Origin of the sequence: Pedobacter sp. B4-66 (genome assembly GCF_018492665.1) — a bacterium.
In the GTDB taxonomy this organism is placed as follows: domain Bacteria; phylum Bacteroidota; class Bacteroidia; order Sphingobacteriales; family Sphingobacteriaceae; genus Pedobacter.
The window spans coordinates 461372-519042 of record NZ_JAFVME010000003.1 but is presented as its reverse complement, the minus strand read 5'-3'; the positions used below and the strand labels follow the sequence as shown (position 1 = coordinate 519042).

The window sequence follows — 57671 nt, the reverse complement described above, 5'->3', positions numbered from 1 at the left end:
TTGATCCTATTGTACTCGGCTTTGGTTTTAGCTTTAGTAATACCTGCAGCATGAATGATGTAACTAAACTGATGCTTTTCAAGCTGAGTTCTTAAAGCATCTACAGAACTATAATCTAAATCAATGTACTTGATGTCGAATTCGCTTAGGTGACTCTTGTTGCTGGTTTTACGAACAGCGGCATAAACCTCCAGGCCGGCTCTTAGGGCTTTTTCAATAAGGTGATATCCTACAAAACCTGTAGCACCGGTTATTAATACCCTTTTACTCATACAGCTTTCTCGTAAATCCTGTATTTTTTATAGGGATCGCCTTTAATAGCAAGAATTGCATTATTAACAAGATCATTGTGTTCTAATGTCCAGCTAGCCTCAGCATATTCAAAATTCTTAGCGCGGTAAGATTTAATGATACTACCATAAATACAGGCTTCTATACCCATTTTACGATAACCATCAACCACACCAAGCAACAAAATTCTAATACCTTTTACGTTTTTCTTACCAAATAACAATTTAAATATACCTGTCGGAAGAAGTCTTCCTTTTTTTATTTTAATTTGAATCTGGTTCATATCGGGAATGGCAGCACCAAAACCAACAAGTTTGCCATCTTGTTCAGCCACAAAGCAGAAATCAGGATCAAGAACCAGCTTTAAATCTTTAGCTTGGTAATCAAACTCTTCATCATTTAGAGGCACAAAACCAGCATTTTTATCCCAGGCTTTATTATAAACTTCACGCAAGTTTGCAGCTTCCTGCTTAAAGTTTTTCATGTTGACCTTACGGATGGTAATGTTGTTTCTATTTAAACGCTCTTCCAATCTGTCCATAAGTTTTACGGAACGATCATCATAATTATCACCATTAAATTTCCAGGCAATAAGATCTACCTTCTTTTTCAAGTTCCAGCCATCCATTAAAGCAGGGTAGTAGATAGCATTGTAAGGCATCATCACAACAGGAGGAGAGTTGAAACCGTCAATTAATAAACCACACGATTCGTTGGTCGAGAAGTTTACAGGGCCAATAATAGCACCCGTAACGCCTTTATCTTTTAGCCATTTGGCCGATGTATCTAGTAGTAAATTAGCTGCCGTCTGATCGTTTATACAGTCAAAGAAACCAAAGAAACCATCATTAGCGCCATTAAAAGTATTATAGTTATTATTTAAAATAGCAGCAATTCTACCTATAATCTTGTCTCCGTCAAAAAGCAAAAAACACTGCAATGAAGAGTGTTTATGAAAGGGATGCGTTGTAAGCAAATCCCTTTGAGCTATAAAAAGCTCCGGAACATAATTAGAATCTCCCTTATAAAGGTCGTGGGGGAAATCGATAAACTGAGCTAATTCTTTTTTATTGCTAACTGCAACTATTTTTCTCATATAGCTACCTGCGAAAAGTTGACTTGTACTTCTTTTGCAGCAGCCGCAATTTTTTCAACAGCTTCTTCTATCTGAGCAAATGTATGATTAGCCATTAAAGAGAATCTTAATAAAGAAGAATCTGAAGGCACAGCAGGAGAAACCACAGGGTTTACAAATATTCCGTTTTTACTTAAAATATTGGTAATCATGAAAGTTTTGTCGTTATCTCTAATGTAAACCGGAATAATTGGACTATCCGTATGACCTATATCAAAGCCAGCTTCTACAAGTAATTTCTTGGCATAATTGGTATTGGCCCAAAGCTGATCTATACGTTCCGGCTCCGACTCAATAATATCCAATGCTGCAATAACGCTGGCAACAGCCGAAGGAGGCATACTAGCACTGAACATCAATGAGCGTGCTCTGTGTTTCACAAACTCAATAGTTTCTTCAGAACCTGCAATAAAACCACCAAGAGATGCAAGTGATTTACTGAAAGTACCCATAATCAAGTCAACCTTATCAGTTAAGCCAAAATGAGAAGCAGTTCCAGAACCGTTTAAGCCAATTACACCTAAACTATGCGCATCATCCATCATGATGTTTGCACCAAATTCATCAGCAATTTTTACGATTTCAGGTAAATTAACCAAGTCACCTTCCATACTGAAAATGCCATCTGCAACAATTAGTTTAGCAGCATCCTCAGGTAATCTGCTCAATTTCTTGCGCAAATCATCCATGTCATTGTGGGCATATTTTATCGAACGCGAAAACGACAACCGGCTACCATCAATAATAGAGGCATGATCGTATTCATCAAGTATAAGGTAATCGTTTCTATCAAGCAGGCAAGATATTACACCTAAATTAACTTGAAATCCAGTACTAAAAAGAACAGCAGCTTCTTTGCCAACGTAGGCAGCTAATCTTCTTTCCAGTTCAATGTGAATATCAAGTGTACCATTTAGGAATCTTGATCCGGCACAACCTGTACCGTATTTATCAACTGCAGCTTTTGCAGCTTCTTTAATTTTAGGGTGATTTGTTAATCCCAGATAGGAGTTAGAACCAAACATCAGAACTCTCTTCCCATCTATCATCACTTCGGTATCCTGTGCTGATTCTATTGCTCGGAAGTAAGGATACAAACCTTTTTCCTTAATTGCTGAAGCATCTTTAAATGCTGCTATCCTATCTTGTAATTTTTTGCGCATGCTAGTACTATATGTTTAGATTACAGGGTTGGTTATTGTTGATGTCGGTTTAAGTTTCAAGAAATGATTCCTTATCTGTATAATCCCCTTTTGTAATTGGTTTAAAAAATCAACATCTATGCCAATTTAAAAAACTGCTCAAATCTAAGATCATAAAAACAGAAAACAAAACTTGAAGTCAACCAAGTTTGAATATATTAATTTTTAAAACAAAAATTACAATTTTCTTATAATTTTAATTCGGAGAGCATCGAATTAGCAAGAATAAAATTGATTTTGCCCGCCAAAGATAATGATTTTTATAATCCTACACTCTGACTTCAATAGTAATTTAGTCAAATGAAACTCTTTTTTTCGGACCATGAGTTTTTGTAACATATTTTTTAAATGTCTTCCAGCTGAGTATTACATTGCTACTACGGTGAAAATAGAATTAAAAACAAGGGGTAGAGCTCTCAATTATTAAATTGTAGCATTTCATAAACAGCATGAAAAGGAGTAAAAAGAAACAGGGATGAATCTGGCGATTATCCCTGTTATTAGATGGTTGGTCCACCACAGACCAACCTAAACCAAACAAACTACACACATAACGAGGGATGTTGTCAATTTGTTTTCAACGAAAAAAATTAAAACAATTTCATGACAAATCTCCATTATTCAATAACGTTTTCTCTTGTAACGTAATTGATAAAAACCATAAATAATGGTCAGAAAGCATTATATTAGTATATATTGTTCATACTTTAATTATTTACCTATGGATCAGAAAATCATCAATCTCTATGATGAATACACTCACAGTAAGCTAAATAGGAAGGAATTCATGAGGAAGCTGGCTATAATTACAGGCAGTACAGCCTTAGCATTAACCGTATTGCCTTTGTTGGAAAATAATTATGCATCAGCATCCAGCTTTAACGACGATAATGTCGTCACGGAACACATTACTTATCCCGGAGCTGATGGGGATGTAAAAGCAGTACTGGCCAAACCTAAAGATAAAAAGAACCTCGGCTGTGTACTTGTTATTCACGAAAACAGAGGATTAAACCCTCATATTATTGATGTGACCAAAAGAGTAGCGGCCGAGGGGTTTATTGCATTAGGGGTTGATGCACTATCGCCATTTGGAGGAACACCGTCTGATGAAGACAAGGGAAGAGAGTTGATTGGGAAACTAGATCCTGTAAAGAATCTGCAAAATTACTTAAAGGGATTAGAGTATTTGAGGAATAGAAAAGATGGAAATGGGAAAACGGGATGCGTTGGCTTTTGTTGGGGTGGGGCTATGGCAAATAAACTTGCAGTAAACGATCCTAAATTATTGGCGGCTGTTGCTTATTACGGAGCTCAACCCGCTACAGAAGATGTTCCTAAAATAAAAGCGAGTATAATGCTTCAGTATGGTGGGCTCGACGAACGTATCAATGCAGGAATTCCGGCATATGAGGCGGCCTTAAAAGAAAATCATATCGACTACAAGGTGTATATTTATGAAAACGTAAATCATGCGTTTAATAATGACACTTCGCCGACAAGGTACAATGAGACGGCGGCGAAATTAGCCTGGAAAAGAACCATATCGCTGTTTAAAGCTAAATTAGCCTAGTTTGGCTCAGTTTAATATAATTTTTTAACAAAAAAGAACAGTATTTAAACGATTTCTAAAACAAAATTTTCTTTTGCCTGTTATGAGATTTATTAGATAATTATACTTATAACTGACACTAGCATTGGAATTTAAGCGAAAAATGCTTAACTTTGTGCAAATTTTTAGAAATTAATGAAGATATTTATTACAGGCCTTCCTTTAGAAGTAGGGGAAGATGAATTAACAGCCGTATTTGGTGATTTCGGTCAAGTAAAATCACTAAGGATTATCAAAGATCGCGAAACTGGTCAGAGTCGTGGGTTTGGTTTTGTGGAAATGCCAGTAGAAGAAGAGGCAAAAGAAGCAATCAAACGCATGAATGGCGGCGATTATAATGGTAACCGTATTAAAGTTGCTGAAGCACAAGAAAAACCAAACACCGGTGGTGCTGGTGGTGGTGGCTTTAAACGCAACAACCGTACAGAAAAAAGCTATTAATTAGCTTTTTCTTATTAAAATTAGTTACTGATTCTATTTTAATATACTAGAGCAGCAGTGGTGATATGCGTCATCTATTGCTGCTTTTTTATTTAAAATATTTTTCTTACATTGGATTATTCTAATCACTAGAATCCAGTTGATGCTCTAATTAAATAGGAATTGCTATTTACCTAAAACCTTATAGTTTTAGTGTTGAACGAAAATTAGGTTCGAAATGCAACCTAGAATATAGTCGTCTTTAGCATTACCTTTAAACGCACCTTGTTCGGACCTCGTTCGACCAGGGCCGAACAAAGGGCGAACAAGATACGTTCAAAAACCGACCCAGTCTTCGGAACCAAAAAAATGCTACTACTTAGCTTCTTAATACGAAATTTTGTTTGCTAATTCATTAGATTAGTAGAATGAAAGTGGACTATATTGCCTTATCGGTTCCGGTATTCTTTATTCTAATTGGGATAGAGCTTGCCTATACTTTCTATAAAAAACTAAATTATTATAGATTAAACGATTCTATTGCCAACCTTAGTCAAGGGATAGGCCAACAAGTAACAGGCGTTTTCATGAAAACAGCCTTGTTTTTTGGCTACATGTATATTTTCGAACATTGGCGACTATTTGATCTTCCACAAACCATCTGGACCTGGATCATACTTTTCATAGGCGTCGATTTTTTCTACTATTGGTTTCATAGAATGAGCCATCAGATAAACGCACTTTGGGCGGCACACATTGTTCATCATCAATCCGAAGAATACAACCTCACCGTAGCTTTAAGGCAATCCTGGTTTCAGGGCTGGTTTTCATGGGTGTTTTATTTGCCACTCGCTTTTATTGGTTTCGATCCAGTTATGTTCCTTACATTAAGTGCTTTCAATACTTTATATCAATTTTGGATTCATACCAGAGCAATAAAAAGCATGGGCCCGTTAGAGTGGATATTAAACACACCATCACACCACCGTGTACACCACGGCTCCAATCCAAAATACATTGATAAAAACCATGCAGGCACTTTAATTATCTGGGATAAAATCTTTGGCACTTTTCAAAAAGAAGAAGATGAGGTATATTATGGCATCACAACTCCGTTGGCCAGCTGGAATCCTATTTGGGCAAACGTACATTACTGGGCCGAATTATGGAATACCGCAAAACAAAGTCCCAAATGGAGCGATAAAATAAACGTATTTCTGAAACCACCAGGGTGGTTTCCTGCACATCTAGGTGGCTTTAAACCGGCTCCAGACATCGATCCTGCGAGTTATGCAAAATACAACCCTCAGTTTCATCAAAAATTCTCAGGATACGTTTTCTTACAATTTCTGGTAAGTCTGGCAACAGGATCGGCAATTCTTTTTTTAAATGAAACATTGCCCGCAACACCACTAATTTTCGGTTCCATCTTTTCAATACTCACCCTCTTAACCTGTGGAGCATTGCTCGAGGAAAAGAAATGGCTGATTTATTTTGAATATTGCCGACTCGTATCAGGTATTTTGATAGTTTTGCTGCTTAAATTCCCTGTAGGATATCAAGTTATATTCGCAGGTTTACAGATCGTTTCACTAGTCTGGTTTTATAATCTAAACAAACCGAATGCACATGTTCAAGAAATACCTGAAGTTTAACCTCATATTTGCACTGATCTTTATCTTCCAATTAGTTGCAGAGTATTATCAGCTCGAAAGGTTAAGGTACGTTACCAAGCCATTGATCGTAATATCTTTGCTTATCATATTTGCAATGAGGACCAAACTAAAGGGACGTTTTCATAAGCGATTGTTTACAGGCTTAGTTTTTGGCCTTGCCGGCGATGTATTGCTCATGTTTGTATGGAAAAACGAATCGTACTTTATGTATGGCTTGATTGCCTTTTTGCTTTGCCATATCTTTTACATCCGTGCTTTTTACCTTGATTTTCAATCGGCACCCGAGCTCGATAAAAAAGGAGCGAGGATAGCCATTGCAATATGTATGGTGTTTGCCATCGGTTATTATGTTTACATCAGACAGGACCTGGGTGCAATGAAACTTCCAGTAATGGTCTACACCTTTATCATTAGTTTAATGATGATGATGGCTGCGTTTAGAAACATGAGGGTAAATAAAATAAGTTTTAATCTTATCCTGTTTGGCGCAATGTTTTTCTTAGTATCTGATTCAATACTTGCTTACAATAAGTTTGTTAATAGCTTTGACCTAGCGGGATTGTTGATAATGGGAACTTATATGATTGCACAATATTTAATTACCGTTGGGGGTATAGAACGTCATCTTATAAAAAGAGAGGGTTAAAACGCTCAAAAAACTAGTCCTTTTCTTTCTCCAATACCGTAAAACTCTGCACCAGTCTTTCGCCTTGATCATCAACGAGGGTTAAAATATGCTTACCTGTTGATGGGCTAACAGCTAGTTGATGATAGTTTTTAGTGGTAGCAACATACTCATTATCGATATGCCAGTAAATCTTTGCATTTGCATTTCGGTGGGTAGCATTTAACACAATTTTACCTCTCGCTCCATCCAGTTCTACCGGAATATACACAGTAGCATAGTTTCTTGGGTAGATCATTTCCATTACAAAATTGCTTCCCGCATCACCACAACCGGCTTTAAACGGAGGTAATTCTTTATAGTCGCTATTCTTAATCTTATAATAATACTCCATAGATGGCGGTAAAATAAACCACGATTTATGTACCATCTCTGACGGAGCCTCACAGGCATCGGTAACTCGGTAAGTTCCGGTACGATCCAGGTGGATCATTTTATGGTAGGGGCAAAGTCCCGTTTTTTCTCCTGTCGGAGAAACCAGTTGTACCACTTTATCATTGCAATATTCGCCTGCTTTATAGCCACTTTCTTTACAAACTATAATCTTTTTTAGTTTGTTTTCAGGAGTTTTAAACCATTTAACAGTTGGGAGTAGCTTAAAAATATCAAACATAACTGGAGCTGCAGCATCAATACCGGTTAAACCCGGACGGCCTTCGCCATCGGCATTGCCAACCCAAACACAAACAACATAATTCGGATTAAGTCCAATAGCCCAGCCATCCCTAAAACCAAAACTTGTACCAGTTTTCCATGCCAGTCGCTGCGAAGACGAAAACTGCTCCCACAAACCTTCTTCGCCCGGTCGCATCAGTTCTTCCATTGCATTAAAGGCGTTCCAGATGGAACCATGATCTATAACCGAGTTTACTTGTGCCTCAAACTGATCAAAACGCTTGTCGCGTTGTTCGTTCACATACAAAGGCTCATCGTAATCATGCGGATTATACCTGCCTTTGTAATCATTAAAATGGTTCAGCGTTCTGGCCATGCCCATATAAGTTCTGGCCAAATCCCACATGGTTACCTCACTGCCACCAAGAATAAGTGAAAGTCCGTAATGATCTGCCGGTTTATTTAAAGTAGTAAAGCCAAGTTGTTTCAGTTTATCGTAAAACCGCTGGTACTTGTAGTTCTGCAGCATTTTAACCGCAGGGATGTTTAGAGAGCGGCTAAGGGCTTTATCGGCCTGTATTGCACCATCGTACCCCATGTCGTAATTTTGAGGCGAATAGCCGCCTATTTGAGTTGGTACATCCGGTATTAAAGTTTTAGGCAGTATAAATCCATCATTTAGCATACTGGCATATAGAATAGGCTTTAAAGTACTCCCCGGACTTCTTTGTGCTTTAATCATATCAACATGACTTTCCAATTCAGTATTTTCCGGTTGATAGATATTACCCACATAACTAAGTACAGTACCCTTTTTTACATCCAGAACCAAGGCCGCAATGTTGTTGATGTCATTTGCCCTGTATCGGTTATTGTAACGCTTAAGCAAGGTGCTTACCCTCAATTGCAAATCATAGTCAAGTGTAGAAGTAATCCTCGTAGAGCCTTTCTTTAGAGATGACTGTTCAGATTTAAACCTGTTTAATAAATGCGGAGCATTTTGAGGTAGCTGTTGTGGCTTGCCGGGAATAGGCTCTAGTTTAGATAGGTTCGCGGTAGACTGATCTATAACTTTTAATTTTGCCAATTTATCTAGCAAATCGTTCCGCTTCTTTATCAACTTTGGAGAGTTCTTCCCCGGATGAACCAGGGATGGACTATTTGGAAGTACTGCTAATGTAGCCATTTCTCCCCATGATAAACTTTCGGAACTACGACCGAAGTACCTCCAGGCAGCTGCATCTAAACCTACAACGTTACTTCCAAAGGGCGCATTACCGGCATAGAGTTTTATTATCTCTTTTTTTGAATAGCCTAGCTCAAGCCTTAATGCAAGAATAACTTCTATTAACTTTTGCCACACCGTTCTACTCTCGCGTCTCGAAAGTCTGATTACCTGCATGCTAATAGTACTTCCGCCACTTACAACACTTTTAGCTTTAAAGTTTTGACGCATGGCTCTGGCCATAGCAACCAGATCAACACCGGGATGCTGATAAAACCGCTTATCTTCAAAAGCAACTAAGCACTGCGCAAATTTCTCTGGTACTGTATCAGCTACAGGGAATCGCCACTGTCCATCTTTAGCAATGGCCGCGCTTAGTAAATCGCCATTAGAAGCTTCTACAACATACGATGTAAGGCTAACAAATAGCTTTGAGGGTAAAGCAAATAGAAAAGCCAGTAGCAATACGCCACAAACGAGATCTGAAATTACAATGGCTTTTAATTTATTAAGCATTATTTTTTTGTTTCCTCATCCTGAGATGAATTACCAACGACAGACTGGATTCGTCATAGGTAACATTTTCCGACACAAGCTGATATATAATAAATCAACGATTATGGAAAAGTTTACTATGTTTTTAAGATTCTCTATTGGGTTTATTAAATACCTTTTAATTAATGTTTGGCCCAGGTTATAAACCCAGGCCAAACATCTATTTAATTACCTGAACCCATTTACCTGCCTCAGTAGCACTAATGTTGTTATTGTACATGGCTTCGCACTGCACAGCAGATAAGTAATATCTGCCAATATATGATGCATTTAAAAGTACCTTGTAGGTAACCGTTTCATTCTCTCTCATGTTAAAATACGTGAAAACACGGTCATCTCTAATATCTCTGTAAGTATATGGTGACGAAGCAATGATGCTTTCATTATCATTTACACGGGTATTAATGATTTCCCATCCTGATGGGAAAATCTGGGTTAACGCCATCTGCTCATAATATCCATTTTTACCTGGATTCTTAACTACAACCTCAGCATAAAAATCTGTACCCTGTTTTAGTACAGTAGGGTCAAGCACTTTGCCATTCAATAATTTATAGCTGATGCTCATATCCAAGACATCAGGGTTATTCGGCTGGAAGTTATTTTGTCCGGCCGAAGGTTGACCTTGTAAAATCAAACGGGCAAATAACACTCTGTCGCTAGTATTGGTAACATTCACATTACCTTTATACGCTAATGGCGTACTAATAATGTATTGATTTGAATTTACATTCCCTTTTTTACCATCAATAGTATAGCTGTATTTAAGATTGTTTGATGATGAATTTACACCGCAGAACTTAGCGATAGCCAATAAACTATAAGCAGTTGTTTGCGTGCTGTACCAGTCATCCTTACCCAATCTGGCTGCTACTGACTGTAATAATTGCGCTGCTGTACCTTTACGACCCAATAACGTTAGCGTTTCCAATATCATGGCCTCATCCCTTAATTCGGTACCATAAGTACCGCCAAGCTGATTATATGGTTGTATTTCTGTAGGTAAATTTTGTATTAACTTATTCGCTGCATCTGCTTGTCCGGCAAGTTTATATGCAGCAGCCAAACGCCATTTAGCACTAACCGAAAGATACTCAAAGGCTCTTAATCTGTTCATAGCAGCTATTTCTGGTCTCTTAGCCAATGCAAGCACATATAACCTGTACGATTGAGAAAGGTCACCACCATAGAAATTACTGCTGTTTGGAGCCCAGTTATTGGCCTTAGCTTTCAAATAACGAACCAACTCATCCATCATGCCAACAGGGAGGGTGTAACCTGCATTTTGCGATTCTACCAGGAAATGCGCTGCATAATTTGTTCCCCATTCGTCAGAAGAGCCTTCGCCTGGCCAGTAGCTTAAACCACCATCTGTAGTTTGGAAGCCTTTTAATCTGTTGATGCCGGCTTTTATGTTTCTCTCTGTAGTTGCTTTTTGCTGTTCATTTAATGCAGTTAATTTATTGAGGAACAACTGAGGGAATACACCCGATGTAGTTTGCTCAACACAACCATGCGGATATTGCATCAAATAACTCAAGCGCTTTTTAAGGTTGATAGGAGGTATAGACGAAAGCTCTACTGCTCCCGAATTTGTACCCGCCATACCAATAGGCGCATAGTTTAACGACCAGTTGGCACCCGGCTCTACAACTGCCGATACCACATTGGTAACAAACGGATTAGGGTTTCGGATGTCCATTTCTACATCATAAACCGCTTTCTCAGAACCACTTTGAGCGATGATCTTGACCTTAGCAATACCTGTTATCTCAGGCGCTTTTATTTCAAAATATGCCATTTGTTCGCCCGGTTGTTTAAACCCAAGCTGTTGTGTTTTACTACCAACGACCTGTAAATTCTGTGCCTGTAACTGTACAGTAACGTTTTTAAGGTTGTTTTCAGTTGCAAAAACTGTTGCAGGTAAAGTAAAGCTTTCGCCCGGACCAATAACACGTGGCAAAGTAGCCAGCAACATTAGAGGTTTTTTAACCTGTACCGATTTTTCTGCAAAACCATAAGCACCATCCTGACCGGCAACAACCATCGCTCTTACTGCACCAATATATTGCGGAAGGGTAAACTTATGTGTTTTGCTCTCGCCTTTGCCCAATGCAAATGGCCCTAAGTATTTAACCACTGGAACAAACCTGTTGGCCTTTGCAGGATTTAAATTCTTGTTGATGCTACCATCGCCACCGATACTTAAAATACGCTCCAGATTGCCACCCCATGCGCCAAGTACATAATCAAATAGATCCCAAGTTTTAACACCCAAACCTTCGCGAGCATAAAATGCACTATGAGGGTCAGGAGTTTTAAACCTTGTTAGATCAAGTAAACCTTCATCTACAATTGCAATTGTATAAGTCATTGCCTTACCATTTTGTTCTGCAACGGTGATGCTGTTTTCGGTTTCAGGCTTAATTTTGTCGGCCATTTTAATTACCGGTTTCAATATCGTCTCTGGATCTTCAATCAGCAATGGGATAGCACCATACATCCTTATTGGCAAGTCATTTACCGTTTGTGCATGTGGCTGAAGTAAAGTAACAACCGCAAACACGTTAGGAGCCATGTTCTTCTCTGCCTTAAAGGTAAACTGAGTTTGTCCAGGTTTAGTTTCTGTCCAGAAGGTTTTTAATACCCTGCTACCATTTTCTATGGAGATTAATGCCCTGCCACCTTTACCCGATGGAATGGTTAGCACCACATCTTCGCCAACATTAAACTTCGTTTTATTGGCTGTAAACGAAAGCATTGATGCTTCGGTAGGGTTGTTCGCTTGCTCACGCTGTGCCCATCCCGGCCAGTCAACATATACAGATTTACCAGTTACGTGACCACCATTAACATCGCGCACAAGAATTAAATAACGACCCCATTCAGGTTCATCAATTCTTAAATTCCAACTTCCTTTACCATCTGATAAGGTGATGTTTTCTTTTTTAACCAGTTTGTTATAAGAGTTTTGAGTGAAGTTAGCATATGAGTTCTGATCATCCTGATCCCACCACCAACGCCATTGCACTTTGTACAATTCAACCTCAACAGTTTTACCACCATGTACGAGTTTTCCGTTTCTATCTACGTTGACGATATTCACTTTGTGATCCTGACCAGTTACCAGCATTCCACTTAGTTTATCGCCATCTGGTGTCTTAATGCCATAATAATTATTATAAACATGATATGGAATACTAAAATTATCGATACTGAAATTACCTCCAGCTTCAAATACCTTAGTGGTAAAGTTAGCCTTAAGCATCCCTGGAGCTGTATTGTTTTCGTTTAAACTTGTATTGACTAGGGCAGTTCCATTTTCATTTAAAGTGCCTTCAAATATGGTTTTAATCTGCGATTGGAACACCACAGTAGGATTGTCGAAAGTGTACTCATCAAAACCTTTAAACGTAGTTTTCATGGTATTCAGGTTCACATCAACTTTAGCTTTAAGGTTTTTACCAACTGAACCAAATAGCCAGTTTGCCGAAAGTGTAGCTGATGATGCTCCGCCAACTCCTAAATAAGTAGCATTACCGATATTGAAATTAATCTTTAACCTGTTAGGCATAACGGTTTCAACCTTAATGGTTTTACTGAACACCGCACCACCTGCTTTTACTTTAGCAAGCCAATTTCCGGTAGGAGCAGTGTTTTCTGTAGCTGTTTTAAAGGCGTAGAAACCATTTAATGGTTTACCATTGATGATTCTTTTAATTAATTGTCCCTGAGGATTATATAGTTCGAATGTAACCGGGTATCCACCAGGAAGTTTCTTTAGTTTATCTTCAAGAATAAAGGATACGAATATCGAATCACCCGGACGCCAAACGCCACGTTCTCCATAAATATAGCCCTTCAATCCATTCTGTACTACATCACCACCAACATCAAAACGACTCAATGGAAGGGAACTACCATCATCCATTTTCAGGTAGCCACGTTCATCGCCATTTTTAGCAATCACCAAGAAAGGCTTTCTTTTTAGATCAAATGTAGCCATGCCGTCTCCATCGGTTTTAACTGTGTGGATGATCTGACGCTGGTAATCCAACAGCTCTAAAGTAACCCCGCTCACTGGTTCAGCAGTAAGCAAATTGGTAGTTACAATAAGCATGCTGTTGTCATTGCCGCGCTTTGCGATAATACCAATGTTCGAAGCCATTACGTTTCTGCTCGCCCATTTATCGTTGGTATAATAGGATGGGGTACATGGGTTATCTCTGTCTTCCCATCTGTAATTGTTTGGATAGTAACTATTGTAACGCTCCCAAAACTCGTCATCTTCATCAATTTTTTCGCCATAACCACGATAATCGTCTTCATCAGAACCGCCGTCTTCGCTGGTTACCTCAGCACACTTAAATACATTGTATTCGTTTCTGAAACCGATAGTTATGCGGTACATCGCACCTGGTTCAGTTTTAATTAACTTATCCAGATCCAAAGTAAAACGATTCTTTTTATGCAGATTAAGCGCTTTATCCTCGTCTAAACGAATTGTTTTTTGTACCACAGGTTTACCAACACGACGAATTTCACTTCCATCTTTGTAGCTGTTGGTCTGGAAAAACTGAGGGATATTGTTCTCGTAAATCTTGACAACAGTAACGTCAACTGCCTTTAAATTGGTTGCTTCAAATGGCAATACCAGTTTTCCTGAATTGGGAAGGATTGTACCACTGCCTGCAATAACTACCGATGGTAGTTTATTTTCGAATACGATATTAGCCGTTTTTCCTGCTCCAAGTTTTTTGCCATTGATGTTTTCAATGCCCGAATTTACTGTAAACGTATAATTGCCTTCCAAAGCCAAGGCCGAATAGACCTTTACCTGACTGGCATCTATAGTGAATCTCAGATCTGACAAACCACTTAATGAGATTAAACCTGCCAAATCCTGAGCTACGCCAACAGGTTCAGAAAGCTGTATTAACGCATAATCTTCCAGATCCTGCACTGCTTTCATGTTCAGGATTTTAAATACCCCTTTGGCCGGAACAGCAACCGCTTCTTCGCCTTTACTGTCTGCATCTATTGCATCACCAGACCATTTCAAAGTCAGCTTAGTATCCTGACCAGTTTTCTTAATGCTATCAATTGTAAAGGCAGAAGTGTTTTTTTCTGGATTGTGCTGCCATTTTACTTTTAAGGTTTGAGGGAAGTCAATTGCCAATGCTTTTTCAATTGCCTTTGGATCTTCCTGATCTGAAGTTGTAATCTCCCCCTTAAGCTTCATGTAATCAAGCGAAGTATTATTTTGAGATACCAAACCATCCTGACTTAAGCTCATGCCGGGTTTAATAACCCTAAAACCAAACTCAAATTCTTCGAGGTCTTTTTCGGTTTCTGTAACCTTGCTTAAATCGAAGTTCGCCTCATAGGTTTCACCTGATTTTAAAGGCTCATCTGGTCTAAATTCAACAGTTTGAGCGTCGATCCAAAATGCTTTTCCTTTTACGGAAGGAGAGAAGCTGAATAAATCTCTGCTATCGGCCACGCCAACATCACTCATTGTTTTTACTTCACTGGCCAAATGCACTCTGATGAAACTCTTTTTAGAGATCGTTCCAGAAGTATAAGCCTCAATGTATTTAGAATATTTTTGATTGTAGTCCTTAGGTTTTTCTTTTTTGAAGAAGAAAACTGATGCAATGCCAAGTAGCACAACAGCAACAGAACCAATGATTAGGGGTTTTTTATTCCTTTGAATAAAGGAAGAGCGGGGTGATTCCATAACACAGATTTTTCATAATAAGATGTTTACGAAAATCAACAAAAATCACCGGAAACGAAAATAATTGTTATCAACAGAAGAAAATCTCTGTTATGGGGCCGGTTACTTAATCATTACACCTGGCATATTGACTAAGGGAACTCTGATTAAGTTCTCGTCGACAATGCTTTCCGGGAGAAATATAAACTTCTTATCATAGATAATGCCATTCATGTAATAGCTTAACCAGTATTCATTAGTTAAACCAAATACTTCAGTATCGATTGCCTCTACACCTTTAAAGGATTTTGCTTCAATATCGCCCAGAAAATGTCTTAACACCGATGTTTTTACCAGTTTTCCATCTTTTTCGCCATACCCTTTAGAGCTGATAAGTACATTGTTTAGTGGCTCATCTTTAAGATTAATGAGGTAAACAGTCCAGTTTTTCACCTCTGGACTCTCATTAATTAGCACCACGGCCATTGCAACATCTTCAACTATATTTTGAGGAAGGTCTTTTTTCATAACAACTACTTCTTCGCTACTGCTTTCTTTTTTGCAGGTGCTTTAGTCGCGGCTTTCTTTACAGTAGTTCCAGTTTTCTTAGCTGCAGCTTTCTTGGTTTTAGGCTCAAAAGCATTAGGCACTTGCTCAACTATCAATTTTTTAACCTCATCTAAAGAAATCACTTCTAATTCCTCCTGAGTATATTTATCATTAGTAGCTGGGTTTTTACGCAATTTAAGCATGTCTTTTCCGAAACGAATAAACGGTCCCCATCTGCCATTTTCTATAGCAATTTTTTCTTCAGCCCACTGTTGGATAAACCTATTGGCTTCTTTTTCTAGCTTTTTGCCAATCAGTTCTTCAATGTCCGACTGTTTAAGGTTGTCAAAGTTATAAGCCTTAGGAACATTGATAAACAAATCATTCCATTTAATAAACGGACCGAATCTGCCTTTTCCTTTAGTAACAGGTAATTCCTGATAATGAGCAACAGGAGCATCAGCAGTAATTTTCTCGCCAATAATCTCAATCGCACGATCCCTGTCAATAGATAAAGGATCTTCATTTTTAGGAACTGAAATGTAAGCATCGCCCCATTTAACATAAGGACCAAAACGACCTACACCAACTGAAACCTCTTTACCTTCATAATCTTCAAGCTGGAAAGGTAGCTTGAACTGCTCTAGCGCACTCTCCAAAGTAACAGTTGCCACAGATTGCGATTTAGACAAACTCGCATAGCGAGGTTTCTCTTCGTCATCATTTTGACCAATCTGAACCAAAGGTCCAAATTTACCAACCTTAGCATATACATTTTTGCCACTTACCGGATCAACACCTAATAGGCGCTCGCCATTAGCTCTGTCGGCAGTTTCTAAAGTAGTTTCAACCTCAATATGGAAAGGAGTGTAGAAGGAGTGAAGCATCTTTGTCCATTCCTGTAAACCTTGTGCAATCTCATCAAATTCCTTTTCTACGTTAGCAGTAAAGTTAAAATCTACGATTCCTTTAAAGTGTTCAACGAGGAAGTCATTAACAACCTCACCTATATCTGTAGGAAATAATTTGCCCTTTTCAGCGCCTGTTATTTCCGTTTTAATTTGCTTTTTAACTGAGCCATTGTTCAAAACAATAGAGCTAAATGAACGCTGACGGCCATCACGGTCTTCCTTAACCACATAACCGCGGTTTTGGATGGTCGAGATAGTTGGCGCATAAGTAGATGGTCTACCAATACCCAGCTCTTCCAGTTTTTTAACCAAGCTAGCCTCAGTATATCTTGCAGGCGGTCTTGAGAAACGCTCTGTTGCATTCATTTCTTTTAAAGTCAATTCCTGACCTCTAACCAACGGCGGCAACATGCTGTTGCCTTCTGAGTCTTCAACATCCTCATCGTCACTAGATTCAAGATAAACCTTTAAGAAACCATCAAACTTTAATACCTCACCCTCAGCAATTAAGTTCTCTTTACGAGTACTGATGCCAATCTGGGCGGTAGTTTTTTCAAACAAAGCCTCACTCATTTGCGAAGCGATGGCGCGTTTCCAGATCAACTCGTATAAACGTTGTTCAGAACTATCGCCAGGTACTGTATGGTGATTAAAATAAGTAGGGCGAATGGCCTCGTGAGCCTCTTGTGCACCTGCAGATTTAGTTTTATATACTCTTAAGTGGTGATATTTATCGCCGTAAGCAGATTTGATTTCACTTGCAGCAGCCTGTAATGCAGTTTCCGATAAGTTTACCGAATCGGTACGCATATAGGTGATTCTTCCACTTTCATATAATCTTTGTGCAATTTGCATTGTCCTCGAAACCGAGTAACCTAGTTTGCGGGAAGCCTCTTGCTGTAGGGTAGAAGTAGTAAATGGAGCTGCCGGATTACGTTTTGCTGGTCTGGTTTCTAAGCTATCAACAGAGAAGCCTGCGCTGAGACAATCGTTTAAAAACTGTTCTGCCTCTGCTTCTTTTTCAAAACGCTGAGGTAGTTCAGCTCTTACAATTTCCTTTCCATTTCCGGTTGAAAACTGAGCAGTTATTTTAAATGCTGCAGAAGCATTGAACTTATTTACTTCTCGTTCTCTGTCTACAATTAAACGAACAGCAACAGATTGTACACGACCAGCAGAAAGTGATGGTTTAATTTTTTTCCATAATACCGGAGAAAGTTCAAAACCCACTAATCTATCCAATACACGACGTGCCTGTTGCGCATGAACAAGGTTATAATCAATAGTACGTGGAGTTTCTATAGCCTTTAATATAGCAGGCTTAGTGATCTCATGAAAAACAATACGTTTTGTTTTAGCTTCTTTAAGTCCTAAAGTTTCAAAAAGATGCCATGAAATAGCCTCTCCCTCGCGGTCCTCATCGGATGCTAGCCATACCATTTCGGCTTCCTTAGCTAGTTTCTTTAACTCGGCAACAACTTGCTTTTTATCTGAAGGAACTTCATAGGTTTGAGCAAAATTATTAGAGATATCAATCCCCATGTCCCCCTTAATCAAGTCACGGATGTGACCGTAACTAGACTTAACAAGGAAATCTTTGCCTAAATACCCCTCTATGGTTTTCGCTTTCGCAGGTGACTCAACTATTAGTAAATTCTTCGCCATTCAGAACGTTTTTCTGCAAATAAAGCTATAAATAAGCCTAATTTCAAAATCCGATCCTATTTTTCTAACAAATTTATTTAAAAATGACCTCTTTTACCCGATGAATGGTAAGCCAAAAGGCTATTGCATTTCGGTCAAAATAATCAGCTAATCTTATGACATTAAATTAATTCTGCCTATGCAAACACTCTAGAGAACTCTTTTCCATTGCCAGTAATAAAAGAAATATACAGAGTAAAACATTTTACTTAAATAGTATAATTATCTCAGTTTTTTGTGCTTAACTTCGTGAGTATAAAAAAACTTAAAACCATGAATACATTACTCATCCTGTTAAGCCTTTTCTTTACGCCTCCTGCTAAAAGCGTTTATGATTTCTCTTTTAAAACCATTGATGGTAAAGAAATTAAGCTTTCTAAATTTAAGGGTAAAAAAATCCTTATTGTAAATACAGCTTCAAAATGCGGTTTTACACCTCAGTATGAAGATCTTGAGAAACTACAGAAACAATATGGTAAAAATGTAGTGCTGATAGGTTTCCCCGCTGGAAATTTTGGTGGTCAGGAATTGGCTACAAATAGCGAGATTAAAGAATTTTGTACTGGAAAATATAACGTTACCTTCATGTTGTCAGAAAAAAGCAGTGTTAAAGGTGATGATATCAGTCCATTGTTTAAATACTTAACCACTCAGGAAAACCCTGATTTTACTGGTGATATTCAATGGAACTTCGAAAAGTTCTTGATTAATGAAAAAGGTCAGCTAGTGCACCGCTTTCGTTCAAAAGTGAAACCTTTAGATGAATCGATTACAAAGAATTTGTAAGTTTCTTTAACGTAAAAATGTAAAAAAAGAGAAATCCTTAATAGGGATTTCTCTTTTTTTTAACACCATATTCTAATGTTTGCCGTACTTTTGTAGTCAAAGTAAATATGGATCATATCAAGTTATTCCGGAATTATTTAGCACTATCAGTAGTTCTTTTAGTGGCTTCTTGCTCATCAGGATACAAACTGGTGAAAGCCAATCGTGCTGAATACAATGTCAATAAAGAACTTGCAGTTGATAGTTCTATCATTAAAACCTATTTGCCTTATAAGATTCAGCTTGATGCTGAAATGAAAGAAGTAATAGGGCACTCAGCATCACAGATGTCTAAAAAAAGTAGTGATACCTTACCTGAAAGCTTATTGAGTAATTTCTTTTCTGATGCCGTTTTAAAACAGGCGCTTAAGTATGATCAGGATATTGATTTTGCATTGCCATCTACAAAGGGAGGCTTACGTGTAGATTTCCCAAAAGGGGATGTTACTGTTTCTAATGTATTCGAACTGATGCCATTTGAAAACCAGCTCATTATTTTCACACTGAAAGGCTCCGATGTACAACAAGTACTAAATTATATTGCGTCAACAAACGGACAGCCTGTTGCACGTTTACATATGAAAATTGTAGATAAAAAGCCCGTAGATGTACAGGTAAATGGTAAGGCATTTGATGTAAATAAAACTTACCGTGTACTTACTTCTGATTATATCGGGGGTGGTGGCGACAATGTTCCTGCTTTCAAAAATGCATTAGAACAAAAGGTTATAGGCCTTAAAATACGCGATGCATTAATGAATTACGTTAAAGAAACTGAGGCTGAAGGCAAAACAATTAATCCAAAATTAGATGGAAGAATTACTAAAAACTAACCGAAGAGATTTTATTAGAACGGGTAGTATTGCTGCTGCAGCTTTGGCGTTAAATCTAAACGCATTTGAAGCAGAAGCTGCCGGAGGGGTAACAAAGTTGACCATCTTACATACTAATGATGTTCATAGCAGGATTGAACCGTTTCCTATTGATGGGTCTAAATATGAGGGGTTAGGCGGTACAGCGAGGCGATCAGCTCTTATCAAGAAAATAAGAAATGAAGAGAAGAATGTACTGTTGTTTGATGCAGGCGATATTTTCCAGGGTACACCTTACTTTAACAAGTTTGGTGGCGAGCTAGAAATTAAGCTGATGTCTGCTATGGGATATGATGCAGCAACCATGGGGAACCATGATTTTGATAACGGCATGGAGGGTTTTTATAAACAATTACCTCATGCTAATTTCCCTATTTTGTGTAGTAACTATGATTTCTCAAATACGATATTGAATAAATCGACGCTGCCATATAAGATATTTAAGAAAGACGGATTAAAGATTGGTGTTTTTGGTGTTGGCGTAGAATTGAAAGGTTTGGTAGAGGGAAAAAACTATGGTGATACAGTTTATATTGATCCAGTAGTTAAAGCCAATGAAGTAGCCGATCTTTTAAAGAATGACTTAAAGTGTGATTTAGTAATTTGCTTGTCTCATTTAGGTTATAAGTATGCCACAGATAAAGTGTCCGATCAGATTTTAGCAAAAAATAATAAAAACATTGACCTAATAATTGGAGGACATACGCATACTTTTATGGCTCAGCCTGAAGATGTGCAGAACCTGAGTGGGAGGATAACTACCATAAATCAGGTTGGTTTTGCCGGTATTAACCTAGGCAGAATTGATTATTACTTTGAAAGATATAAAGGCAAAAAGGTGAAAACGGCTTCGCCTTATTTGATTTCTAATGAATTAGGAGTCTAGCATCTATCTGTATATTTATAGTCGATAATTTTTTCCTAAAGGAAATCATATTTTTCTGATGGTTTAATGTGTGTCTATTTTTTTGGTGAGATTTATGCCATTTTTAAAATTGTTGCAAATATGGCCTTAAAATTGATAGTGACAATACACACACAAATTTGAACCAAATGAAAAAAGTAATTCTTGTCATGGCAGTCTTTGCCATGTTTGCCTCGTGCAAGAAAAAATCTGAAGAAATCGTAATTGATGAGAAATTGTCACCAGATATTGAACTGGTAGTTAAGGGAGCAATGGAAGAAACCCTGCCTTTACATCAACCATCTGAAACCTATAATTTCTTAGGATTTGGATATGATGCTACAGATAAATTCAACAACGAAGTTTCTATAAGAGCAAGTGTAGTTGATATTACAGCTTATGTTGCTAACGAATCTTCTAGAATTAACATACTTAGAGGTGGAGAGGGTTCATGGGAAACTATTCAGGCTGAGAACGCAGTGGATTTATCAGAAAGATTTTCTAATTCGTTTGAACACACTAAAGGTTTGAGACTTTTTGGAAATACCATAGAGAAGACTTTCCCTGGAACAATTGTTACTGATAAAAAGTATGTTTATGGATACTATTATAATTACTGGATAAGGAAAAGATACAAGTTTTATTATGAGCAATCTATAAATAACTTTTTAACAGCTGATTTTAAGAAAGATATTACTTTATTAAATGCTCAGGAGCTTGTTCATAAATATGGAACAAATGTTCTGACAGGGATAAAAATGGGTTCAAAATTTGATGTCGTTTATCAGGCCGAAGCTAAGGAGGGAAATAAAGCATCTATCATTATGGAGGGATTACGTTATGCAATGAAACGAACGTTTGGCTTATCGACCGGCTATTTGGATGATGTAAACTTACGAAACTTAAATGCAAATTCTTCGGCCCAGATCTATTTTAACTCTATTGGTGGCGATATGAGCAAATTAGAAATCGAAACCATAAATAATAGACAGGTGGTGAATATTACAAATTGGCTTTCTACTAATACAGAAGCTAACGCTCGATTTATTGGTGCTTATGATAATGGTTTGATACCTCTTGATCGTTTTATTGATGATAGCGTAAAAAAAGCCGAGGTGAAATCTTATCTCGAACAATATTTTGCCGCTAAAGAGGTTAAATTGACAAACTAAATTTGTGGGATAAATTTAAGGTCCTGAGAATTGAGGGTGTCCAAAAAGGTAAGGACGACATGGGCTATGGTATGATGTCATTAGAATGATGACCTTACCTTTTTGTATACCCTCAATAGTGATATATCTTTTAGCAAAGGAAACCACCACCTAGCAGGTCATTTCCTTCGTAGAAAACTGCTGATTGGCCTGGTGCAATTGCTGATACATTGTGGTCGAATACTACACGCATTTTGTCATTTTCCTGAACGATAGTACTTAACATACCTGCATCTTTATATCTGATTTTAGTAACCACGTTATCCATTGGCTCCAAAATACTTCCGTATTTCACAAGGTTAACATTACGTACTAAGGCTTCGTTTCTTTCTAAATCTTCAGCTCTGCCAAGTACTACTGTGTTGCTTTCGGGCATAATTTGAGTTACAAACATTGGCTCGCCGAAGGCAATTCCAAGTCCTTTACGTTGGCCTATGGTATAAAAAGGATAACCTTTGTGCTGACCAACTACCATTCCGTCTTTAGTGATGAAGTTACCACCGGCAACTCTATCTTCTAAATCTTCAACTTTATGCTTTAAAAAGGCACGGTAATCATTATCAGGTACAAAACAGATCTCGTAGCTTTCGCTTTTCTTAGCCAATTCTTCTTGTCCCATATCCAAAGCCATCTGTCTGATGTCGGATTTTGCAAATGAACCCAAAGGGAATTGTGTACGTGCGAGGTTTTCCTGAGAAACTCCCCACAATACATATGATTGATCTTTGTTCTCGTCTTTTCCTTTAGAAATTACGTAACGACCGCTATCTTGTTGTCTGATGTTTGCATAGTGTCCTGTTGCAATAAATTCGCAATCCAGTTTGTTTGCACGTTTTAATAATGCTTCCCATTTGATGTGGGTATTACACAATACACAAGGGTTTGGGGTACGTCCGGCAAGGTATTCATCAACGAAGTTGTCGATTACAAAATCACCAAATTCGTCGCGTATATCAAGGATATAATGTGGGAAGCCATAGTTTACCGCAAGCGTACGGGCATCGTTTATGCTGTCAAGACTGCAACAACCAGTTTCCTTACTGCTGCTGCCCGATGTGGCATAGTCCCACGTTTTCATGGTTAGTCCAATAACTTCATAACCTTGTTCATGTAGCATTACTGCCGCTACTGAACTATCAACACCGCCACTCATGGCTACTAATATTCTTCCTTTTTTACTCATGTTATTTAATACTGCCCCGGGTTCAAAGCCCGGTGATTAGAAATAAGGTGCAAAAGTAAGAGATTTTAATGAAAGTTTCTTGTTTGAGAGGTCAGTCTGTTGTCAAAGTAAAATTAAGTGATCTGTTTTCGGGCTGGAACAAATTGCGCTGAAGGGCGCAAATGGTTCCTAGGCCCTCTTCCAGACACTGAATTTTAGCCGAATTGGGAGGTTAGTATAGTTAGCATAATAAGGCAGGAGTTTAATGCCTCTGACCTTATGATGTTGCATCATGTTGCAGGGGTATTAGGTTGTAGCGTGTTCTTTGGGGTTTGGCTGACCTTTTCCTGTTGTGATTAGGTTGCGCAAACTATCGTTGATATAACCGGTCCAGGCATCGAAGCAAATGTCATAGCATTCATAGGATGGAACAAGGCCGTGGTGGGTAAAATGAACTTGAGTTTTGCCATCCTTTTCTGAGATATCAAACTCAATCTTGTTACCAATCCACTCTGTTTCATCATTGGTGAAGCTGAAATAATTATCGAGTACCAGCCAAACGACTTTTTTATTCGGTATAACCTCAATTAATCTCATGGTACACTTATGAAGGTTGCTTGCTTGATAGGTGAACTCATCATTAAGTTGTTCTGTACCGCCTTCAATATTTTCGGACCACCATCCGCATATGTTATTGATGGCATTGAATACTGTATTCGGGGTTTCATCCACCGAAAACATAGTGTTAAAATCTGAAGTTGTCATAGTCTTGGGTTTTTAATGGGAGATTTTGTTGTTTAATATATTAGTTAGGTGATTTTTTGTTTAATAAGGTTTCTAGCTTTGTCAGTTTCGAAGCCCAGAACTGGTCGAAATAGGAGAGCCATGCTTGTAGTTCTTCGAAGCCATCTTTTTTTAGGGTGCAATACCGTTCACGGCCGATGTCCTCGATTGAAATAAACCCAGCGTTATGCAGAATTTTAATATGCTTTGAAACAGCGGGACGGCTCATCTCGAAGTTGTCTGCCAGATTATTAATTGTTAAGCTCTCTTCAGAAAGTAGCATAAGCATCTTCCTTCTGCTTGGGTCTCCTATAACCTGAAATGTATCAAGAGCTGGTATTGCCATGTTGTGCAGTGTTTAAAAGGTTAGCAATGTTGTTTAATTTTTCTATCCAGCCCTGATTTAGACCGTTGTAGAAGTCTAGGTTTTCTTTTTTTGCGAAACCTTTATGTTCTAAGGATACCTCAGTGCCTTTGTCTGTTGGTTGTAATTGCCATACCACGACAGAATCAAGTGTGATTTTACCCTCGCCAGGTCCACTTCTCCAGGAGTAGGAGAGTTTTTTAAAGGGAATAATCTCTAACACCTTACAATGAAAGATACCGTCAAAATCGAGGCTGGGTATTGGGCCTGTCCTAAATTCAAATTCAAAACCTAAGATGGGCTGGAAATTATTTTTCATAAGCCATTGCTCCATCAATTCAGATTTAGTTAGGTATTCCCACACAGTCTCAACTGGATGAGAGAAGAAAAATTGGTGTTTAATAAGTTTTGCCATAATTAAGTAGCTTTTAAATGGTTTCGATAAATAAGTAACCTAAAGGTTACGTAAATATATAGGTAACTTTTGGGTTACGCAAATGTTTTTATAAAAAAGATTAAAACTCCGCTAAAAAAGATAGTGGATACACTTATTAAGGACCAGGTAAGCTTCAGCTAAGTATCCAAAAATAAAGTACTCTTGATGTTCAATACTTTATTTCGGTCAAACGTTATAGCAATACTAAAAAAGCTGTTTTTTGTATGATTTTTTTATACCTTAGACATTACTAAAAAAAGAAACTAAAGTTAAATATGAAAAAACTCCTCCTGTATTGTTTATTATCGGCTCCAGTGCTAGTAAATGCGCAGCAAAGTCTGGTAAAATATGTGAAGCCAATTATTGGAACACAGAAAATGGGACATACATACCCTGGGCCAACGGTTCCTTTTGGGGCTGTTCAGTTAAGCCCTGATACAGATACTTTGTCGTACGAACTTAATGGTAAGTACAATGGCGAAGTTTACAAGTATTGCGCTGGGTATAAACATGAGGATAAAACGATAGTAGGTTTTAGTCATACGCATTTCAGTGGGACTGGGCACTCTGATTTGGGTGATTTCCTGATTATGCCAACGCAAGGTAAATTACAATTAAATCCGGGTACAGCTGATGATCCTAAATCTGGTTTCAGGTCGGCATTTTCTCATGACAATGAAGTGGCTGAAGCTGGATACTACAAGGTTAAACTAGACGATCACAATATTTTAGCTGAACTTACCGCAACAAATAGGGTAGGTGTCCATCAGTATACGTTTCCAAAATCTGATGAGTCGCATATTATATTAGACTTGATGTCGGGCATTTATAACTACGACGACAAATCTGTCTGGACTTTTGTACGTGTGGTAAACGATACTCTAATTACGGGTTATAGACAAACAAATGGCTGGGCACGTACGCGTACTGTATATTTTGCGATGTCGTTTTCTAAGCCTTTTGCTTCCTACGGACAAAAGAATTTCGACAAGCCACAGGCATATAAAGGCTTCTGGAGAAAGTTTGATCAGACTAAGAACTTCCCAGATATAGCTGGTAAACGCATCAGAATGTACTTCGATTTTAAAACTGAAGATCAGGAAAAGATTAAAGTGAAATTTGCTTTATCACCAGTTAGTCAAGCGAATGCTTTAGAAAATATGCAAGTAGAAGCTCCGGGATGGGATTTTGAAAAGGTAAAACAACAGGCACAATCAGATTGGAACAAGGAGTTGAATAAGATCAAGATTGATGCTTCTGAAAACGATAAGATTAACTTTTATACTGCAATGTATCATGCATTCATCAACCCTACAAACTATAGTGACGTGAACGGGGAGTATAAAGGACTAGACCAGAATGTACATAAGGCTGATGGCTTTAACAATTACACCACGTTCTCTTTATGGGATACTTATCGTGCGCTGCATCCTTTCTTAAACATTATGCAACCTGCCAGAAATAACGATATCGTTAAGTCAATGATGGCTCATTACGATCAGAGTGCACTTAAAATGCTTCCAATATGGTCTCACTATGCAAACGACAATTGGTGTATGAGTGGTTACCATAGTGTTTCGGTTTTAACAGATGCAATTATTAAGGGTGTGTACAATGGCGATGCTAATAAGGCGCTGGATGCCTGTATAGCTACAGCTAATCACCGAGATTATGAAGGGATAGGTGATTATATAGATATGGGATATGTTCCGGCAGAACGTAGCGGAACCTCGGTTTCTAACACATTGGAGTATGCTTATGATGATTGGTGTATTGCTCAGCTAGCTAAAAAACTGAATAGAAAGGATGTTTATGATGAATTTACTAAACGTTCTGGAAATTGGAAAAATGTGTTTGATAAGTCTATTGGTTTTATGAGACCTAAAATGCTTGACGGTACATTTAAAAAGGAATTTGATGCATTAAGCACTCATGGACAAGGGTTTATTGAAGGTAATACCTGGAACTATAGTTTCTTTGTGCCTCAGGATCCTAAGGCTTTAATTGAGCAAATGGGCGGTAACAAGAAGGTTGGATTGAGATTGGACTCTTTATTTTCTATGCATCTTCCTGATGAGTTTTTTGCTGAAACAGAGGATATTACCAGAGAAGGTATCATTGGAGGATATGTACATGGTAATGAGCCGGCTCACCACGTTGCTTATCTATACAATTGGATTGGCCAGCCGTGGAAAACACAGGAAAAGATACGTATGATCTTGAAAATGCAATATAAGCCAACTCCTGATGGACTTGGTGGTAATGATGATTGTGGACAGATGAGCGCGTGGTACATGTTTTCTTCTTTAGGTTTTTACCCCGTATCACCGGGTTCGGAAGATTATTCGTTGGGTAGTCCTGCTGTTAAAAACGCAGTGCTGACTCTTGAAAATGGAAAAACCTTTACTGTTGAAGCAGTGAATCAGAGCGATAAGAACGTTTACGTTCAGAAGGTTGTGTTAAATGGAAAGGCGCTGGCTTCTAATACTATAAAGCATTCTGATATCACAGGAGGTGGTAAGTTAACGTTTTATATGACTTCTAAACCAGTTAAGAAGTAGCAGTTCAAAAATAACGTAAAACAAAGAAGGTCGATATTAGTATCGACCTTCTTTGTTTTACGTACTTTAATTTGCTTTTATACAAATGCAGGAACATCCGATCTTGGGTCGTTACCTTGAATCTGGTTTCTTCTCATATCCGATATCTCAGTTGGTTTTTTAACTATTTTCTTATTCAAACCGCTTGCTGCGTTATACAACAGAATACTTCCCAGCGCTACTTCTTCAACAGCTATAAACGGATGTTTACGGATATTTCTGATTCCCTTTTGTAGTATATATACACCTGCTATTACAGATATCAATCTTTTTCCCGTGTCCAGTTCTTTCGCTTCATATCCTACCAGCGAAGAATTTATAGCTGATAGTGTTAATCTTTCTTTTATTTTCCCAAACATATTACTTCATTTAATCTATTTATAGTATCTCATTCCTCTGAAATGTACACTCTCTCTCATTGAACGTATATTTCTGTTTAAATAATATTAATCCATTTGAATAAAACATTATTTCTAATGAAACTTACATTAATCATACCGAATGAACATTGGAGACACTATTTTTGTTTGCTTATTTTCTCTAAAACCATTTTTATCGCCTTATCTACAACTGCTGCAGGGTTTTTGCTGAACTCGAAATTTACCCGGCTTGCAAGTATTGCGCTTACTGACAAGGCTTTATGACCTAGAGCTTTTGCCAACGCGTAAATTCCAGCTGTCTCCATTTCTAAGTTAGTAATTCTATTGTTACCATGCTGAAAATTATTTAACAAATTGATAAAATCAGGTATAGCATTTTTTGCCCTCACTTGTCGGCCTTGTGGTGCATAGAAACCTGGGGCCGTTACAGTAATTCCTTTTGTCATCTCACTACCTATGGTATTTAGTAGGGTATTATCGGCTGCTGTGAGATATGGGTTCATGCCTTTGATATGAGAAAATCTGGATTTAAAAGCATCCAAAATACTATGTTCATCGCCAGATAGTTCATGAATATAATATTGCATTAAGGCATCTAATCCTAAACCAAAAGAGGAAGCAAGGATAGTACCCATAGGGATATCCGGTTGTATCGCACCCGAGGTGCCAATGCGAATTATATCTAAGGAGGTTAGGTCTTTTTTAACTTCTCGTTTATCAAAATCAATGTTTACAAGCGCATCAAGTTCATTGAAAACAATATCGATGTTGTCTGTTCCAATACCTGTAGAAATTACGGTAATGCGTTTCTTACCCAGGTATCCTGTATGAGTGATAAACTCGCGTTTCCCTTTTTTAAACTCTATACTATCAAAGTGTTTAGATACTTCAGAAACCCTGTCGGGGTCGCCTACAGTAATAACTGTTTGAGCTAAATCTTCTGGTAGGAGGTTCAGGTGATAAATACTGCCATCCTGATTAATGATCAGGTCTGCTTCTGATATTTTGTTTCCCATAAAAGTGGAGATTGATATAGCAAACCTATGAAACCTGCACGAGCTTATCAATTTTAAGCTGTGAAAAGATACTTAGTTTTTAGGTTATCAATCTTTTCCAATTTACCCAACACAGCATTTAAACTTGCTTTTCTTATTTCAAACTTAATAACGCAAGAATTGTCGAAGTTTTGATCGAGAATGTTCAGTTGCTCTTCCTTCATTAAGCGCATTACGTCGTTCATAACCAGGTAATCGAAGGTGATTTCGTATATGTCGTTTACTGTTTTCTCTACTACATTAGCTTCTTTAATTGCTTCTGCAGCAGCAGTTTTGTAAGCGTTGATTAAACCGGGAACACCAAGAAGTGTTCCGCCAAAATACCTTACTACTACAATAAGAATATTTGTAATATCTGCCGAAAGCAGGGTATTTAGAATAGGGCGACCAGCTGTGCCTGATGGCTCTCCATCATCCTGAATTCGGAATATACTTCTGTCAGGACTTAAGCGCAAAGCCCAGCAGAAATGTCGGGCTTTTGGGTGTTCAGACCGTAAGTTCTGAAGTATAGTTTTTACCTCCTCGTCTGTACGAATTGGGTAAGCATAAGCAATAAACTTGCTTCCTTTATCCTTAAAAACCCCTTCGGAAGCAGCGGATATGGTTTTATAAGTATCATCAAATAGCATAGATTTTGGATAGTGTTATTAAAATAATGGCGGCAAGCGCTAAAAACAGCCCCCAGTAGTTTAGTTTGTTTAGACTCTCCTTAAAAATAAATATACCTATTACGTTACCGAGAATGATTACCCCCATATTCATACTGGCAAATACGGTTGATGGGTTCTCAGCCATCGCACCATGCGCCTTAAGGTAAAACAGGATATTAAAGAAGTTGAAAAAGCCCAAAACACAGCCACAAAGAAAGTTGACCAGTTCTAGTTTTTGGTTTTTGAACGCCCTAAGGTATAAAATAGAGATAATTGAAATGATAAAAGCCAGGATAAAAACGATGGTTAAAGAGGTAGTGTAGGGGATTGATTTGATTTGTGCTACCTGCTTAAAAAGTATGTCGATTACTCCAAAACCTATAAATACGATAAGTGGGTAAAACCAGCTGCCTATTGTGCTTCTTTGTTTGGTTTTCTTATATAAAGTGAAAAATATAGCTATAAAACCCAACGCAAGTCCACAGATTTTAGTGATGGTAAAATGCTCTTTAAAAAGAAAATAGGAGGCAAGGATGGGAATAAACAGCGATAACCGTTGTGCAATATCTGTTCTGGCAATACCGATGTTTCTGACAGAACCTGCTAAGAACCAGAAAATAACAGGCAGCAAAACTCCAAGACCTAAATAAATATCATAGTGTGCAGTAGAAGCAAGGTCTCTGAAGCTAGGTTTGAAAAAGAAAATACTTAAACCAATTGCAAAGAGGTAATTCCAGGTAACTGCCTGAGGGATATTAATTTTATATCTCTTTGCTAGCTTTAAAAGTACTCCGACGGTAACACTGCAGAGAATGCTTATGAGCAGGTAAATCATTTGTTTAGGTATTTTGGTAGATTGTTAATTTGTCGTTTTCTAGGTAATGTTGGTCTGTTATTATGCCATTGATTGTGGGTGATGCAATACCATCTTGCCAAGATGTGGCTGAGGTGAAAATCCTTGCTTCATCCCATAAATTAGCCTGAATAAACTGATTCAGAATATTTGCCCCACCTTCAATAATAACAGATTGTATATCCATCAGGTACAACTGGAAAGCTATTTTCTGAGGAAGGTAATACTGCATATCTTCCATTTGGACGAAGTGAATGTTGTTTTGTACTTCCGTTTTTACTTCGTTTAAAATGATAGTTTTTGCACTGTCGTTATAGATATGATTATCTGCTGGAACTTGCAGATTGCGGTCAATAAGTATTCGTACAGGGTTTTTACCGGGCCATTCTCTGGTATTTAATTGCGGATTATCGGCAATTGCGGTTTGCTTTCCGATAAGTATGGCATCCTCTTCAGTGCGCCATTTGTGCACCAGTTTTTTTGCCAGCGGACCGCTTATCCATTGTTGTACATTATTTTTAGGTGCAAAATAACCGTTTGCTGTGGTTGCCCATTTAAGTATAATAAATGGCCGCTGTTGCTTTATTCTTGTAAAAAAACGACGGTTCAAGTAACTACATTCATTTTGCAGAACACCGGTTTCTACTTTGATGCCAGCGTTTTTAAGCTTTTCAATTCCTTTCCCATTTACATCAGCAAATGGATCTGTATTGCCAATAACAACTCTTTTTAATCGGTGTTTAACCAATAAATCAGCACAAGGAGGGGTTTTCCCAAAATGAGCACAGGGTTCTAAACTTACATATGCGGTTGCATTTGCCAGTAATTCGGCTGCTTTATCGCCATGGTTTACAAGTACATCATTTATGGCGTTTACTTCTGCATGGGCTTCACCAAATTTTTTATGGTATCCTTCGCCAATTATTTTATCATTATTTACTATTACACAGCCTACTAAAGGGTTTGGGCTAACACTTCCGATCCCCATTTTTGCCAATTCCAGGCAACGCTGCATATATAGTTCATCTGTCATTAAAGCAAAAGTAAGGTATATTGTTCGATTTACTTACTTTTGCATAGCATGAATTTAAAGCAATTATTGCATCATTTTACGAAAGAGTTAATAGAGATTTACGACGAACAGGAAATAATTTCTATTTTCAATATTATTGTGGAGCATATTTCTGGTTTCAATAGGAGCCAGTTGATGCTAAATGGAAGCACTGAGGTAGAAGAAGTTAAACACAATGCCTACCTACAAGTATTAGATAGATTGAAGACCGGGGAGCCTTTGCAATACGTAATTGGTGATGCCGTTTTTTATGGTTTAACTTTTAAGGTTAATCCTGCTGTATTAATTCCCCGCCCGGAAACTGAAGAACTTGTTGATTGGATTATTGAAAGATGCAATTCAGCTTCATTAAAGGGAGGGAGCCTACTGGATATTGGAACGGGAAGCGGTTGTATCGCTATTTCCTTAAAAAAGAATCTGGGACCTGATTTTAAGGTAAGTGCTATTGATGTTTCGGAGGGTGCTTTGACCGCTGCAATGGAAAATGCACTGTTAAATAGTGTTGAAGTTAACTTTATTCATGCTGATATTTTAAATTATAGTAGCGACGAAAAATATAATTTGATTGTAAGCAATCCTCCTTACATAACAATGGAAGAGCAAAAGGCAATGCACCACAATGTATTGGAAAATGAGCCCCATTTGGCATTGTTTGTTTCTGATGAAAAGCCGCTTATATTTTACGAAGCAATTGCAGAATTTGCCCTTAAAAACCTGAATAGTAATGGTCTTTTATGTTTCGAGATTAATGAGTATTTAGGTAAAGAAACTGTGCAGATGTTAATTGATAAATCATTTATAAATATAGAGTTAAGGAAAGATATGCAAGGAAAGGATAGGATGATTATCTGCTCACATCCTAATTAGTCTTTCATTGTTATAGTTTAGTTTCTTGGGTGAAATTCTGTAACCACTCCTTTTAAATAATCTCTGTCCAGGTGGGTGTAAATCTCGGTTGTAGTAATGCTTGAGTGACCTAACATTTCCTGTACAGCTCTTAAATCGGCACCGCCTTCTATTAAATGTGTAGCAAACGAATGCCTAAAGGTATGCGGACTAATACTTTTGTTTATTCCGGCTTTTATAGCCAAGGCTTTTATAGTGGTAAAAACGGAAATCCTTGATAAACCGGTTCCTCCACGATTTAAAAAGATATAATCTTCATTCCCTTTCTTAATGCTAATATGAACTCTTGATTCTTCAATGTAGATTTTAATGAACTTAAGAGCGGTTGTTCCAATTGGTACAATACGTTCTTTATTGCCTTTTCCTATTACTTTAATATACTCATTTTCGAAATAGATGTTGGATATTCTCAGGCTGATAAGCTCTGTAACCCTCAAACCACACCCGTAAAGCGTTTCGAGCATGGCTTTATTTCGCATCCCTTCAGGCTTTGAAGCATCAATAGCATCAATTAACTGGTTGATTTCTATGATATTGAGTGTGTCAGGTAACTTGCGAGATAGTCGGGGCGATTCCAGTAGTTCAGTCGGATCTACAGAGATAATCTGCTCAAGTAACATAAAGCTAAAAAAGGATTTGAGCCCTGATATTACCCTTGCTTGCGTACTTGGAAGCATCCCTAATTCATTTACCCATGTTATAAACAACTTTAAGTCTTCGTTGGTAACCTCCTTAAAATTAACTGGTTTGTTTACCGATTCAAGATACTGTGATAACTTATCGATATCAGTTAAATAGGCATCAATGGAGTTGGCTGATAGCGAGCGCTCCAGCTTCAGATAGTCTTTAAACGATTTTAAATAGGGGTTTTTAATCACACAAAAATTTTCTGATGTAAGTTTTTAGCTTTAAGTTTGAACTGATGAAGATACAAATTATTAACGGCCCAAATTTAAACCTTTTAGGGGTTAGAGAGCCCGGTATTTATGGAAATTTAAGCTTTGATCAATATATTCCGCAATTGCGCGAAATGTACAGTATCATTGAAATTGATTATTATCAGAGTAATGTTGAGGGCGAGCTTGTAAATAAACTGCATGAGGTTGGTTTTGACTATGATGGTATTGTACTAAATGGCGGTGCATATACGCATACTTCAGTAGCCATTGCTGATGCAATTGCAGCTATCAAAACTCCTGTAATTGAGGTTCATATATCTAATATTTATGCAAGGGAGGAGTATAGGCACATTTCGCTTACAGGTAAGAACTGTAGGGGCGTTTTAACTGGTTTTGGTATGGATGGATATAGATTGGCAATCGAAAGTTTGCTAAAGGGCTAGAAATATGCAAATTAAGACTTGTTTACTAACGGCAGCATGTTCTGTTATCGGCTTTGGTGCTATTGCGCAAACAGATGTTACTGAAAAAGAGATTTTAGGCCATATTTCGTTTCTTGCCTCACCAAAAATGGCAGGTCGTTTTCCTGGAACTAAACAGAATAAAAAGGTTGTTAATTACCTGGTTAAGGATTTTAAAAAGGCCGGTATTAAGCCAATTAATGATAGTTACCTACAGGAGTTTGTTGCCAAAATAAGGGTAAAAAAAGGGGTTACGGATACGCCTAGAGTTGAAACACAGAATGTAATTGGTTTTATTGAGGGTAGCGATCCTGTTTTAAAGAATGAGTTTATTGTTCTTGGCGCTCATTATGATCATTTGGGAATGGGAGGGCCATCATCTAAAAAGCCTGATACGGTTGGTATTCATCCTGGTGCTGATGATAATGCGAGTGGAACAGCTGCTTTGTTGGAAATTGCGGAGAAACTATCGGCTAATAGAAAAGATTTAAAGCGTAGTGTGCTTATAATCGCTTTTGGTGCTGAAGAACAAGGTTTATTAGGATCTCGCTATTTTGTTGAGCACCCTTTAATTCCGTTATCATCTATTAAACTAATGTTGAATATGGACATGGTTGGTCGTATGAATGCTGAAAAGCAATTGTACATGGGTGGTGCGGCCTCCTTTGATGGTGGTATGGAATTAATGAAAAGCCTTGGACCACAGGTGGGTATTAACCCGATTGTGATTCCTTATGATGTAGGTGGCTCAGATCATGTGTCGTTCTACAAAAAGAATATCTCTGTGCTAGGCTTTCATACTGGAGGTCACCAACAATATCATACACCGGAAGATGACATTGCCCATATCAATATAGCTGGCGAAAAACTGGTTTGCGAATATATTTACAAAGCAATTGTAAGCGTAGCAAACAGGGCAGGGGTAATATCATTTGTTCCTGAGAAAAAGGATTGATGTTATATTGATGCTATAGCACAATCTGTCATAATCTCTAGCTTTTTAACTGACTGAAAAATCTGATTTTCTTTATAAAGTAAGCGTATACTATACTTGCAGGATATTGGCCAACGTGTTTTTGAAAGCTAATCTGTTTAGCTGTTCTTTTTTTTGCATTGGCCGATAGGCTTTTAAGGAAATGAAAATGTGCTTTATTGATCGCAAAAGCAAAATCTGTTTTCCCTTGCAGTAAAAAGTGAATCCAGGCTATAAAATCGAGACACATCCTGATAAATATTCTTGAATAAGCATCGCTCAATGGCAAATTCTTTTGAAGAATAATCAGGTTGTTTCGAAAGTTTAAATAGGTTTTATAAGGATTGTTTGCACTTAAAGTACCGCCGCCAACGTGATATATTTCTGCATCGGCACAATAAACTACTTTATAGCCAAGGTTTTTTAAGCGCCAGCAAAGATCTATTTCTTCCATATGAGCAAAGAAATCGGGGTCGAGACCACCAACTTCTTTCCATTGCTTGCTTTTTATGAACAGTGCAGCACCACTGGCCCAGAATATCTCTGATGAATTATTGTATTGACCATGATCTGCTTCGACAGTCTCAAACAACCTGCCTCTGCAAAATGGAAACCCATGAAGATCCAAATATCCTCCGGCAGCTCCGGCATATTCAAATTCATTTCTGTTTTTTTGCCATTTTATTTTTGGCTGAGCAGCAGCTATCAGGTCATCGCTTTGCATCAAATCTATAACCGGCTGTATCCAATTTACCGGAACTTCTACATCTGAGTTTAAAAGCACATAATAATCGGCCTCTACTTGCTCTAGTATTTTGCGATATCCTTCGGCAAATCCGTAGTTGGCATCATTTTGTATTATCCTGATATCAGGATAATTAGCACGCACAAACTCAACTGAATTGTCAGTTGAAGCATTGTCGCCAACTATTAATTGTAAATTATTGTATTTAGATTGAATTACACCGGGTAAAAATTGCTGAAGCAACGCCTGCCCATTCCAATTCAAAATCACTACTGCTACACTTGGTTCCATTTATCCTGCGTTTTAGTGTTTATTGTGCTTCCATCGCCTATGGCTCCATAGCCAGTAAGCAGGGTTATCATTGATCATATTTTCAAGGATATTGAAACTAATGTCAGTTATTTGATGTTCTGCGGTTTTACTTGGATCGAGGCATACCGTCTCACAATCTACCTCATAATAACCGGTTTTTATATGTTTCATCTTGAAGTAGATAACAGGCCTGTTGGTTTGTTTGGCTATTTTTTCTAATCCAAGTAATACCGGCGTTTCTTGATTAAGGAAAGGAAGCCAGTACTGAATCTCGTTTCCTGCCGGTGTTTGGTCGTTAGCAAAACAAAACATGGTGAGTTCATTCCTTGTAGACGCTAATGTTCTAAGCGTTTGCCTCATAGCTATAAATCTGTTGCCAAATTTAGTACGCATTTTATAGAACCAACTATCAAACAGCTCATTATGAAGAGGCTTATAGATCACGTAGTTTTGCGGAGAAATGGCTTTACTAAGCGCCAGCATTCCCCATTCCCAGTTGCAATAATGCCCGGTACAGGCCAATATACTCTGGTTGTTTTTAACTTGTTCTTCTACAAGTTCGAGGTTGTTAAACTTTACACGTTTCGTAAGCTCGGATTGAGAAATGGAAGCCATTTTTATAGTCTCCAAAATAAGACGTGCAAAGTGTTTGTAGTAGGCTTTCTCAATTGTTATTATCTCCTCAATACTCTTATTAGGGAATGAATTGGTAAGGTTTTTCCGCACAACCTTTTTACGGTAGCCTACAATATAATATAGCGGATAGTATAATACCGCTGCAAAGAAGTACAGCAATGGGGTTGGGAGCAAAGACAAAATGTTCAAAAAAAAGATTCCTATATAAGAAAAGGTTTTTTTTATCATTAATTTGGCGAATTGAGAATGCAAACATAAATTATCAGATGCAAAGTTCAGCTATATTCCCACTTTTTTATCTTCCACCGATCAGTTATTTTTCTGGTTTAAAAGACTTTGAAGGTAACTTTTTGATTGAAAAGGAAGAGCATTTCCCTAAACAAACCTACAGAAACAGAGCAAGAATATACTCGCCAAACGGAAGTTTGGATCTTATTGTGCCCGTTATTAGGGGCGAAAAAGTACATACAAAGGTTAAAGATGTTAAAATTAGTAACGATTTTAACTGGCAAAGGCTACACTGGAAGAGCCTTGAGAGTTGCTATCGCAATTCTGCGTACTTCGAGTTTTATGAGGATGAGTTCGCTCGTTTTTATAATAATGAGTATGAATTCCTGTTTGATTACAACCTTGAAATAGTGGATTGGTTGTTGAAACAGCTCAAGCAGAATATAAAACTTGATTTTACAACTGAATACATTGATGATGTTCCCTCGGAGCTGGACTATAGAACCAACAAAATACATTTTAAAAATGTTGAGGATAATGCAATATATAAGCCTTATTTTCAGGTGTTCGATGACAGAGAAGGGTTTAAACCAAATTTAAGTATTGTAGACTTATTGTTTAACCAGGGTCCACAAGCTAAATCATATATATAGTATGAGTAAACAGGCAAAACGTAAACATCATAAGCATAAGAAGTATTCGCTGCCGGCAGCGGGCTCTAGTCCAGGGTTAATTTTCATTGATGAGAATGCTTTAAAACCTGTAATTAAGCTATATAAATATAATGCTGAGCACTATGAGGTTAAAGAACTTAGTTCTTTAAGTAATGTATCTCAAATAGTTGCTGATAAGAGTTTTACGTTTTGGATTGAGATTAAAGGATACAATTCTCTTGAAATGTTTGAGACTTTATCTAGTGATTTCAATGTAAATAAACTTGTTTTGGAGGACATCACCAGGACTTACCAACGACCTAAGTTTGAGGAGTATGAGGGGTATGATTTCGCCGTGAGCAGGATGCTTAATTTGGATGAAAACAAGGAACTGGATAATGTACAGGTATCTTTTTTGTTAACAGACAATGCATTGTTTACACTTCAGGAAACCTATGAAGATTGTCTGGAGCCTATAAGAGCAAGGTTAAGAGGCGGAAAAGGCAACATCAGGATTGCAGGAAGCAGTTATTTAATGTATGCCTTAATGGACATCATTGTAGATACTTATTTTGTGATTTTAAATATGTGGAGTGAGGATCTGGATGCCGTGGAGGATCGTTTGTTTGATAAACCAGATAAATCGGTGATGTTCGACACGCAAATGATTAAAAGAAATCTGATTGGTATAAGAAGGGTGGTTTGGCCGGAACGGGATAAACTGAATGACATACTGAGAAGTGACAGTGGTTTGGTTACTGAACAGACAAGGCTCTATATTAAAGATGCTTACGATCATTGCATTCAGATTATTGATGTTGTTGAATCCTTAAAGGAGATCTCTATTAGTAATCTGGACATGTATTTATCTATGATAAGTAACCGAATGAATGAGATTATGAAGGTGCTTACCATTATCTCATCCATCTTTATTCCTTTAACTTTTATTGCAGGAATTTACGGAATGAACTTCGCTATCGAGGATCCGGTTACAGGTAAATTATTGCCCAAAAACATGCCCGAGTTGTATGCAGCGCATGGTTATTTATATACGATGGTTGGTATGGGGCTTATCGCAGTAGCACAAATCATATATTTCTGGCGTAAAGGATGGTTTAAATAGGACTGATTATTCTTACCTTAGCGGCTTATGCAATCTTTCGATCTAGACAAAACAGACGTATCTAAGATTAAGGCTGCTTTAGGCGGTAGTGATGAGGAACTAAAGGGTATCCTCGAAGAATATCACGCGTCTGAAATTGCGATCTTATTCGAAAGTTTAACTAAAGAAGATAGGCAACGTATTATCAATCTCTTATCGGTAGAGATTGCGTCTGAGGTCATCTCGGAAATGCATGAAGAATCACATCCTGAGGAACTTTTACTTCAGCTTCATCCTGATAAGCGTACAGAGATTGTTGAAGAGCTGGATTATGATGATGCTACGGACATCATTTCTCAGCTGGAGGAACACGAGCAGAAAGAGATTCTTGGCGACCTGAGTGAAGATGATGCATCCAGCATCCGTAACTTATTAAGTTACCACGAAGAAACTGCAGGTGGTTTGATGAATACGGAGTTTATCCGTATCAATCTAAATCTTACCAAAAAGGATGCAATCGATGAGATCATCCGCCAAAGTGAAGAAATCGAAGAGTTTTATACCGTTTATGTTATTGATGATGAAAATACCTTTCAAGGGATTGTTTCTTTAAAGGATATCATTAAAGCTAAAGGCAATGTGAAAATAACAGAACTTGTTAAAGCTGAGGTTGCATGGGTTCATCCGGATACGGATCAGGAAGAGGTTGCGAGGCTTATTTCTCAATATAACATAACCAGTATTCCGGTTTTGGATGATAATATGAAGCTGCTTGGAAAAGTAACTTTTGACGATGTTATCGACGTTCTGGAAGATGAGAACACGGAAGATATCTTGAAGATATCCGGGGTATCGGAAGATGAGGAACTGAGCGGTAACTGGATTGAAGCTGTAAAGTCGCGTTTACCATGGTTGATATTAAACTTAGGGACAGCATTTCTTGCCTCAGGTGTTATCCGTCATTTTGAGCCCACCATTAAGCTTATTGATGTTCTTCCTGCTTACATGACAATTATAGCCGGAATGGGCGGTAATGCGGCCACACAGGCGCTTGCTGTAACCGTAAGAAGGATTTCATTATATGACTTAACGGATAACCAGGCTTACAGAACGGTATTAAAGGAAGTTACCGTAGGTCTTATAAACGGTGCGGTAACGGGATTAATAGTGTTTTTATTCGCCGTATTCTTTGACTCGAATCCGATGCTTGGATTGGTGATTTTTCTGGCCATGACAGGCAATTTATTAATAGCCGGTATTACCGGAGCAGGTATTCCTTTAATTTTAAAGCGGGTTGGAATTGATCCGGCCATTGCTTCTTCAATAATTATTACAACATTTACAGATGTTTTCGGATTTTTGCTGCTGCTAGGATTAGCGAGCAAACTTTTACTTTAATTCTATTATTCATTATTATATGCAACCAACAAAACACAACTGGACAAAAGAAGAAATATCAGCTATATATCATAAGCCTTTTTTGGATCTCGTTTACGAGGCCGCAACAATACACCGCGAGAATAAGGACTACTCAGAAGTACAGGTAAGTTCTTTGATCTCAATTAAAACAGGTGGTTGTGCTGAGGATTGCTCTTATTGTCCGCAGGCAGCACGCTACCATACTGAATTGGAAGTTCAGCCGCTAATGCAGGTGAGCCAGGTAGTAAGTGCAGCCGTTAAAGCCAAAGAGGGTGGCGCATCACGTTTGTGTATGGGTGCGGCATGGCGCGAAGTACGTGATAACCGTGACTTTGACCGTGTAATTGAAATGGTGAAGGCTGTAAATGATATGGATATGGAGGTATGTTGTACCTTAGGTATGCTTACCGAAAACCAGGCTCAACGACTTGCTGATGCAGGCTTATATGCTTATAATCATAATATAGATACTTCAGAGGATGACTATAAACGTATCATCTCAACCCGTACTTATGATGACCGCTTGAATACTATAAAAAATGTACGCAAAGCAAAATTAACGGTATGTAGTGGTGGTATTATTGGATTAGGCGAAACTGAGGAAGACCGTGTTTCTATGCTACAGACATTAGCTAATATGGCTGTTCACCCTGAGTCAGTTCCGGTAAACGCGTTGGTTCCTGTAAAAGGAACGCCGCTTGAATCGCAACCGCGTGTTCCGATTTGGGATATGGTTAGAATGATTGCTACTGCCCGTATTGTAATGCCAAATTCGGTTGTTCGTCTTTCGGCAGGTAGAAATGAAATGAGTACGCTAGAACAGGCATTTTGCTTTATGGCAGGTGCAAGCTCAATTTTTGCAGGTGATAAATTATTGACTACACCAAATCCGGCCTTCGTTGATGATATGGCTATGTTTGAATTGTTAGGCTTAAAAACGCGCGATGCTTTTAAAAATGGCAGACCTGCCAATACAATTGCAGATAAGCAAACTGAAGCAGCAGTTTAATAGCATTATAACTTAATCATAAAAAAAGTCCTGAGGTAAATACACCTCAGGACTTTTTTTATGATTAAGTTATGACTTATAAGGCTGTAACTCTTGTTTCAATATTGCCCTTAGTAGCTTTAGAATAGGGGCATACCCTGTGTGCTTTTTCGGCAAGATGTTGGGCTTCTTCCGTACTTATCCCAGGAATATGTACATCTAAATCAGCTGATAAAACAAACGAGTTGCCATCTTTATTAAAAGACACTTGAACATCTACAGTCGCTTCTGAAGTATCAACGCCATCGTGTTGTGCAATTGAACCTAATGCGCCTAAATAACATGCTCCCCAGGCAGCAGCAAATAATTGCTCCGGATTTGTAGCCCCACCTTGTCCACCAAGCTCTCTTGGTTTTCTTAAATCGAATTCTATTATTCCGTCATTAGATTTGATATGTCCATCACGACCGCCCTTAGCGATTACGGATGCAGTATATAGTTTTTCCATATTTATTATTTAAACAATGGAATTATAACAACATCGGCAGGGCTAAAGTTTTATATTTTGATTTTTTCTGACAGTTTGTAAATGTCATATGCAACTTTTTGGATCATATCGAACTGTTCTGCAATAATTATTGCATCACTTTGCTCATCAGGAACAGTACTTATATTTCTTCTGATAAGTGGAACATTATTTACCACACCAGTATTCTTTAGTAAATTCTCGTTAGCCAGATTTAAGAGATAGACCGTATTTTGCGTTATTGGATTTAACTCGTCAAAATCTGGGAATACAAAAGCATGCTCTTTGCTGTAAAGTGACAATGTTGCTATGTACGATGATAAAAGGTGATTTAAAGCTGTAAACTGATGTAATTCTTTCATCAAAATCTGTTTGCTTTTTGGCTCAGAAAACATTCGCTGAAATAGAGAAGCAAGGTTGGCAGTTGCCACATAAATTTCTTTTCTGGCCACTTTATAGTTGGTGAGATCGGTAACTTGCTCTGAATAAAAGAGTTTAACCTGTTCAAAGTATTTTATGTTGGCTGTGAGGGTATCCATCATAGCTTCTTTGAGCTTTTCATATTCCCAATTTGGAAATAATGAATAGCTGGCCAGCAACGCAATACCTGAGCCAATTAGTGTGTCATAGATTCTTTCCCGAGCCAAAGAGAGCCCTCCAAGTCCAAGAAAATCAAATAAAACCAATATATATGGAGTCATGAACAGCACACTTACTACATAATTTTTGCGCTGAAAGCTATAGCAACCGATCATGCATATCAGTAATATCACAAACAAGGTATTCTTATCATCGATATACACCAGTATTCCCATACCAACAAAAGCACCAATGACTGTACCCACCAGACGCTCTATGTTTCTTTTTTTAGCTAAACTAAAGCCCGGCTTTGATATAACAAGTATGGTTAATAGTATCCAGTAACTATGGGAGAAGCTTAAAGATTTTGCTACGATAAAGCCAATCAACATTACTATAGCTACCCTTAAGGAATGCCTGAAAGTTGAAGAGCTAAAAGTTATGTTCTCGAAAAGCAATTTATGATCTATGTTTTGTCTTGTTATAAATCTTTCTACTTCAATTTTACGAGGTTTCAGGTTCTTTTTCTCACTTTTATTGAAATATCCATTAATGGTTTTAATCCTGGATAAGATGTTCTCTATGTTTACTTCTATGTTCTTTAAGGCTATGATACCTAGAGTGTTATATTGTTTTTTAGTGTTGTTAACTTCAAGTAAATTGATCTCATCTTTTAGCTTATCCACATCTTCAATTAGGGAAGTGGGTAGGCTAGGGGTACTCCCCGTTTTTAAAGAGAAGGCAATATCATCTAACTCATCTGCAATCTTTATAATTACTGATTCATAGTGAGTTAAGATTCCAGAGGCGTCAAACTGTTCATGAAGCTGCTTGTAATTGTAATAAGTAGACATGACTTGCTCAAAAAGGTCTACCATATCCACAAAAACGAGTAGGAGAAACCTGCCTTCGGGTGTTGTTTCTCTAACTATTTCTCTAGTTTTAAATAAAACTTCTCTAACGGCATCTTGCTTTTCGTGTACAGTTACCTGCAATTGAAGTAAATCAGCATAATTATCATCATAATCAGTATTTTGACGATAAAATTTGGCTTTTGCGCGTAAAAACTCACTTACTGAGTGAATTGAATCACTAAGAGTCTGTTGAACAAGGCGAAATGGTCTTAATCTGTAGAAAAAATAACTAAGGAGTGTATACCAAACGCTGCCGGCAAAAATAAGTAAGGCAGAGAATAGAACTTCCGTCCAAGGCCTGATGTCATCAATACTCAATACCATGACTAGCAATGCCGCAGTACCAATTGAGGCAGCTCGTAGTCCGTATAAGAAAAGCATAGAAAAAACAAAGCTAAATACAGCTATAATGATTCCTGTAAAATAGATGTTTCTATTTGTCAAACCGACAACAATAAATATCAGCGTAATTAAAACAGTAGTAATTAGCATGGCATTTCTACGATGCACAATTGGACCGGGAGAATCTACAACGCTGGCACATAATGCACCTAACGATACTGTCATGCCGAATTGAAGCATTCCAAATTGGGCAAGAATTAAGGACGGGCAAAGTACGCCGAATGTAATTCTCAGGCCGTCAGCAAAGTACGTGCTAAGCAGGAAATCATGAATACTTCTTATGGGACGATCAAACATATTGCAAATTTAGCGGATCAAATACCAATAATTTGACAATTTTTAAAACTATGTATTAGCAAAATCACTTATTGCAAAATAATAAAAAATCTGATAGTACAGCTTACTAATATTACATATAATAAAGAGTCATAATTAATATTATGTTAAGTAATGAAATGTATACCCTCTTTAGAAAGGGTATTATTAATAATTATGTTTTAAAAATGAAATTAGATATTAGAATTCTTCCAGCTTAGATTTAAGCTCCTGAACTTTATCAAGCTTGTTCTTTCTTGTATAGATTTCTATTAACAACTGAACCGTCGGTTTATCGTTCTGATTGATTTCATGAGCTTGTAGTAAAGAAACTTCAGCTCTGTTTATGAACGATGTAAACTTTTGATTTTTATCAGTACTATTTAATTTTAAAGCTTCATTGGCAGATTGTATATAAGCAACGCCTAACTGATACAAAGCATCAAAATAATTTTCATCAATGCCTAACGCTTTGTTATATGCTAGTTCTGCAGTTCCCAAACCAGAACCGGTTTGGTGTAGATAACCATATAAAAAATACAATAGTTTGTTTGAAGTGTCGGCCTTAAGTGTGTTTTCAATAACCTTTGCTGCTTCATTGTATCTTTCGTTATCAAGCAATAAGTTTATGTAATTGTTATTCAGATTAACGTCGCTGGAATTTAACTTTATTCCATCTTCAAGTGTTTTAATAGCTTGATCTACATCAAGTTTTGAAGTATATATGTTTGCGAGATTCTGAAATATAGCTGGGTTTTTTGCTCCGTTTTCTTTGGCTCTTTTAAAATATTCTAAAGCATTGTCAAACCCTCTGATGTTTTGTGCAGCCAGAGCTGTGTTTATTGCTAAGGCAGTATCCTTTGGAAAAAAATCACTCACTTCTTTTAGCAAACCAAATGCGGTAGTGAAATCATTTTTTGCAAATGCAGCATTTGCCTTTTCTTGTTTCTTTATATTGATATTGTATATCGAAGCTTCTATTAAACGTGTATTGGTTTGGAATTTATCCAATCTTTTTGCCGAATCAATAGCGTCAATAGCTAAAGCGTAATATTTATCTGAGTTACCCTCATTTGGATCTGTTATGGCTACATAAGAGCTCAAATACGCTTTAATTGCCCAAGTTTCAGGCCATTTTTTTGTCTTTTTATCATTCTGTGCGGCCTCGCTTGCCCTTATCCCTTCCCCTATTATTCCAAGCTGTGCATTAGCATCTTGTTTGTTGTTGATGGCCATTTGTAATTTACCTACGCTATTTCTGGCAATTAAAAGTTGACTCTTTTGAGAAAAGGCCAGATTGCAAGTTGTTACAACTAAAAGTATAGTGCTTAAAAAAGATATCTTACTCATAATACAAACTTAAAAAAAAAGAGGGATAAACCTATCCCTCTTTTAATATTCAAAAAAACTATTGCCTTTATTTTAGTTCAGACAGTCTTTTTTTAATGGCTTCATAATTAACGTTATCATTTTTAAAAGCGTAAACGATTGCTAAGTTTTCTAATGTATTTACATGCTTTGGATCAATGTCAAGGGCAGCTTTGTAATAAGGAATTGCCTGATCAATGAATTTAGTCATTTTAACACCCAACTCATTAAATTCTTTAGTTTTCTTTGGATCTAAAGCATTTCTTTGAGTTTGGATTGCCAATGCTTGTTTGTAGTAAGTATCTCCAAGTAAAGATTGATAGTTAGCATTTTTAGGCTCTTTTGCTACCAATTTATTTAACATTTCCTGAGATTTAGCGATATCTCCTCTTTTTAGATAGATATCAGTTTCAACACCGATGAAATATGGATCCTCAGGGTATTTAGCTGACGCTTCTTGTAACAAGGCAATACCTGCAACGCTATCTTTTATTTCATCAAAAGTAGTTTTGATGATGTCTGAATAAAGCATTTTAGAATCTTTATAATTCAGCTCAATAGCTTTTTTAAAGTTTCTAACTACCTCAGGATAGTTTTTTGCTTCTTTTGCTACCACACCAGCATTGATAAACATTGCTGTATCAGTAGGGTTTTTAGCAGTTACTTCATTAAATGCAGCTAAGGCTCCAGCAAAATCTTTCTTTTGGTAAGCATAGATTCCCCTGTTTCTCATTGCATCCTGAATAGTCAATCTTGCATTTTCAATGTTATCCTTTTCATTACCTTTAGTATCTAAAGTTTTTGCTTTATCTAAAGCTTCTTCAGCGATCTTTTGGTTTGCAGAAGAATTAGCAGCATCTAATGAATCTACTAAAGCGATTCTTGATGCGAATAATGCTCTGTACGACCATGATTCTACCAGTTCTTTAGATTTTTCATGAGCAATTGCTTTGTCAGTGTGCGCCAAGCCTTCATTCAAAGTTTTTAAATTGTCAGCCAAAGTTTTGTCCTTGTTTAGAGACAAAAGTGCCCATTGTTTTTTGGCAGCTTCGACTTCACTCTTTTGCGCATTAGCAAGTGTGGCAACACCTACAAATAATAAACTAAAAAGTATCTTTTTCATTTTATTTAATATATGTTCAACAATTTTGATTTTTAATCTTCAGTTTCCTCTTCAGTACCTTCATCATCTGCTCCCTCTTCACCAGCGTCTTCAGTAGTTTCCTCTTCAGGAGCCGCTTCAAGCGCTTCGCCGTCTACCACAATGTGACTTTCAGTTGTTTCTTCAACTTCATCCTCATCATGATCTATTCTAGCAACAGAAGCAATTTCGTCGTTGCCTTTTAAGTTAATTAAGCGAACACCTTGCGTTGCTCTTCCCATTACTCTTAATTCGCTAACCACAATTCTAATTACGATACCTGATTTGTTGATGATCATTAAGTCATCTGCATCAGTTACGTTTTTAATTGCAACAAGAGTCCCGGTTTTTTCCGTAACGTTAATGGTTTTAACACCTTTACCACCCCTGTTTGTAACACGGTAATCTTCGATGTCAGTACGTTTACCATAACCTTTTTCAGATACAACAAGAACAGTAGCTCCTGGATCATTAACAGCAATCATGCCAACTACTTCATCATTCTCATGTGCAAGTGTTACACCACGAACTCCGGTTGCAGTTCTACCCATAGGTCTAACTTTCTCCTCATTAAAGCGAATAGCCCTTCCAGAGCGTAATGCCATAACAATTTCACTTGTTCCGGTAGTTAAACTTGCCTCTAATAATTGATCTCCTTCGTTGATGTTTATTGCATTGATACCGTTAACCCTAGGCCTTGAATATGCCTCTAAAGAAGTTTTCTTAATTGTTCCTTTTTTGGTACACATGATAATATAGTTATTCTCAAGGTACTCCTGATCTTTAAGGTTTTTAACCTTAATAAAGGCTTTAATTTTTTCTTCTTTAGGGATATTAATGATGTTCTGTATTGCTCTTCCTTTACTTAATCTAGAGCCTTCAGGAATTTCGTATACTCTTAACCAGAAACAACGACCAGTTTCTGTAAAGAACAACATATAGTTATGGTTTGATGCAATTAACATGTGTTCAATGAAATCCTCATTTCTTGAATCACTGCCTTTTGAACCTTTTCCACCTCTTCCCTGAGTACGATATTCAGTTGCAGGAGTACGTTTAATATAGCCTTCATGAGAGATGGTGATTACTACGTCCTCATCTTCAATGAAATCTTCCATACTCATGTCTTCTGCGGAGTGTACGATCTGAGTTCTACGCTCATCACCGTATTTATCTCTCATTTCAATAAGCTCATTTGTGATGATCTCCATACGTTTACCTTCATCATCTAAAATAGACTGTAGGTATTCTATAAGTTTCATTAACTCGTTGTACTCATCTTTAATTTTATCACGCTCCAGACCAGTTAACCTGCGGAGTGTCATATCAAGGATAGCTCTGGCTTGAAGATCACTTAATCCAAATTTCTCCATCAAACCTACTCTAGCTTCTTCCGGAGTATTTGAGTTACGGATCAATTTAATTACTTCATCTAAATGATCAAGCGCAATTAACAAACCTTCTAAGATATGTGCACGTTTTTGTGCTTCAGACAATTCAAACTTTGTTCTGCGAATCACTACTTCGTGACGGTGCTCAACAAAATATTGGATTAGATCTTTTAAGTTTAATAATTGAGGTCTGCCTTTAACAAGTGCAATATTATTTACACTAAATGAGGTCTGTAAAGCAGTTTGCTTAAATAAGTTATTTAGTACTATTGAAGCATTTGCATCACGTTTAATTTCATAAACAATACGGATACCATCTTTGTTAGACTCATCTTTAATGTTCGAAATTCCTTCAATTTTTTTCTCACCAACAAGTTCAGCTGTGCGCTCAATCATCATTGCCTTGTTTACCTGATAAGGTATCTCAGTAACGATAATGGTTTCGCGGTCTTTTGTTGTTTCAATTTCGGCTTTGGCACGCATAACGATACGGCCTCTTCCAGTTTCAAATGCTTCCTGAACACCATTGTAACCATAAATTATGGCTCCTGTTGGGAAATCCGGTGCTTTGATATGTTTCATCAATTCAGCAACAGTAACCTCGTTGTTTTCAATATAGGCTATAGTTGCATTAATTGTTTCAGTAATGTTGTGAGGAGGCATATTTGTAGCCATACCTACTGCAATACCCGATGATCCATTGATTAATAAGTTTGGAACTTTTGAAGGAAGAACTGTTGGTTCCTGTAATGAATCATCAAAGTTAAACTGAAAATCTACTGTATCTTTATTGATATCAGCAAGCATATCTTCAGCTATCTTCTGGAAACGAGCCTCCGTATAACGCATTGCCGCCGGAGAGTCACCATCAATTGATCCAAAGTTACCCTGTCCTTCAACCATCAAGTAACGTAAGCTCCATTCCTGAGCCATCCTTACCATGGTATTGTATACAGATGAGTCACCATGTGGGTGATACTTACCCAGTACCTCACCTACAATACGTGCAGATTTTTTATATGGTTTATTGTTTGCTAATCCTAAATCGAGCATCCCGAATAACACCCGGCGGTGTACAGGTTTTAATCCATCACGTACATCAGGTAGAGCCCTTGATACGATAACCGACATCGAATAATCGATGTAAGCTGATTTCATTTGCTCGTCAATATCGATCCTTATTATTTTGTCGTTTTCTTGATTTTCTAAATCTTCTGCCATAAATAGTAATGTTCCTTAAGAACGATTTAAATGTGGTATTCTTATAACCTTGCGAATCTAATAAAAAAAGCGCCATTAAGGCGCATTGTGGAAAAATTTTAAAGTAAAAATTAGGCTATTATCAGGCCCATTCAATGCCTTTTTTAAGCTTGCTTAAAGTATACGATTCTTCGCTGTCAGGAAGGGTCTGGTGATTGTATACCCATTTGGCCATTGGTGGCAAACTCATTAATATTGATTCAATTCTGCCATTGGTTTCAAGACCAAATTTTGTTCCGGCATCATATACCAAATTAAATTCAGCATACCTGCTTCTTCGTAGGTATTGCCATTCCTGTTGATGTTCATCAAATTCCTTATCTCTGTTTCTATCAATCAGTTCAGTATAAGCAGGAATAAATGTATTTCCAACGGCGATAGAAAAATCGAGAAGCTGATCAAATGATAAACCGGTGTTTTCTGGTTTCAATCTGTCGTAAAAAATACCGCCTACTCCCCTTGTTTCTTCGCGATGTTTGATGAAGAAATAATCATCCGCATGAGCTTTAAATTTAGGGTAAAAAGAAGCATCAAATTGGTCGCAGGTTTGCTTTAAAAGGTGATGGAAATATCGGGCATCAGTATCGATAATGTAATGCGGGGTTAAATCTATGCCTCCACCAAACCATCTTGTTTCGTCGTTCATCTCAAAATACCTGATATTCATGTGAATAATCGGTACAAATGGATTATTTGGGTGCATTACAATGGATACGCCTGTTGCAAAAAACTCATCGCTATCAACTTTAAATGCCTTTTTTATTGCATCAGGCAATTTACCATGAACAGCAGAGAAGTTAACTCCACCCTTTTCAATAACATTGCCATGTTGCATAATACGGGTACGACCACCGCCGCCGCCATCTCTATTCCAAATCTCTTCTTCAAACTTGGCTTTACCATCCGCCAACTCCAGGCTTTTGCAAATCTGATCCTGAATTTGCTGATAAGCCTCTACTACTCTATCTTTAAACACCATTTCTTTAAAACTATACACCAAAGTTAACCTTAATAAAAAGGCATCATTCCTTTAATTTTCAGATAGTACATTTTTTTGACACTACTCCTCTTCAAAATTCAAATCACGACCGTAAGTCTCATCTAAATTATACAAACCGATATATGCAAGTCCTACTGTGAGTACTGCTAAACACAATGCTGCGTTTACAATACCCATTTTTACTACTAAAAATTGAAATAAAATGGTTACAAGGATTAAGGAACCTCTTACCATATTCGGAACGCTGGTAGTTACTGTAGCACGCAGGTTTGTCCCAAACTGCTCTGCAGCGATGGTTACAAAAACTACCCAATAGCCGGTAAACAAACCAAAGAACACACATAAGGTATAAAAACCGGTAGCAGTCCACCCTGTGTTTAACAGGTAAACTAACATGGTACAGAATGTAAGGGTTACAAATATGAAAACTATCTTTTTACGGGTTTTAAAAACTTGACTTAGCGCACCACTTAAAAAGTCGCCTAACGAAATACCGATGTAAGTAAACATCACGCCTTTCCCATTGTCCAGAATGTCTACCGCGTTTAAAGCTTTACCAAATTCAGGAGCAATACCAACAAGAATACCTACCACAAACCATAGCGGAACGGCAATAAGTATGCAACTTAAGTATTTTAGGAATCGTTTCCAGGTAAAAAACAGCATAAAGAAATTGCCTTTTGTAACTTCCTTTTTCGACATTTTTTCAAATAATCCAGATTCAAAAACGCCAAATCTTAGTAGTAATAAAACGATACCTAAGCCCCCACCTACAAAAAAAGCTGTCCTCCATTCAAAAAGATCACCAACTATATAGGCCGCTACTGCACCCATAAGGCCAATTCCGGCTACCAGCATCGTACCATAGCCCCTCTTTTCCTTACTCATACTTTCACTAACCAGTGTAATACCTGCTCCAAGTTCACCTGCCAAACCAATACCGGCAATAAATCTAAGCGCGGCATACATTGGGATGGTTGTTGCAAAACCGTTGGCAATATTAGCCAGAGAATACATAATTATAGAGCCAAATAATACAGAAAGTCTACCTTTTTTATCTCCCAAAACTCCCCAGAAAATTCCTCCAATAAGTAAGCCGGCCATTTGCCAGTTCATTAAATACAACCCGGTTTCGGTAATTTTATCTGCCGGAACACCTAATGAGGCTAAGCTTTTGTTTTTAATAATGAGGAATAAGAGCAGGTCGTATATATCTACAAAATAGCCCAATGAGGCTACCAGAATTAATAAGAATACGCCCTTATTCTGTTTGCTGTTAATCATATAAAGTTTGTTTGGTTGCTGAAAGTACAAACAAATTTATTTCTGATAAAACATTTCATAAAAAAACCGTGTATCTAAGCAAAATAAGCTTAAATACACGGTTTCGATAGTTGCTCGTTTTAAAGTCTGCTATTGCTTTATAGTTGTATCAGGAAGTGTTTTTGTAGTGTCAACAGGCATTTTTTTAGTAGTGTCAACGGGTTTAATAGTTGTATCGACAGCGGTGCTGTCTGTTGTTCCCGACATATTCTTTGTTGAATTGCACGAGGATGCGGCTATTGTTAAGCACCCAGCGCATGCAAGACTTAAAATTAACTTTTTCATAGGATTGATTTTAGTTTAGGTACTGCACAATCAACAAGACCAAGCCTTAAAAGTTTTAAATTATTTTAAACTGATCAATGAATATCACAAAAAAGGCCTTTCCGTTTTATCAGAAAAGCCTTTAAAAAATTAACTATTATTTATTTTTTTGGCATTAAAACACCATCTATTACAAAGGTTACACCATTGCTTGAAATCACATCAGCGATCGCGATTTTTGCATCGTTAACCCACCATTCGCCATTTTTCTCTGTTAATTTGAGTTTCTGACCTTGAACAGTGGTTAGTTCCATGCCGTTTTTTAGATCAGAAGATTTATAGCTACCTGGAACCACATGATACGTTAATACACTGGCTAGGTCCTTTTTCATTTCTGGTTTTAACAGATTGTCAACCGCTCCGGCTGGCAATTTAGCAAATGCTTCATTGGTTGGCGCGAATACGGTGAAAGGACCAGTTCCACTTAAAGTTTCAACTAAACCAGCTGCTTTTACTGCTGCGACAAGTGTTGTATGATCACTTGACCCCATTGCATTTTCTACAATGTTTTTAGAAGGAACCATCATTGCTCCACCAACTTCAACTCCTTTTTCTACAATCACAGTAGTATCAACAGTAGTCATTGAAGTATCAGTAGTCGTTTCTGCTGTTTTAGAAGAGTTGCAAGCTGAAACAAGAGCCAATAAGGCTAAACCTGCAGTTAAACTTAAAAATTGCTTTTTCATAAAATTTCGTTTTGTTGTTTTAAGTATTTCGTTTTCTTTACATATAAACGAGAATAACAACAAAGCGGATTTCTAATGGTGCATTTTTAATTTATCAAGCAGTTCTGGCGAAACATTTTCGGCATAAGCACCATAAGCATCAATCAATACCCCTTTCAGATTTCCTACAGGTGATGATATGGCATAGATCACGGCACTATCATCGGGATCATTCATACCTTCAAATCTGTAAAATTCATCAATCTCAAACTCCTCAGGCATTAACTGCATATCTATGGATTTGCACTCAATAAATTCTGCACTAAGCGTAAAATCGTACTCATAACCTCGTTTTTCAAGGTCAGATACAGCAGCTGTAAGGGTGTCGTATATATACATACTCTAATTTACTAAAAAATTACTTTATCCTGCTACATAAAATTTCATAGTTCAATAAACTTTCTGATATTTAAGCATCATGGTTGTATCAGAGAAAACCCTTAAGTGGGGCTTGTGTTTATACCCTCCCATGCTGTTTCAGCGTATATGGGTTAAAAAATTTCACAAAGGATTTAGGGGTGTTGATGTGAAAATCAATAAAAGCGTCTTTAATAAAAACTATAACGGCTCTATATTTGGTGGTACGATCTATGCAGCAACAGATCCATTTTATGCTTTACTTTTCGATCAATTACTTCAAAGAGAAGGGTTTAAGGTTAGAGTTTGGTTAAAGAGTGCTTCGATACAATACCTAAAGCCCGGCAGAGGTAATTTATACTTTACCATAACTGTTACAGATGACATGCTGAATGATGCTATCGAAGCCTTAAATACTTCAGGTAAATTTGTTAAAGCTTATCCAATGGAGATCACAAATGCAGAAGGTGAGATATGCGCAACGGTAATGAACGAGGTTTACGTACGCAATCTTCATCAGGGCGAGCAACCCAGGATAGCTTATTAAATATCACTATTCGCTTAAGAACATACACAAATGAATATCAGGAAACTAATTTTGCAAGGCGAAGGAACGACACTGGATTTCAAGAAGACGATTACTAATAATGAAAAAATTGCCAAAAGTCTGGTTGCATTTGCTAATAATAAAGGCGGACAGCTACTTATTGGGGTGGCTGATGATGGCAGCATTAAAGGGGTGAAATCTGAAGATGAAGAGCGATATATGATTACTAAATCGGCACACCAGTTCTGTAAACCCGCAATAGAGCCCGATTTTGAAGAGATTTATGTTGATGATAAATTGGTACTTGTCGTAAAAATTGCTGAAAGCGATACAAAACCTCACTATGCGCTTGATGAAAATAAGAAATGGTGGGTGTATTACAGGGTAAAAGACAAAAGTATTTTAGCTAGTAAGATTATAGTTGATGTTATAAAGAAGAGTGGTAAAACTGAGGGTGAACTAATTACTTACACTGAGCAGGAAAAGAAGCTATTTGAGCATCTTAATCAGGAAGGTCGAATCACCCTTAAGCAATTTAGTAAGCTTACCCGAAGTTCGTACCGGCAGGCACAGAAAATATTGGTAAGCCTCATTTTAAGTGGAGTTTTAAAACCCAATACATCAGAAAAAGAAGAGTTTTTTACTACCATGTAAAATAAGATTGCTTGGTTGTTTGAATATCATTATTTTAAATATGTGATGTAAAAGAGTGCTGTATTTTCATAAATCACAATAAAATAGCCGACTTTTGCCAAAATGCTAACTACCTTATACAATAAATACAAGCCCTATTATTCTGATAACTTGCGATTGGCGATGCCTATTGTGGTTTCTCAGCTAGGTCATACCCTGGCGCATCTGGCGGATAGTGTTATTGTAGGTCATTTTGCAGGTACAATTCAGCTGGCGGCAGTTTCATTGGTAAACAGCTTGTTTATGCTTATCCTGGTTTTGGGTATGGGTTTGGCTTATGGATTAACACCATTAATCGCTCAGGAAAGTGGGCGTAAAAATTACGAAGAATGCGGTAAACTACTTTCTAATAGTTTGATTATAAACTTTTTTATCTCTTTATTGCTTTATGCTTTTGTGCATTTGGGTACTTTGCTGGTTATAGATCATATTGGTCAATCGCCCGAAGTTGTTGCTTATGCAAAACCCTATCTAGGGTTGCTTGGTTTCTCTATTATTCCATTAATGATATTTCAAACCTTTAAGCAATTTGCCGAAGGATTGGGCTTTACCAAACAAGCAATGTTTGTGTCTATCTGGGGTAATGTAATTAACATTGTTCTCGGGGTTATTTTTGTTAAAGGCATGTTTGGAATAGCTCCCATGGGCGTAAAAGGTGTTGGCTGGAGTACTTTGATCGATCGTACTGTTATGGCAATTGTAATGTCTATATATGTCTTAAGATCAACAGTTTTTAAGGTTTATATTAAGCAATTTAAGGTTAGTTTTTTTGATAAAGTACGAGCGCTTAAAATTATAAGAATTGGTGGCCCCGTTGCATTACAATATTCCTTTGAAATCAGTGCTTTTAGTGGTGCTGCTATCCTTATTGGAACCATAGGCGCAGTAGAACAGGCGGCTCATCAGGTGGCTATAAACCTAGCTTCTATTACATACATGATGGCTAGTGGAATTGCTTCTGCTGCAACCATTAAAACTGGTAATAACTTTGGAAAAAGCAATTTTATGGATCTAAGACGGTCAGCTATTGCCAGCTACCATGTAATATTGCTTTTTATGGCAGTAACAGCACTGTTTTTTATATTGGCAAATAATTTATTACCCTTTCTTTATACCGAAGATAATGCGGTAATTAGTATTGCTGCTCAACTACTTATCATTGCCGGATTTTTCCAGTTGTTTGATGGTACACAGGTGGTTGGTTTAGGTGTATTAAGAGGTATCGGTGATGTAAATATCCCCACATTTATCACCTTTGTCGCTTACTGGGTTATTGGTATACCACTGGGCTATCTTTTGGGGATTAAACTAGACATGGGGGTAAATGGAATTTGGTATGGCTTAACATTCGGATTACTCACAGCTTCTATCCTGCTGTTCCTCAGATTTCAAAACAAAACCAGAGTTTTGCTTACTAAAACAGCTGTATAGTTAAATTAACTTCTTCAATACCCTCTATTTCATTATTAATCAATAGCAAGAAATAGATTTATCAATAAAAATTTTGTTTATTCAGAAAGTTGAATTAATATTGTCGACTAATTCGATAGATTTAATGAGTATCCGCGAAAACCAGATTAGAATAGCCGTAAACAACAAACTACAAGAAAGTAAATGGAAGCGAATAGCTTATCTATGCCTTTTTATACTGGCAGCGCTGTTTATCGGTCTTGCAATCTATACAAATCTTACTTACGAAGAAGCCTTAACTTTTGGACAAGATGTTTACAATCAGCTTGATGAGAAGTTTCTATGGATGCTTTTGGTAGGCTTTATGGCGCAATTAGTTGATGGAGCATTGGGGATGGGCTATGGTGTAATCTCTACAACGCTCCTATTGTCGGGTGGTTTAAATCCGGCAGTAATTTCTGGCAGTATCCATACTGCTGAAATGTTCTCAAGTGGAGCTTCAGGTTTTAGTCATTATCGCTTTGGCAATGTGAATAAAAAGCTTTTTAAAACTTTGTTAATTCCCGGTGTATTGGGTGCAATTGCAGGAGCGATATTATTAGGATACGCGGGGGAAGCATTTTCAGGTTGGATAAGACCGATAATTTCAATTTACACATTGCTATTAGGAATTAGAATATTAACCAATGCATTTAAAGAAAAACAGAAGCCACAAAAGGTAAAGCGTGCCGGATGGCTTGCCGGTGCTGGAGGTTTTCTAGATTCTTTTGGTGGTGGTGGATGGGGCCCTTTGGTTACCTCTACCCTGATCTCAAAAGGCCGTACACCTAAGTATGTAATAGGATCAGTTAGCTTAACTGAGTTTTTTGTAACGATGGCTAGCGCGATTACATTCTTCTTTATTCTAGGTGTTAGTCACTGGCAATCAATAGTGGGGTTAATTGTCGGAGGTGTGATAGCAGCACCTTTAGCAGCTCGTTTGGTTGGTAAACTTCCAATTAAAAAGATGTTTATTGGAGTTGGTGTAATTGTAATTATATCCAGTGTTCGAATAATCTGGATGTTTGTCGATAAATTAATCTAATTACCTTATTGTCTTAATAGAAGTTAAAAAACTATTGTTTAATTTTACAATAAAATAAAACTCTCTTTAGTATTGTCATCCAAATTAACACTCTGAATACTAGTATGTAATATATTATTGTTAAATTAGTGTTACCCATGGAACAGAATACAACAGAACTAACAAAACATTACTGTCGCAATTGCTCAAAACCATTAGATTACCGGATTCCTCGACAAAGAATTGTAAAGACAGTTCTCTTTTGGGTACCTCTTAAACGGTACAAATGTATGATGTGCGATAAAAAACAATACGTTTTGTCTAAAAACTAAATAAAAAATTGGACTTGGTTTCTGATTCTTCCCTATATCCTCATACCAAAGGGTATTGAAAAGCTTTTACAATCTCAATACCCTTTAAATTAAGTCCTTAAATTATCTTTAGCTATGTTCTATTTTATAAATAGTAGTTTGAGCATAATTTTCGCCAGGTCTTAGGATCGTACTTGGAAATTCAGGGATGTTAATGCCATTTGGATGGTGTTGTGTTTCAACGCAAAATGCACCAAAAGCTTCATAATTTCTTCCGCCTTTGCCATTTTTTACGTTAAGATATTTTGCAGTGTACAAGTGAGCAACGGGCTCAGTAGTATATACAGAAAGCTTTAATCCACCTGTTTCTTCTGTCGTTTCAGAAGCTAGCGTAAGTTCGCCATATTGTTTATCCAGTACATAAGTTTGATCATATCCTTCTTCAGGATCCCAATCTCTACCAAATTCCTTACCTCCTAAAAAGTCGTGGTGCGTACCTTCTACTGGTATAAGTTTGCCGGTAACTACATAATTGTCATCCTGTTCAAGGTAGTTGCTTGCAGGCATTCGATGGTGATGCTTAGCAATAGAACCTCCCGCTGGGGCAAGATTAAAATAACCATGATGTGTTAAGTTGATTGCGGTTGCTTTATCTGTAGTTGCTTTAAAATCAAGTATTAACTCATCATCATCAGTTAATTTAAAAGTTAGTTGGATGGTTAGGTTTCCAGGGAAATTTTCTTCACCATCTGGGCTTACGTATTGAAGTGTTACAGTTGGATCAATGGTAGATAAAACATCCCATACCCTCTTGTCGTAACCAGTGTCGCCACCGTGCAGACAGTCGCCGCCTTTTGCTTGCGACAGTTGGTGTACTTCACCATCAATTGTAAATCTTCCGTTTTTAATACGGTTGGCATAACGCCCAACAACAGCTCCTAAGTAAGGGTAACTTGCTAAATATTTATCGCTGATGTATTGGTCAAATTCATCAAACCCCAGTACAATATCCTGCTTTTCTCCGCTTTTATTGGTCACTACAAAATTGCTTATTATAGCACCATAGTTATATATTTTTACATATGTTCCTTTGGTATTTGTTAATTCAACAGCAACAATTTCTTTGCCATCTATAATTTTACCGGTCTTTACTAATTTAGTCTTCATTTATATATAATAAAATGCATTTTATGTCGATTCGAACCGATACCATTCGGTTCATAATTGTATATTT

The 57671-nt window shown here is 37.4% G+C and carries 50 protein-coding genes (1 of these 50 cut by a window edge); 20 read left to right on the top strand and 30 right to left on the bottom strand.

What is annotated here, in order from left to right; all coding sequences use genetic code 11:
• The 3 genes in view from J1905_RS06865 to spt are tightly spaced (each overlapping or abutting the next) and all read right to left on the bottom strand, a layout consistent with a single transcriptional unit that may run on beyond the window.
• A protein-coding gene (locus J1905_RS06865; protein ID WP_214226540.1) for an NAD-dependent epimerase/dehydratase family protein crosses the window boundary here: on the bottom strand, positions 1 to 272 show its start. Its footprint begins 718 nt before the window's first position; only the first 272 of its 990 coding nucleotides appear in the window; the start codon lies at positions 270 to 272; its stop codon lies beyond the left edge, outside the window.
• Positions 269 to 1387 (bottom strand): GNAT family N-acetyltransferase, encoded by a 1119-nt coding sequence (locus tag J1905_RS06860; RefSeq protein ID WP_214226539.1) that lies wholly within the window; start codon positions 1385 to 1387, stop codon positions 269 to 271. The genes J1905_RS06865 and J1905_RS06860 overlap by 4 nt, the downstream gene beginning before the upstream one ends.
• Positions 1384 to 2589, bottom strand: a complete 1206-nt coding sequence (gene spt, locus J1905_RS06855) for a serine palmitoyltransferase (RefSeq protein ID WP_214226538.1) — start codon at positions 2587 to 2589, stop codon at positions 1384 to 1386. Before spt ends, J1905_RS06860 begins: the two co-directional genes overlap by 4 nt.
• Before the next feature lie 760 nt (positions 2590 to 3349).
• Between spt and J1905_RS06850 the strand changes: the two genes are divergently transcribed.
• From J1905_RS06850 to J1905_RS06835, 4 genes are all read left to right on the top strand, one after another.
• Positions 3350 to 4201 (top strand): dienelactone hydrolase family protein, encoded by an 852-nt coding sequence (locus J1905_RS06850; RefSeq protein WP_214226537.1) that lies wholly within the window; start codon positions 3350 to 3352, stop codon positions 4199 to 4201.
• A 174-nt stretch (positions 4202 to 4375) separates the two neighbouring features.
• Complete coding sequence (locus tag J1905_RS06845) at positions 4376 to 4681, top strand: RNA recognition motif domain-containing protein (protein WP_048905338.1); 306 nt, start codon at positions 4376 to 4378, stop codon at positions 4679 to 4681.
• Positions 4682 to 5088: 407 nt separating this feature from the next.
• The gene (locus J1905_RS06840; RefSeq protein WP_214226536.1) at positions 5089 to 6315 is read left to right on the top strand and encodes a sterol desaturase family protein; all 1227 of its coding nucleotides are present in this window, start codon (positions 5089 to 5091) and stop codon (positions 6313 to 6315) included.
• Complete coding sequence (locus J1905_RS06835; RefSeq protein WP_214226535.1) at positions 6290 to 6982, top strand: lysoplasmalogenase; 693 nt, start codon at positions 6290 to 6292, stop codon at positions 6980 to 6982. Before J1905_RS06840 ends, J1905_RS06835 begins: the two co-directional genes overlap by 26 nt.
• 13 nt (positions 6983 to 6995) lie before the next feature.
• Here the strand turns inward: J1905_RS06835 and pbpC are convergent, their stop codons facing one another.
• The 4 genes from pbpC to topA form a co-directional block, all read right to left on the bottom strand.
• The gene (pbpC, locus tag J1905_RS06830) at positions 6996 to 9377 is read right to left on the bottom strand and encodes a penicillin-binding protein 1C (protein WP_214226534.1); all 2382 of its coding nucleotides are present in this window, start codon (positions 9375 to 9377) and stop codon (positions 6996 to 6998) included.
• A gap of 199 nt (positions 9378 to 9576) precedes the next feature.
• Positions 9577 to 15156 (bottom strand): alpha-2-macroglobulin family protein, encoded by a 5580-nt coding sequence (locus J1905_RS06825; protein ID WP_214226533.1) that lies wholly within the window; start codon positions 15154 to 15156, stop codon positions 9577 to 9579.
• A 102-nt stretch (positions 15157 to 15258) separates the two neighbouring features.
• Positions 15259 to 15663: a hypothetical protein gene (locus J1905_RS06820; protein WP_214226532.1), complete on the bottom strand. Its 405-nt coding sequence runs from the start codon at positions 15661 to 15663 to the stop codon at positions 15259 to 15261.
• A 5-nt stretch (positions 15664 to 15668) separates the two neighbouring features.
• Positions 15669 to 18260 carry a type I DNA topoisomerase gene (gene topA, locus J1905_RS06815; RefSeq protein WP_214226531.1) on the bottom strand — a complete coding sequence of 864 codons (2592 nt, stop codon included), beginning with the start codon at positions 18258 to 18260 and terminating at the stop codon, positions 15669 to 15671.
• 312 nt (positions 18261 to 18572) lie between these two features.
• Here topA and J1905_RS06810 point away from each other — a divergent pair, with 312 nt between their 5' ends.
• The 4 genes from J1905_RS06810 (at position 18573) to J1905_RS06795 (ending at position 22072) form a co-directional block, all read left to right on the top strand.
• Positions 18573 to 19085 carry a glutathione peroxidase gene (locus J1905_RS06810; protein WP_214226530.1) on the top strand — a complete coding sequence of 171 codons (513 nt, stop codon included), beginning with the start codon at positions 18573 to 18575 and terminating at the stop codon, positions 19083 to 19085.
• A 107-nt stretch (positions 19086 to 19192) separates the two neighbouring features.
• Positions 19193 to 19957, top strand: a complete 765-nt coding sequence (locus J1905_RS06805; protein ID WP_214226529.1) for a 5'-nucleotidase C-terminal domain-containing protein — start codon at positions 19193 to 19195, stop codon at positions 19955 to 19957.
• Positions 19935 to 20882, top strand: a complete 948-nt coding sequence (locus J1905_RS06800) for a bifunctional metallophosphatase/5'-nucleotidase (protein WP_214226528.1) — start codon at positions 19935 to 19937, stop codon at positions 20880 to 20882. Before J1905_RS06805 ends, J1905_RS06800 begins: the two co-directional genes overlap by 23 nt.
• Positions 20883 to 21049: 167 nt before the next feature.
• Positions 21050 to 22072, top strand: coding sequence for an MAC/perforin domain-containing protein (locus tag J1905_RS06795; RefSeq protein ID WP_214226527.1), 1023 nt, complete (start codon positions 21050 to 21052; stop codon positions 22070 to 22072).
• 130 nt (positions 22073 to 22202) lie between these two features.
• Here the strand turns inward: J1905_RS06795 and mnmA are convergent, their stop codons facing one another.
• From mnmA to J1905_RS06775, 4 genes are all read right to left on the bottom strand, one after another.
• Entirely contained in the window at positions 22203 to 23294 is a 1092-nt protein-coding gene (gene mnmA, locus J1905_RS06790) for a tRNA 2-thiouridine(34) synthase MnmA (protein WP_214226526.1), read from the bottom strand.
• A gap of 285 nt (positions 23295 to 23579) precedes the next feature.
• Positions 23580 to 24038 (bottom strand): SRPBCC family protein, encoded by a 459-nt coding sequence (locus J1905_RS06785; RefSeq protein ID WP_214226525.1) that lies wholly within the window; start codon positions 24036 to 24038, stop codon positions 23580 to 23582.
• 40 nt (positions 24039 to 24078) lie between these two features.
• Positions 24079 to 24402, bottom strand: a complete 324-nt coding sequence (locus tag J1905_RS06780; RefSeq protein WP_214226524.1) for an ArsR/SmtB family transcription factor — start codon at positions 24400 to 24402, stop codon at positions 24079 to 24081.
• Positions 24383 to 24835, bottom strand: coding sequence for an SRPBCC family protein (locus tag J1905_RS06775; protein ID WP_214226523.1), 453 nt, complete (start codon positions 24833 to 24835; stop codon positions 24383 to 24385). The genes J1905_RS06780 and J1905_RS06775 overlap by 20 nt, the downstream gene beginning before the upstream one ends.
• 296 nt (positions 24836 to 25131) lie before the next feature.
• On the opposite strand from J1905_RS06775, the gene J1905_RS06770 reads away from it, so the two are divergent.
• Positions 25132 to 27417 (top strand): GH92 family glycosyl hydrolase, encoded by a 2286-nt coding sequence (locus J1905_RS06770; protein WP_214226522.1) that lies wholly within the window; start codon positions 25132 to 25134, stop codon positions 27415 to 27417.
• Between the two features lie 77 nt (positions 27418 to 27494).
• On the opposite strand, the gene J1905_RS06765 is transcribed toward J1905_RS06770, so the two are convergent.
• From J1905_RS06765 to ribD, 5 genes are all read right to left on the bottom strand, one after another.
• Complete coding sequence (locus J1905_RS06765) at positions 27495 to 27815, bottom strand: hypothetical protein (protein WP_214226521.1); 321 nt, start codon at positions 27813 to 27815, stop codon at positions 27495 to 27497.
• A 158-nt stretch (positions 27816 to 27973) separates the two neighbouring features.
• On the bottom strand, positions 27974 to 28852 hold the full coding sequence (locus J1905_RS06760) for a nucleoside phosphorylase (RefSeq protein WP_214226520.1): 879 nt from the start codon (positions 28850 to 28852) through the stop codon (positions 27974 to 27976).
• Between the two features lie 53 nt (positions 28853 to 28905).
• Positions 28906 to 29520 (bottom strand): YigZ family protein, encoded by a 615-nt coding sequence (locus J1905_RS06755; protein WP_214226519.1) that lies wholly within the window; start codon positions 29518 to 29520, stop codon positions 28906 to 28908.
• Positions 29510 to 30376, bottom strand: coding sequence for an EamA family transporter (locus J1905_RS06750; RefSeq protein WP_214226518.1), 867 nt, complete (start codon positions 30374 to 30376; stop codon positions 29510 to 29512). Before J1905_RS06750 ends, J1905_RS06755 begins: the two co-directional genes overlap by 11 nt.
• A gap of 4 nt (positions 30377 to 30380) precedes the next feature.
• Entirely contained in the window at positions 30381 to 31427 is a 1047-nt protein-coding gene (gene ribD, locus J1905_RS06745) for a bifunctional diaminohydroxyphosphoribosylaminopyrimidine deaminase/5-amino-6-(5-phosphoribosylamino)uracil reductase RibD (protein ID WP_214226517.1), read from the bottom strand.
• A gap of 48 nt (positions 31428 to 31475) precedes the next feature.
• Between ribD and prmC the strand changes: the two genes are divergently transcribed.
• Entirely contained in the window at positions 31476 to 32333 is an 858-nt protein-coding gene (gene prmC, locus J1905_RS06740; RefSeq protein ID WP_214226516.1) for a peptide chain release factor N(5)-glutamine methyltransferase, read from the top strand.
• 17 nt (positions 32334 to 32350) lie between these two features.
• Here prmC and xerD read toward each other — a convergent pair whose 3' ends face one another.
• A complete protein-coding gene (gene xerD / locus J1905_RS06735) occupies positions 32351 to 33250 on the bottom strand; it encodes a site-specific tyrosine recombinase XerD (protein ID WP_214226515.1) in 900 nt (299 codons plus the stop codon).
• A 44-nt stretch (positions 33251 to 33294) separates the two neighbouring features.
• On the opposite strand from xerD, the gene aroQ reads away from it, so the two are divergent.
• Both aroQ and J1905_RS06725 read left to right on the top strand, forming a co-directional pair.
• A complete protein-coding gene (gene aroQ, locus J1905_RS06730; RefSeq protein ID WP_214226514.1) occupies positions 33295 to 33714 on the top strand; it encodes a type II 3-dehydroquinate dehydratase in 420 nt (139 codons plus the stop codon).
• A gap of 4 nt (positions 33715 to 33718) precedes the next feature.
• A complete protein-coding gene (locus tag J1905_RS06725) occupies positions 33719 to 34687 on the top strand; it encodes a M20/M25/M40 family metallo-hydrolase (RefSeq protein ID WP_214226513.1) in 969 nt (322 codons plus the stop codon).
• Between the two features lie 37 nt (positions 34688 to 34724).
• Here J1905_RS06725 and J1905_RS06720 read toward each other — a convergent pair whose 3' ends face one another.
• Together J1905_RS06720 and J1905_RS06715 are read right to left on the bottom strand one after the other, a co-directional pair.
• A complete protein-coding gene (locus tag J1905_RS06720; RefSeq protein ID WP_214226512.1) occupies positions 34725 to 35741 on the bottom strand; it encodes a glycosyltransferase family 2 protein in 1017 nt (338 codons plus the stop codon).
• A 12-nt stretch (positions 35742 to 35753) separates the two neighbouring features.
• The gene (locus J1905_RS06715) at positions 35754 to 36626 is read right to left on the bottom strand and encodes a lysophospholipid acyltransferase family protein (RefSeq protein ID WP_214226511.1); all 873 of its coding nucleotides are present in this window, start codon (positions 36624 to 36626) and stop codon (positions 35754 to 35756) included.
• A 38-nt stretch (positions 36627 to 36664) separates the two neighbouring features.
• On the opposite strand from J1905_RS06715, the gene J1905_RS06710 reads away from it, so the two are divergent.
• The 4 genes from J1905_RS06710 to bioB are packed head-to-tail and all read left to right on the top strand — an operon-like array spanning position 36665 to position 40809.
• Positions 36665 to 37279, top strand: coding sequence for a WbqC family protein (locus J1905_RS06710; protein ID WP_214226510.1), 615 nt, complete (start codon positions 36665 to 36667; stop codon positions 37277 to 37279).
• Position 37280: 1 nt separating this feature from the next.
• The gene (gene corA / locus J1905_RS06705) at positions 37281 to 38402 is read left to right on the top strand and encodes a magnesium/cobalt transporter CorA (protein WP_214226509.1); all 1122 of its coding nucleotides are present in this window, start codon (positions 37281 to 37283) and stop codon (positions 38400 to 38402) included.
• 27 nt (positions 38403 to 38429) lie between these two features.
• Complete coding sequence (gene mgtE / locus J1905_RS06700; protein ID WP_214226508.1) at positions 38430 to 39779, top strand: magnesium transporter; 1350 nt, start codon at positions 38430 to 38432, stop codon at positions 39777 to 39779.
• A 19-nt stretch (positions 39780 to 39798) separates the two neighbouring features.
• On the top strand, positions 39799 to 40809 hold the full coding sequence (gene bioB, locus J1905_RS06695; protein ID WP_214226507.1) for a biotin synthase BioB: 1011 nt from the start codon (positions 39799 to 39801) through the stop codon (positions 40807 to 40809).
• A gap of 76 nt (positions 40810 to 40885) precedes the next feature.
• Here bioB and J1905_RS06690 read toward each other — a convergent pair whose 3' ends face one another.
• The 10 genes from J1905_RS06690 to J1905_RS06645 form a co-directional block, all read right to left on the bottom strand.
• Positions 40886 to 41296: an organic hydroperoxide resistance protein gene (locus J1905_RS06690; protein WP_214226505.1), complete on the bottom strand. Its 411-nt coding sequence runs from the start codon at positions 41294 to 41296 to the stop codon at positions 40886 to 40888.
• A gap of 50 nt (positions 41297 to 41346) precedes the next feature.
• Positions 41347 to 43506, bottom strand: a complete 2160-nt coding sequence (locus J1905_RS06685; protein WP_214226499.1) for an FUSC family protein — start codon at positions 43504 to 43506, stop codon at positions 41347 to 41349.
• Between the two features lie 219 nt (positions 43507 to 43725).
• Entirely contained in the window at positions 43726 to 44874 is a 1149-nt protein-coding gene (locus tag J1905_RS06680; RefSeq protein WP_214226497.1) for a tetratricopeptide repeat protein, read from the bottom strand.
• A gap of 67 nt (positions 44875 to 44941) precedes the next feature.
• A complete protein-coding gene (locus J1905_RS06675; RefSeq protein ID WP_214226495.1) occupies positions 44942 to 46015 on the bottom strand; it encodes a tetratricopeptide repeat protein in 1074 nt (357 codons plus the stop codon).
• Positions 46016 to 46047: 32 nt separating this feature from the next.
• A complete protein-coding gene (gene gyrA, locus J1905_RS06670) occupies positions 46048 to 48645 on the bottom strand; it encodes a DNA gyrase subunit A (protein WP_214226494.1) in 2598 nt (865 codons plus the stop codon).
• A gap of 121 nt (positions 48646 to 48766) precedes the next feature.
• Positions 48767 to 49663: an oxygen-dependent coproporphyrinogen oxidase gene (gene hemF, locus J1905_RS06665; RefSeq protein WP_214226492.1), complete on the bottom strand. Its 897-nt coding sequence runs from the start codon at positions 49661 to 49663 to the stop codon at positions 48767 to 48769.
• Between the two features lie 81 nt (positions 49664 to 49744).
• Positions 49745 to 50968, bottom strand: coding sequence for an MFS transporter (locus J1905_RS06660; protein WP_214226490.1), 1224 nt, complete (start codon positions 50966 to 50968; stop codon positions 49745 to 49747).
• Positions 50969 to 51097: 129 nt separating this feature from the next.
• Positions 51098 to 51292, bottom strand: coding sequence for a coproporphyrinogen III oxidase (locus J1905_RS06655; RefSeq protein WP_214226488.1), 195 nt, complete (start codon positions 51290 to 51292; stop codon positions 51098 to 51100).
• Positions 51293 to 51432: 140 nt separating this feature from the next.
• Complete coding sequence (locus J1905_RS06650) at positions 51433 to 52017, bottom strand: fasciclin domain-containing protein (protein WP_214226486.1); 585 nt, start codon at positions 52015 to 52017, stop codon at positions 51433 to 51435.
• Between the two features lie 72 nt (positions 52018 to 52089).
• Positions 52090 to 52395, bottom strand: a complete 306-nt coding sequence (locus J1905_RS06645) for a phosphoribosylpyrophosphate synthetase (RefSeq protein ID WP_214226485.1) — start codon at positions 52393 to 52395, stop codon at positions 52090 to 52092.
• A 79-nt stretch (positions 52396 to 52474) separates the two neighbouring features.
• Here J1905_RS06645 and J1905_RS06640 point away from each other — a divergent pair, with 79 nt between their 5' ends.
• The 4 genes from J1905_RS06640 (at position 52475) to J1905_RS06625 (ending at position 56147) form a co-directional block, all read left to right on the top strand.
• Positions 52475 to 52960, top strand: coding sequence for a DUF4442 domain-containing protein (locus tag J1905_RS06640; protein WP_214226483.1), 486 nt, complete (start codon positions 52475 to 52477; stop codon positions 52958 to 52960).
• A gap of 30 nt (positions 52961 to 52990) precedes the next feature.
• A complete protein-coding gene (locus J1905_RS06635) occupies positions 52991 to 53614 on the top strand; it encodes an AlbA family DNA-binding domain-containing protein (RefSeq protein WP_173088736.1) in 624 nt (207 codons plus the stop codon).
• A gap of 102 nt (positions 53615 to 53716) precedes the next feature.
• A complete protein-coding gene (locus J1905_RS06630) occupies positions 53717 to 55084 on the top strand; it encodes an MATE family efflux transporter (RefSeq protein ID WP_214226481.1) in 1368 nt (455 codons plus the stop codon).
• A 124-nt stretch (positions 55085 to 55208) separates the two neighbouring features.
• On the top strand, positions 55209 to 56147 hold the full coding sequence (locus J1905_RS06625) for a sulfite exporter TauE/SafE family protein (RefSeq protein ID WP_214226479.1): 939 nt from the start codon (positions 55209 to 55211) through the stop codon (positions 56145 to 56147).
• Positions 56148 to 56566: 419 nt separating this feature from the next.
• Here the strand turns inward: J1905_RS06625 and J1905_RS06620 are convergent, their stop codons facing one another.
• The gene (locus J1905_RS06620) at positions 56567 to 57604 is read right to left on the bottom strand and encodes an aldose epimerase family protein (RefSeq protein WP_214226478.1); all 1038 of its coding nucleotides are present in this window, start codon (positions 57602 to 57604) and stop codon (positions 56567 to 56569) included.
• Positions 57605 to 57671: the final 67 nt, after the last annotated feature.

Coding starts and splice junctions, on each gene's coding strand:
- J1905_RS06860 (WP_214226539.1), bottom strand. CDS start 1,387: ATGAGAAAAATAGTTGCAGTTAGCAATAAAAAAGAATTAGCTCAGTTT.
- spt (WP_214226538.1), bottom strand. CDS start 2,589: ATGCGCAAAAAATTACAAGATAGGATAGCAGCATTTAAAGATGCTTCA.
- J1905_RS06850 (WP_214226537.1), top strand. CDS start 3,350: ATGGATCAGAAAATCATCAATCTCTATGATGAATACACTCACAGTAAG.
- J1905_RS06845 (WP_048905338.1), top strand. CDS start 4,376: ATGAAGATATTTATTACAGGCCTTCCTTTAGAAGTAGGGGAAGATGAA.
- J1905_RS06840 (WP_214226536.1), top strand. CDS start 5,089: ATGAAAGTGGACTATATTGCCTTATCGGTTCCGGTATTCTTTATTCTA.
- J1905_RS06835 (WP_214226535.1), top strand. CDS start 6,290: ATGTTCAAGAAATACCTGAAGTTTAACCTCATATTTGCACTGATCTTT.
- pbpC (WP_214226534.1), bottom strand. CDS start 9,377: ATGCTTAATAAATTAAAAGCCATTGTAATTTCAGATCTCGTTTGTGGC.
- J1905_RS06825 (WP_214226533.1), bottom strand. CDS start 15,156: ATGGAATCACCCCGCTCTTCCTTTATTCAAAGGAATAAAAAACCCCTA.
- J1905_RS06820 (WP_214226532.1), bottom strand. CDS start 15,663: ATGAAAAAAGACCTTCCTCAAAATATAGTTGAAGATGTTGCAATGGCC.
- topA (WP_214226531.1), bottom strand. CDS start 18,260: ATGGCGAAGAATTTACTAATAGTTGAGTCACCTGCGAAAGCGAAAACC.
- J1905_RS06810 (WP_214226530.1), top strand. CDS start 18,573: ATGAATACATTACTCATCCTGTTAAGCCTTTTCTTTACGCCTCCTGCT.
- J1905_RS06805 (WP_214226529.1), top strand. CDS start 19,193: ATGGATCATATCAAGTTATTCCGGAATTATTTAGCACTATCAGTAGTT.
- J1905_RS06800 (WP_214226528.1), top strand. CDS start 19,935: ATGGAAGAATTACTAAAAACTAACCGAAGAGATTTTATTAGAACGGGT.
- J1905_RS06795 (WP_214226527.1), top strand. CDS start 21,050: ATGAAAAAAGTAATTCTTGTCATGGCAGTCTTTGCCATGTTTGCCTCG.
- mnmA (WP_214226526.1), bottom strand. CDS start 23,294: ATGAGTAAAAAAGGAAGAATATTAGTAGCCATGAGTGGCGGTGTTGAT.
- J1905_RS06785 (WP_214226525.1), bottom strand. CDS start 24,038: ATGACAACTTCAGATTTTAACACTATGTTTTCGGTGGATGAAACCCCG.
- J1905_RS06780 (WP_214226524.1), bottom strand. CDS start 24,402: ATGGCAATACCAGCTCTTGATACATTTCAGGTTATAGGAGACCCAAGC.
- J1905_RS06775 (WP_214226523.1), bottom strand. CDS start 24,835: ATGGCAAAACTTATTAAACACCAATTTTTCTTCTCTCATCCAGTTGAG.
- J1905_RS06770 (WP_214226522.1), top strand. CDS start 25,132: ATGAAAAAACTCCTCCTGTATTGTTTATTATCGGCTCCAGTGCTAGTA.
- J1905_RS06765 (WP_214226521.1), bottom strand. CDS start 27,815: ATGTTTGGGAAAATAAAAGAAAGATTAACACTATCAGCTATAAATTCT.
- J1905_RS06760 (WP_214226520.1), bottom strand. CDS start 28,852: ATGGGAAACAAAATATCAGAAGCAGACCTGATCATTAATCAGGATGGC.
- J1905_RS06755 (WP_214226519.1), bottom strand. CDS start 29,520: ATGCTATTTGATGATACTTATAAAACCATATCCGCTGCTTCCGAAGGG.
- J1905_RS06750 (WP_214226518.1), bottom strand. CDS start 30,376: ATGATTTACCTGCTCATAAGCATTCTCTGCAGTGTTACCGTCGGAGTA.
- ribD (WP_214226517.1), bottom strand. CDS start 31,427: ATGACAGATGAACTATATATGCAGCGTTGCCTGGAATTGGCAAAAATG.
- prmC (WP_214226516.1), top strand. CDS start 31,476: ATGAATTTAAAGCAATTATTGCATCATTTTACGAAAGAGTTAATAGAG.
- aroQ (WP_214226514.1), top strand. CDS start 33,295: ATGAAGATACAAATTATTAACGGCCCAAATTTAAACCTTTTAGGGGTT.
- J1905_RS06725 (WP_214226513.1), top strand. CDS start 33,719: ATGCAAATTAAGACTTGTTTACTAACGGCAGCATGTTCTGTTATCGGC.
- J1905_RS06720 (WP_214226512.1), bottom strand. CDS start 35,741: ATGGAACCAAGTGTAGCAGTAGTGATTTTGAATTGGAATGGGCAGGCG.
- J1905_RS06715 (WP_214226511.1), bottom strand. CDS start 36,626: ATGATAAAAAAAACCTTTTCTTATATAGGAATCTTTTTTTTGAACATT.
- J1905_RS06710 (WP_214226510.1), top strand. CDS start 36,665: ATGCAAAGTTCAGCTATATTCCCACTTTTTTATCTTCCACCGATCAGT.
- corA (WP_214226509.1), top strand. CDS start 37,281: ATGAGTAAACAGGCAAAACGTAAACATCATAAGCATAAGAAGTATTCG.
- mgtE (WP_214226508.1), top strand. CDS start 38,430: ATGCAATCTTTCGATCTAGACAAAACAGACGTATCTAAGATTAAGGCT.
- bioB (WP_214226507.1), top strand. CDS start 39,799: ATGCAACCAACAAAACACAACTGGACAAAAGAAGAAATATCAGCTATA.
- J1905_RS06690 (WP_214226505.1), bottom strand. CDS start 41,296: ATGGAAAAACTATATACTGCATCCGTAATCGCTAAGGGCGGTCGTGAT.
- J1905_RS06685 (WP_214226499.1), bottom strand. CDS start 43,506: ATGTTTGATCGTCCCATAAGAAGTATTCATGATTTCCTGCTTAGCACG.
- J1905_RS06680 (WP_214226497.1), bottom strand. CDS start 44,874: ATGAGTAAGATATCTTTTTTAAGCACTATACTTTTAGTTGTAACAACT.
- J1905_RS06675 (WP_214226495.1), bottom strand. CDS start 46,015: ATGAAAAAGATACTTTTTAGTTTATTATTTGTAGGTGTTGCCACACTT.
- gyrA (WP_214226494.1), bottom strand. CDS start 48,645: ATGGCAGAAGATTTAGAAAATCAAGAAAACGACAAAATAATAAGGATC.
- hemF (WP_214226492.1), bottom strand. CDS start 49,663: ATGGTGTTTAAAGATAGAGTAGTAGAGGCTTATCAGCAAATTCAGGAT.
- J1905_RS06660 (WP_214226490.1), bottom strand. CDS start 50,968: ATGATTAACAGCAAACAGAATAAGGGCGTATTCTTATTAATTCTGGTA.
- J1905_RS06655 (WP_214226488.1), bottom strand. CDS start 51,292: ATGAAAAAGTTAATTTTAAGTCTTGCATGCGCTGGGTGCTTAACAATA.
- J1905_RS06650 (WP_214226486.1), bottom strand. CDS start 52,017: ATGAAAAAGCAATTTTTAAGTTTAACTGCAGGTTTAGCCTTATTGGCT.
- J1905_RS06645 (WP_214226485.1), bottom strand. CDS start 52,395: ATGTATATATACGACACCCTTACAGCTGCTGTATCTGACCTTGAAAAA.
- J1905_RS06640 (WP_214226483.1), top strand. CDS start 52,475: ATGGTTGTATCAGAGAAAACCCTTAAGTGGGGCTTGTGTTTATACCCT.
- J1905_RS06635 (WP_173088736.1), top strand. CDS start 52,991: ATGAATATCAGGAAACTAATTTTGCAAGGCGAAGGAACGACACTGGAT.
- J1905_RS06630 (WP_214226481.1), top strand. CDS start 53,717: ATGCTAACTACCTTATACAATAAATACAAGCCCTATTATTCTGATAAC.
- J1905_RS06625 (WP_214226479.1), top strand. CDS start 55,209: ATGAGTATCCGCGAAAACCAGATTAGAATAGCCGTAAACAACAAACTA.
- J1905_RS06620 (WP_214226478.1), bottom strand. CDS start 57,604: ATGAAGACTAAATTAGTAAAGACCGGTAAAATTATAGATGGCAAAGAA.